Origin of the sequence: Photobacterium sanctipauli (genome assembly GCF_003026495.1) — a bacterium.
Lineage (GTDB): Bacteria > Pseudomonadota > Gammaproteobacteria > Enterobacterales > Vibrionaceae > Photobacterium > Photobacterium sanctipauli.
The window spans coordinates 634,384-692,054 of the sequence record NZ_PYMA01000002.1 but is presented as its reverse complement, the minus strand read 5'-3'; the positions used below and the strand labels follow the sequence as shown (position 1 = coordinate 692,054).

The window sequence follows — 57,671 nt, the reverse complement described above, 5'->3', positions numbered from 1 at the left end:
TTTACTACCCAACAAGTACTCCAATCTGTTACTGCTCACCCCAAGCAAGCATTCGATATCGTCGTCCTCTCTGTTGGGGTCAATGATGTCACCAAACCCACCAGCGCCAACCAATGGATTAAGCGCCAACAAACCCTAACCGACACGCTGCGCCACCACTTTGACTGTCAGCAGATTATCTTTACCAAAATCCCGCCAATGGAAAAATTTCCGGCATTGCCCTACCCTCTTCGCTGGTACCTTGGCAGCAAAGCGAAAGCTTTTAACCGTAAATTGTCGACTTGGGCATCGACACAGCATGATTGTGAACTATTAGACTTAAACCAAGCGCTGAGCATCGAACATATGGCAACCGATGGCTTCCATCCCGGCCCAGAAATTTATCGTTTTTGGGGTGCCAGTGTTGCACAAGTCATTAAATCACGCTGGATGCCATAAGCGATAAAAACCGCTACACTGCCGCCATACTATTCAGCATATTTATCAATTCATATGGCAACCATCAAAGATGTCGCCCAACTAGCCGGCGTCTCAACCGCGACAGTATCACGCGTCATCAACCAAAGTGCTTATGTAGAGCCTATCACCCTCGAACGAGTACAAAAGGCCATAAAGACCCTCAACTATCAGCGTGACGCCCGAGCCTCAGCGCTTGCGAGCCGTTCAAACAACAGCTTGGGCCTGCTAACAGGCAACTTGGCCGACCCGTACTTTGCCCTTATCGCCAAACATGTTGAAGAAGTGGCACGGTTACACAAAAGCCAGTTGGTTGTCGTCAGTGGCGGCCATAATGCCCAACATGAAAAAGAGGGGTTAGATTACCTTATCAGCCAAGGCTGCGAAGCGATGGTAGTCCACTCAAAGATGCTGGATAACGACCTTTTACTGCGTTATAGCGCCCAGCTACCAGCAATGGTTTTAATTAACCGCACTATTGCGCAAATCTCCAACCGCTCAGTATGGGTCGATAACCGCAGTGGAGCAGCTGAATCTGTTCGATACCTCATTGAGCAAGGACATCGCAAGATCGCGTGCGTGACCAGTGATCTTCCTATCGAAGATCGTACCGACAGGCTTGCAGGTTACAAAGATGCGATGCAAGCGGCAAACCTTCCTGTTGAACCCCATTGGATCATCAACCAACCATTCAGCGAGCAAGGCGGGGAAATTGCCGGGAAACAATTGCTCACCCAGTGCCCGGAGATCACAGCGGCGGTCACCTTTAACGATGTCATGGCTGCAGGGCTAATGGCCAGTTTGCATGAGCAAGGTATCAAGGTACCTGAAGATATTTCTATTGTGGGCTTTGATGATGTCTTACTGGCTAGATACCTCTACCCTCGCCTCACGACCATGCACAACCCGGTCGCTGAAATGTCGGCCCATGCCGCAAACCTTGCCCTTAAATTAAAAAAATCGGGCTATGTACCTCCGCGCCAGCACCGATTTGACGCTCGTTTGGTTATTCGCCAAACGGTTTCAAGCCCCAAACTGCCAATTTAATAACAAAAACCATGACATTCATCACATGAATACCACCCATGTAAGCGCTTACATGAAACGTATACCGCTATCGCATTTTTAGTTGTCGCTCCCTCTTAATATGGCGCTGTTGAAACAAACCTGTACTTCAAAATATAAGAGGGAAACACAATGACAAATACAAAGCCTCTGCCATCATTGACCTTAGCGATAGCCCCTATCGCGGTCATGTTCGGCTTACTGGCAATCGGCTACGGCGTATTAGGACTACGCATTGAGCCATTATTGCTAGTCTCGGCTGCTTTTACTGGCTTTATCGCCACACGAATGGGCTATGGCTGGGATGACATCATTAATGCCATCGTCGAAAAGCTTGCCAAGGCAATGCCTGTGATCCTGATTTTGGTTTCTGTCGGCGGCTTGATAGCCAGCTGGATGATCAGCGGTACGATTCCATACATGGTTTATTGGGGACTGAAAGTGATCAGCCCTGAGTACATTCTGATTGCGGCTTTCTTTGTTACCAGCGTGGTATCGGTTTGCACTGGTACCTCATGGGGTTCAGCAGGCACTGTGGGGGTAGCGCTGATGGGTGTTGCCGCCGGCCTCGATGTTTCTTTGGCAGCAGCTGCGGGCGCGGTTGTTTCTGGCGCTTACTTTGGCGACAAAATCTCTCCGCTATCTGATTCAACCAACTTTGCCCCTGTGGTTTCAGGCACGACCCTATACGAGCACATTCAGCATATGCTCTACACAACGCTACCAGGCTTTGTGATTTCCTCTGTTGTGTTCTTCTTTGCAGGCCAGCACGGTGATATTGCAGGCGTTGCCGAGCCGCAAAAGGTTGTCGACATTTTGGCTGGCCTTGAAAGCTTATACAGCCTAAATATCTTCCTCGTTATTCCACCAGTGCTGATCCTATGGGGCGCGGTGACCAAAAAGCCTGTGATCCCACTCATGCTAACCGCTTCTGCTGTGGCACTGGGCCTAGGTATGATTTTCCAAGGCTTCTCACTCCAACAGGGTTTCCAAGCCTATGTAGATGGCTTCAACATCAGCATGTTCAGCGACAATGGCCATGCCGTTGATGGGCTTGTACCCGACATCGCCTCGCTACTAAATCGTGGCGGCCTGTTCTCTATGATAAGCACTATCTTGCTGGTTTTCTGCGCTTTTGCTTTCGCAGGTATCCTAAGCCTAACCGGTGCGCTAAACGTAGTACTGGGTCACTTCCTCCACTTGATCCGCAATACTGGCCAACTGATCTTATCCACCGTGCTAGCGACCCTTACCGTGGTATTCACCACTTCAGACGGTAAATTGGCGCTGCTTATTCCTGGTGAGTTATTCCAGAATGCTTATCGCAAAATGGGCTTAGACACCAAGAACCTCTCACGCACCATTGAGGATGCAGGCACGATCATCGAACCATTGGTGCCATGGACCGCTGCAGGTGTATACATGGCGGGCACATTGGGTGTATCTACCCTCGATTACCTACCATGGGCGATTCAGTGCTACACCGGGGTGATCTTCGCACTTATCTATGGCTTCACCGGCTTCGGTATTGCGAAAGCACCAGCATCAAACCAACAAGAAACCACACACTCGGCAATGGCTGAAGTTAAATAAGGTACACCATGACGACATCATTTGATCACGTTTACGATCGCCGCCAAAGTGGCTCTGTGAAATGGGACTTCATGGAAGAAAAGTTAGGATTAGGATCAGACGATCTGCTGCCTATGTGGGTGTCTGATTATGATTTCAAAGCACCACCAGCAGTAATTGAAGCGCTAGAGAGCCGCATTCAGCATGGTATTTTTGGCTATGCTGAGCGTAGCGATGACTATTACCAAGCTGTCACTAATTGGTATCAGCATCAACACCAAATTGCGATCGACCGCCAGTGGATCACTACTGTTCACGGCGTGCTACCCGGTTTATCCATGCTGATCCAAATGCTCACCAAAGAAGGTGACAGTATTGTCATGCAAACGCCTGGCTACGGTTCATTCAAAAAAATCAGTGAATTTAACCAGCGAGTTATCGTTGAAAACCCACTGCTAGAAGTGAACGGGCACTACTCAATGGATCTTGATCACCTTGAGTCTTGCTTTCAAGCCGGTGCCAAAGTGCTCATTTTCTGCAACCCTCACAACCCGGTAGGACGAGCGTGGTCATTTGATGAAATGGTGGCCATTGCCGACCTTTGCGATAAGTACGGTGTTTGGCTACTCAGTGATGAAATATGGGGGGACTTGGCAATGCCCAATCACCAATATATCTCAGCACTAAGCTTGCCGGTGCATCTACAGCACCGACTGGTGGTTGCCACAGCGGCAAGTAAAGCCTTTGGCTTATCGTCGCTGCGAATTTCGAATTTCATCATTCCTAATGATGGGTTACGACAGCAGTTTGTTCGCCGCCTCGATGCCCATGGCATGGATGTGTATAACAGCTTGGCAATGTGTGCAGCCACCGCGGCATACCAAACGTCTCACTCTTGGCTGGAAGCGCTAAAAGGATACCTTCAAGCCAATATTGACTACTTGGCGGATTTTATTGCGAAGGAGTTACCGCAACTGCGCTTTAACAAGCCTGAAGCTGGCTATCTAGCTTGGGTGGATTGCAAAGCCCTTGGGTTAGATGATGTCGAGCTGGAGGCAAAGCTGGTTGAAGCAGGCATTGTTGCCAGTATGGGAGCCGGATTCGGTACCAATGGCAGCGGCTTTATAAGGCTCAATTTAGGATGCCCTCAAGCAACATTGATTGAAGCCTGTGGACGATTAAAGCGGGCACTTGGCTAAAGCTGGGAAGGCAACAAAAGAGTCGCCACCCCCGTTGAAGTACTAAGTTCAAAGCCAAAAGACGAAGCTAAAAGCCAGACAATTGTCTGGCTTTTCTATCTAACCGAAAAACTGTGATTGGCGATCTTTCATAAAGCCCAACGTTTTTTCATCAAACTTCTTCAGCGATTCGAATAAGCTATCTAGCTGGCCTTCATAACCAAACCAAGAGGCTAATGTTGCGTTCACCTGATCCGCTGCTATCTCTGGGATCAATCGCCCATTGTTATAGTCATATTCGCTACCCGGCGTTAAATCTGGCCATTTACCATAAGCCTTTGTTCCATCCACCGCACCACCAATGATTAGCTGATGTCCTGCCCAACCGTGGTCTGTACCCGAGTCGTTTGCCATCACGCGTCGTCCAAAATCTGACATAGTGAATGTTGTAACACTCTCAGACAGACCTTGCGCCTTTATCTCATTATAAAACGCGGCAACAGCATCACTCACTTCGCCCAGCAATGCAGCATGCTTATTCGCCTGATCTTTGTGAGTATCGAACCCGCCAAGCCCAAGGAAGAATATCTGACGATTGTGCTTCATTGAGCCGCTATCACGTGACTTAATCAGTTTTGCTGTTGTGTGCAACATATTACCAAGCGTGGTATCGGGGAATCCTTCCAAATCCCCCACCCCACCTAGCGCCTCATCCAAGTCGACATTTTCGTAATACCGGTTCGCCATGGTTAATGAGTAATTATCAGCATAAAGGTTGGCAAACTTGGTTTCGAAGTGCCGACTCATGGCTTCTACTCGCTCCGCTTGTGACAGGCCACTGTAATCCCCTGCGCCATCACTGGTCATGACTAACTGTTCTAGGTTGCTATTTCTTAGCCACTTTTGCTCGCCATTGAGAGACATTAAGGGTGACAATGTGCCAGACATTTGCATCTCTTTTGCCATTCTCCCTGCCCAGCCAAACTTATCCTCCATTTCTTCGGCACCCGATTGCCACATGGTTTGCTGAAGGTTATGAGCCATTAGAAAGTCAGGCACTCGAGGTGACTCGGATGAGCGACCAATGATAGGTTCAACCAGCTGGCCTGAGTTGACTATCACGGTGGCAGCCCTATCTCCCATAAAAATAGGTTGTAAGCTTTGCATCGCGGGGTGAAGCCCCAACGCAACATCATTCTCTGTTTTAAGGCTCAAAGGAACAAGGCTACCCCTTTCGATAGCAAGGCCTGGCCTTGCATCCAAGTAAGCTTGATAAGCCGCATCGTCATCGGGGATCACCATGTTATAGGCATCATTGCCCCCAAATAGAAAAATGCACACGAGGGCCTTGTAATCGCCTTCAGCGGCTTGTGCCGAACTTATCCCTGTAAAAGCAGGAGCAGTAGACATAGCCCCTAAAGCCGCTGTCGATTTTAAGAAGTTTCTTCTCGATAATTTCATGGTTTACTCCTGACAACGGAATTCTGGCGAGCATTGGACAGCAAATAGCGTGCTTTCGATTTTTCGATCATCGGTACGATTGTCAGCGGTTAATTCCAATAGCATTTCAGATAAGAATTGGGCTAACTCATCTGACATTAGCCCACCAAATAAACGGGTGTTAACAACGTCAATGTAGGCATCTGGGTTATTGATATTTCGCTCAAACTCTGAACGATTCCAGGACCATTTTTTTTGATCGGTAGAATCATGGGAATAGATCATCACCCACATGCGGTTTGAAATGCGCCTCACACTATCCATCGACAATATGGCGAATTCCGGAGCGACTAATGCCTTATCTGTAATTTCACCTTTCGGGGCATATTCCGGCTCATAAAAATTAAAGACACTCGGTGCTCTCAGCGGCGCCTGTCCAAAATTATTCTGTGTCGCGGGGAAATCCCACCAGCGATCAGGGTCGTTACTTTTTACATTTAGCGCACGGCACAGGTTAGCCATCGCAACCAATGGTTCCTTAACTTTGCCAAAGTTCCGGCTGTTAGAGCCGTTATTCTGATAATCTGCCATTGCTTTTCCGTTCAGCACGTCTTCATCAAGCAAAATGGCTGTAATTACCGCCCTTAAATCACCACGCTCACCTTGTCCGTTATCTTTAAATACATCCGCAACACGCTTGATATAACTGCGACGAGGGTTACTTATAGTGAGTCGTTTTATCAGCAGCGTCGAAATGAACACAGCGGTATTATTATGATTGGCTAATAGATCGATAGCTTGGGCTAGATCTTGTTCGGGAATCTGCCCTTCAGGAAAGGTTTGGCCTAGAACGCTTTTTTCACCAAAATCATGTCGATTATCATCCGCATACATCGGTTTTAAATAGGTATCTCGTCGCCATCCCGTTAAGACTCTGGCAAGCTCTTCGACATCTTGCTGTGTATAAGTGGGAATTTTTTCGCCTTCAGGTGTGAGTGCTGGTTGCCCATTACTATTTAGCTTCCATAGGCCGAGGCTAAATAATTGCATCACCTCTCGCGCATAGTTTTCATCAGGGAACGTATTCTTATCCGGATCCGCTTTCCGGCTCCCTTCAAGGGTCAGGTATTTCCCCATCGCCGGGCTTAACGTTACAGCTTCGAGTAAGTCTCTAAAGTTGCCAAAAGCGTTTTTAATCAGCACGTCATAGTATTCTACCAACCCTTCAGAGTTTGGCCCGCCACTGTTTGAAACCACAAATATCTGACTTAATGCAAACGCTACACGCTGCCTTAATTGATCACTCGCATTGATCGTACGATCCCACCATGCGCTTAACCTGGCATTTTCATTAAGGCTATCACCACTGGCATTCGCAAATGTTTCCGCCAAAGGACGGTGCAATCGCCGATTTCGCGTAAACTGATCTTCCAACCAAGCATCGACACCTATTTCAAGAAAGGCATCAATATCTCCCTTCTTCGGCCCGAAACTAGCACGGTATAGAAACTTGGCCGCTTGTTCCGGCTCATATATAGACATAGCCAACTCACTCCTTCTATTGTTATTACTTACAAGGCACACATGCCCAGAAAGTCTGTTAAATAATGAAGTAGCTGGATATATTCACCAGATGAATGTCATTTTTTTGATAGATTAATTCCAAAAAAATGGGCTAGAGATTTTCTCTAGCCCAAGCGTAAGAAATTAGAAGTATATTCTTGCTTTCTAATAATCTTTTTCAGATTTCAGTTTTTTTAACTGATCTTCAACTATCGGCCTTAGTCGATCGATTGGCATGTAACCGCCAATGATTTCATCACCAATGATCATGGCAGGCGTGCCTCGCATGCCTAGTTCGGTGAACATTTGGTAGTTCTTATCGATCATCAAGCGTGTATCTTGCTGGCGCTCCAGACTGGCTTTGGTGCCAGTAGCATCGGCTATGCGGGTAAGCGAGCTCTTATCATGCATCTGTGGTCGGCGTACAAGCAACTGGTGTACCTGATCATAAGACTCGCGTTGTTCCTGCCAAACATTCAATGCAAATTCCGCTGATGTGGTACCTAGGCCTTCAACATCCTGCTTTTTCAGTGGCACATAAATATTAACCACTCGAACATCATTTGGCATCTCTTCGGCAAGTTGCGCCAATACAGGATCAAGTTTCTTACAGAATGGGCAGTTATAGTCTGTCACATTGACAATTGTTAGCGTGGCATCATCATTGCCCATGGTGGTATGACTTGGGTTTTTGAAGATCCAATCTTGGTACTTAGCCAGCATCTCAGCCTGGCGGTCCTGCTGAACCAAGTACATGTTGAGGTTGGTCAGCAAACCATCGATTAGCTCAGGGTTGTCGGCCAAAAGGGATTCAATTTTACCCAGGTTCGTTTGCTGTTGTTGTGTAAGTTCTGACGCAATTGTTGGTGTAGCAACAAGAGAGGCCGTAGCGAGAGCAACGGCAATAAATGTTTTTTTCACTTTGTATTTCCTAATAATAATTAATAGACAGATAGATTGATATGCCTATTACTTACTCCAGAAATACACACAGTCGAAGATGGAGACGCCTTGAGGTTGGCTTAGGGTAAAACAGTGCCCGCGCGTAGAAAACCAAGATTGACGTAACAGCGGCAAGGATAAGCACCGACCCAACCGAGAACACAAACAGGTTTTCACACTCGCCTTGAGTGTGGATACGAACCAATTGCTCTGTTTTGCTACAGATACCGGAAAACGGCTGGTCATCACCGGCACCATCCGGCTGGTACTCGCTCAACCAGTTATTTTGCTCCGGTTGGGGGCCTGCATTCACCAACACCAGCTGACTACTGGCAAATATACAAGCAGAAACAAGCACGATCACCAACGCAAGGCTTAGTAATGCCCTTTGCGTAAGTGTCCGAGTTTCAGAGATGAACTTGTTCATGGAATAACAAAAGTTGGTTAACAGCATAAGTTAGTCAGGCGTCTGGCACATAAGTTCCACACAGAGCAAAATTTTTCTTTATGCTTTATTTTTGATAGCATAAATCTGCCTATACAATTCAATACCTTAATAACAGCTAACTGCGCTTGTCATTGTTTTTATTGATTAATCTATTAAGTGACAAAACTGAGCTCAAAAAAACACCAAAACATTGTCGCAAATTAATAATACTTTTGCTATTAATGAACTGACCTCATGGTGTTTCTGATGTATGACGTCTCTCGTGCCAAACCTACTGTGAAGTAGGGACGGAAAGCCACGGGACTCAGCAGTAAAGAGTTAGCCGGGTTGCATCTATTTGTTGAATAATGACATAGGTGCTCAAATGAAACTTCAAATTGCGTTAACCACGACACTTCTCGCCTTTTCCTTTTCTTCTTTTGCAGGTTCACTCGAATTAAAGCAAGAAGGCGTACTTGTTTCCCCTACTGATACCTACACCAATATATTTAGCTCACAGATCCAAATGGGCTTTGGCTATATCAAGGATGGCTCCAAACCAGATAACGATAAAGTTAACAGAGAAGGCGATGGAACCTTCATTATTGAACGTACAGGGCAGCTCAATGGTGTCTCAGATACAGGAAGCGAGAACCCAACCGTATGGGTTCGTAATGACGGGAACTTCCCTAGCACTGCCCTCAAAGCTTCGTCTCGAAAGCCAGGTTCAATCGATATGGTTGTCGGTGATACATCGACTGATGGATATAGGCCCCAGTTCCAAAAAGACTCACCAGCCCTTTTTGTTGGCGAATCCAAGCTCAACACTAACGGCAGCAAGAACTCGGCCACTGGCGATATTAAACATTTAGCGGTTGAAGTGCGTGGTGCAATAAAACTTTGCGGTAAATCAGGATCTCGAGGTGATGAATGCCAAGCAGCAGCCTTCTTATATGTGGCCGACGGTGGGAACCTTATTGTTCGATCACCATCGGGGGAAAGCTATAACCTACTTGATGGTTTGACCCCAATAAATTAGATAACCGTGCAAGGCTTAGCCGTTATAGCGGCTAAGCCTTTCCCTAAACTGTTTCATTACGACAAATACGGGCATGATCGATGAAAACTCTCAACGCACTCTTACTATTGCTGGTTCCGTTGTTATTTTCTACTTATAGCTATAGCGGGATCATACAGACATACACGGATCAGTCAGCTTTCGAAAGCCTAACCGGTATTAACTACACCGCAACTTTTACGAAAACGCCACCAGCGACAGACAACGGAACCGGTCTCACCTACGACTATGGCTTCTTTAGCATTACTAAGGAATATGACAACAACAACGGCCGGCCTGAAAATAATTACTGGCGAGGTAAACCGACCTACTTTAATAACGACATCATCGAATATAATCGCGGCTTATATGCTTGGGGTGGCCTATTTGATACCCTCGTAGGCGGTGGAGGTGCAGGCATTGAAATCTTTGTGGAATATATCGGTGGTTTAAGAGAACAAGTCGGCGCTATCGGTCTTAATGCCGATCCTAATAAAGGTTACATCGGCTTTACTACTGATATGGCATTTAACAAAATCATTATCCGCACATCGGACTTAAAAGGGACAAGTAAAAGTGATACCTATTCACTACGCAACGTAACAGCTGAAATCCCAGAGCCAAGCAGCGGCTTATTGTTCATCGCTTCTTTACTTGGCCTAAACTGGCTTCGCAGGTTAGTGTAACGAGCTCTCCGATGGTCAAACTAACAGTCGACAACACGTTAGACTGACCATCTGCTACAGGGTTTGCTGATGTTGCTTATTACTTAAGTTTGCTCACTAAAGCTTCAAACTCATCGATTTGGCGAGAAACCATCTCAATGCTCTGTTGCCAGAACTCGGGTTCACGTATATCCATTCCTAAATGCTTTTGCACCACTTCTTCGGCGGTCATAGAGCCCGTATCACACAGCAGCGCTTTATAATCCTCATAGAAATGGCTGCCCTTTGCTTCACGCTGGGCATAAACGCCTTTACTAAACAGGTAACCAAACAAATACGGATAGTTATAGAAACTCAGCTCTGCAATGCTGAAGTGAAGTTTGCTGGCCCAAAACATATCATTAGTCTCTGCCATGGCATCGCCGTACCATTCGCGCCACTTCTCAGCCATCAGGGCTTTGAGTTGATCAGGGGTCAATTCCCCCTGCTGTCGCTGCTCATAAAAGGCTTTCTCAAATTCGTAGCGAACCGGAATATTTACCATCAAAGCCAGAGCCGACTGCGCTTCTTCCCAAAGCATCATGAGTTTATCTTGATCGCTCTGAGCTTTTTCCATCAATGCATCACGAACCACATTCTCAGCAAAGATAGAGGCGGTTTCTGCCAAGGTCATCGGGTAGCTTGATTGCTGACGTGGCGTGCCCTTCAATACCCAATTGTGGAACGCGTGACCTAGCTCATGGGCCAGAGTCAATACATCTGACATGCTGCCACCCCATGTCATAAAGACCAAAGGCGTGCGGCTGTCTGCAAATTTGGTGCAGAAGGCACCCAATCGCTTGTTTGGCTGTGGTGCAGCGTCAATCAATTTGTTCTCCACCATCATATCGACAAACGCGGCCATTTCGGGATCAACGCCCTCAAAGGCTTCACGAATGATCGCAATACCTTCATCGAAGCTGTACTCGTGACTTTCAGCGTTTCCAAGCGGTGGCATCGACGCTAACTCATCCCAAGGTTTGAGCTTTTCGGTTCCAAACAGTTGCGCCATCACCTTTCCAGCCTTTTGGCCTACAGCACGCCTATCTTTGGTAGTGCTCATCATCGCATCTAGGGTGGCTCGCTCAATTCGTCCATCATGCAATGCAGGGTCTAAAAAATGCACAGGGGTTGTATGGCTTCGCTTCTGATATTCAGTCAAACGGCCACCAGAAAGCGCATTCAAGATAGCGGCAAAGCTTTCCTGATGGGTTTCCATTGCGCCGGAGATGGCTTTCCAGGCTGGCTCACGACGTAAGCTATCCCCACCATAGAGAATACTGGCGGCTTGAGATAACCCCACTGTTTCTTCTGTATCATCTTGTAGTGACAGCGTCACTTTAAGACTACCGGTTAGGTTATCGTACAAACGCCCCCAAGCATTGCGACCATCAATATTCATTGCCGATAACAATTGCTCTTCTTCCACTGAAAGCAACTGGGTCTTCAACAAAAGTTCGCGATCCAGCTTAAATCGGTATGGGGTTAACTGACTACCGGATAAAAGTTGCTCGTAACCTTGCTCATCAAGATGGATCACAGCCTGCAAAAACGGGTTGAGTGCTTGGGCTAATTCAGAGCCGAGCTTATCAACCTGCCCTGACAACTGTTTAGCTTTCGCATTTGAAGCATCAACAGACAGTAAACAGTTAGCATAGCTAGATAGTGTCGATACTGTGATAGAAAGCTCATCGTGCAGCAACAATGCATCCGCTAAACCAGAAATTTGTTCGCTACTTAATGTATTAAATTGCGATAGCTTCGTGGTTACCGTCGATAGATCGTGTTCTATTTTCGGATCATTTAGATCACGATAAGCAATGGTTAGATCCCAACTTGGAATATGCATCTTCTCTCCTTGTCATGAACTTGCTAAAAGCAATTAGTCTGTAAACAAAAGGCAAGCCTGGCCTTGATGATCGATACGCTGGATCTGCGTTGCGAAGACCTTCTCTAGCGTATCAACGGTCATTACCGCTTCTGGCTTCCCTTTGGCGACGCAAGAACCGTTATTCAATAATATGACTTTATCGGCCTCTTTGAGTGTTCGGTTTAGGTCGTGATTGGCCATCACCACGGCAATGCCTTTACTGGCGATCCGGCGGATCAACTTGTACATTGTCGCTTCTTGCCCGATGTCCAGTGCGGCAGCTGGCTCGTCTAACAGCAATAGCTTTGCATCAGGGTTTAAGTCTGGCCACACCTGCAAGCAGGCAGCGGCCAGCCTGACACGCTGCCATTCACCACCGGAAAGTTGCTGAATACTGCGATTGAGCTTATCGGCGATTTTCAGTGCATCACAAATCTCATCCAATGCCGCTTGCACTTTGTCTCCATCAAGGTGCCCGAGTGCCGACAGCGACAGTGACAGAAAATGGTAGACACCGACCGAGAAAGCCGGCTTATCCTGCTGGGCAAGATAGCAACGTTGCTGGGCCAGCATTTGAAGGTCGTATTCCTGGATTGGCTTATCTGCAAACATGACATCACCTTCAGGCTCAACTAACCCGGATAGCATCGAAATGGCCGTACTTTTACCACTTCCGTTTGGACCTATCAGGTGAACAATCTCACCTTGCCCGACTTCAAACGACACAGGAAGCAAACGAGGTGGCATGGCAAGGTTTTTTGCTGCGATCACGACAGGCTGATTATGCTCTATTTGATTCATCATGGTCCCTTAGTCTATGTGCGATCGAAGCAGCATCCAGATAAACACAGGCGCGCCAATACTCGTGATCACGACGCCAACGGGTAGCTCCGCCGAGGGCAGCAATACCCTAGAAAGCGTATCGGCAGCGGCCAGTAACAATGCGCCGGTAATGGCCGACAAGGGCAACAAGTAACGATTTTCGGTTCCCAACCCTAAACGCAACAAATGGGGGATCACCAAACCAATGAAGCCAATCACCCCACCCAGTGCGACCGATGCCCCGACTAGCAGCGACACAATCAGTATCAATCGCCAGCGGAAAGCGGAAACATCAAGCCCTAGCTGTTTAGCTTGGTTCTCTCCGAGCATCAATAAATCAAGCTTGCGCCCTTGCAGGCAGAGCCAAGCCAAAATAGGAAAAACAATCAGCAGCAAGCTCAGTTGAGACCAGTTCACGCCCGCGACACTGCCCATCAACCAATACATCAGCATACGCAGGCTCAAGTCATCACTGAAATAAAATGCCCAGGTCACCACCGCACCGGACAGGATCCCGAGTGCGACACCGATCAATAGTAGCCGGGCTGTAGATACTCTCTTTCTTCGTGACAGCCCCACCAACACCAAGGTAAAACACAATGCCCCCAGCATGGCAGCAAACATAGTCAGCATCGGGCTAGGCACGAACGGTAACACAAACATCAAGATAACCAGAGCGAGGCTGGCCCCGCCCGATATTCCCAACACACCAGGCTCAGCTAATGGGTTGCCTAAAAGCACTTGTAATACGGCACCTGAAACGGCCAATGAGGCGCCAATAGCTAAAGCAGCAAAGAGCCTTGGCATCCGAAGTTGAACCAGAAGTTGCTGCTCTAAATCGCCATCAGGCATCCATGGCAGGATAAAGATTTCACCGACAGATAATGAAAGGAAGCAGGCGACTAAGAGTGCAACACCGGCACTAATGAAGCCTACGCGCCAACGCGCTTGCCGGCGTAAGAGAAGATCGTTTAACTGCATGGATAAGGCACGGTAATAAATGACGCTTTACCATACCGTTTCACCCATAAAATGGAAACCAAGAAGTGATTAGAATGCGGCTAGTTGTTGATTTCTTTACTAGCCGCACTGGGATTTAGGGCTCAGATGTCAATTTTCATGTCTTTGTAGTAGTACTCTTTGTCATGGTCACTGATCTCACGCAGTACCCGACAAGGGTTACCCACCGCAACAACGTTCGCAGGAATATCTTTGGTTACCACGCTGCCAGCCCCAATCACGGTATTTTCACCAATGTTGACACCCGGCAGTACGACGGCACCCGCCCCAATCCAAACATTGTTACCAATTCGAACCGGTATATTGAATTGTGCCACCTTGCGACGAAGATCAGGGTCGATCGGATGCCCTGCCGTCGCAATCGTGACATTGGGTGCAATCATGACATTATCACCAATGTAAATATCGGTGTCGTCGACTAGCGTGAGATTAAAATTGACGTAAACATTGTCACCTAGGTGGGTATACTTCCCCCAATTAGCCCGCAATGGTGGCTCGATATAGCAATCCTTCCCCACTTCCGCGAATATCTGCTTGATGAGTTCAGTACGTTTGGCTTGCTCGGACGGTCTTGTATGATTGAAGTCGTAAAGTACTTCCATACACTCGGCTTGCTCGGCAACAAGCCCTTCATCATCACTGCAATAGATCTTCTGGCTTTGCATCCGCTCACGTAACGTTAGCGCCTGCATTTCTTCATGTCCTGCATCAGACATTGTTATCACTCCAAATATCAATACTGACGTCACTATGCCGAGATAACTGCATGAATTGAAGTGATATACCCAGATAAAATATGGACTTTGTGACATGGGTTCGTATTGCAAATACCATCAATGGGAACCCAGCAACTCACCCTAGTTACGACCGCTTAGTCCTTTACTTTCAATTGTTCGCCAAGACTGACTTCGGTCTCCTTTACCAACAAGCATGCGCGCTGCCCGATAGCAACATTGGCATTGGGAAAGACCACGGACTCCCCCCCGTCTAATGCAAAGTATTCCGTCTCCTGATCGGCTGCAAGGAACTGGCCCTGTGCAAAAAAAGTAAAGTTGGCTTGGTCATTAGGAAAATTAAATCGAAAGTCGTCAGAATGCTTGATAAGGGTGCGGGTGACCTTATAGATAACCATCTCGCCGTCTTGCCACTGCGATGCTATGTGTGGCTGGCTGACTAAACGCAGTAGCGCCTGGTAGAAAGGGGCCAGTTTATCGAGATCATTCTCGCCAAACTTAGCCACCCGGCCCAACTCCAGTGTCAGCGCTTGGGCACTGAAGTTTTCTGCGCTATACCAACTGAAAGTTGATGACGGCGTATTCGACAGCATTGCTGCTTCAATTTTCGCTTGCTGTAAAAAGGCGAACAACACCTCATCCCTTGTTGGGTTATCGGAGTGTGGGCTCACTGCAAAGGTATAATGGGCTGAACCGCGTATCGCACAATGAAGATCAAGATGCCAACGCTGATGACTGGATGCTGATCCCCCTGAGTAAAAATGGCTGACCGCATCTTGGAGTTGATTGGCGATGACACAGTCGATATTTCGGGCTTGGTTGCGCCCCTTGAACAAGCGATTCATGTTCTCTTCAATGAACCGAGTATGGTTATTGATGGCATCAGGGTGCGCGATGATTAAGAGTAATCGGTGGCTGGGTGCTAACTGCCCGCATATGATCTGCTCTGCAAGGCGCTGTATTAGCTCTATCGGGCTAGTTTCATCCCCATGCACTCCAGATGACAACACTAAGCTTTTCTCTTCACCAGTCGGCGCTGAGGGCGTTATTTGTAATACCCCTCGACTCAGTAGTTCACACGTTGCACCTGTGGCTGTTTTCCACTGGCCACGCTCAAACGCAATATCAAGGTTGAGTGTCGCGCCAAGAAAATTCCCTTCTTTTACCTGCTGCAACATTGTCATGTCACTTCTCCCTGTTAACACCTTCCCCCATTACCGTCAGGAGGAAATCACTGCTAACACTATATCGCACAGAGATTTATTTGTAACCACAATGTTAATAGCAGCATCAAATTAGTTACATTCAACAGAAGATAGAGATAGAGATAGAGATAGAGATAGAGATAGAGATAGAGGATATTCTAGGACAGAAATAACAAAGCCCAAGCAAGTTCTACACACCTTGCTTGGGCTCTAATTATGGTTAAGCAGCGATTACTGTTCGATTTCGATGTTTTCTACGCGTGCTTTTAGTTTTTGACCCGGACGGAAAGTAACAACACGGCGAGCAGAGATTGGAATATCTTCACCCGTCTTAGGATTTCTTCCTGGACGCTCGTTCTTGTCACGTAAGTCAAAATTACCGAAACCCGATAATTTCACTTGCTCGCCACTTTCAAGAGCTTTCCTAATTTCTTCAAAGAAGACTTCCACCGTATCCTTGGCGTCCCGTTTGCTTAATCCAACATTCTCAAACAGGTTCTCAGCCAGATCGGCTTTTGTGAGCGCCATAGATAATTCCCTCAAGACTATGTTGAATGGATTGTAGCCATACCCATGTATAACTACAGCGAATTAGTCTGCAAGATAATAAGCACAAATTTGACGTGATTTGACCGCTGGATTCGTGCTCAATCTCAACTAGAGACAAGTTTAAGCCAACTTGCTGATTTCCGCCAACTTTTTTAAGTTAACTTGTTGTCAAATTACTGATTATTAGTAGCACAAAAAGCCTGTATCCATGCACCTAGTTGTGCTTAATAAGCATAAAATGCGAAAAAATCGTCTAAATATCGTCACCACAGCGGCATATATAACTAATATTTAGCCACCAGATAGAAATTGTAGCTATATATCAAAAAGTTACATTTATTAGATTCAAATCAAAAAAAAGCAGCCATAATTGGCTGCTTTTATAAAACAATAACTTAAAAATCATCGTTTTTTTCTATTCGCTGTATCTATATACCAGCCGAATAGTGCTATTTAGTCACGTAGGCTAGCACCGAAACGCTCAGCTAGAACAGCAACAATGCTGTCTACTGCACCTGCGATATCCGCTTCTTCTAGAGTACGCTCTGCTGACTGAAGTGTTAGCGCGATTGCAAGGCTCTTCTGGCCTTCCTCAACACCCTTACCACGGTAAACGTCAAACAGGTTAACATCGGTGAGTAGCTCGCCGCCATTTGCGCGACAAACTTCCACGACATCACCCACAGCAACGTCTTCGTTCACAACGATCGCGATATCGCGACGGTTTGCTGGGAACTTAGAAACAGCAGCTGCTTCAGGAAGAACGCGAGAGTTGATTGCATCCCACTCGATTTCGAACACGATAGTACGACCGTTTAGGCCGAACTTGCGCTCAAGCTCAGGGTGAACAGTACCAATCACACCGATTTCTTTGCCGTCTACGATAATTGCCGCAGTTTGGCCTGGGTGAAGTGCTGGGTGCTTAGCTGGCTTGAAGCCGAATGCAACTTCGTTAGCCGTTAGCTCTAGCACTGCTTCTAGGTCGCCTTTCAGGTCGAAGAAGTCGACAGTGTTAGTTTCAATATCCCAGTGCTCTTCGCTACGCGCACCAGCAATAACACCCGCAAGCATTGGCTCTTGGCGCATACCGTTTTCAGCCGACTCGCAAGGGATGAAACGTAGGCCGTATTCAAATAGACGAACACGTGGCTGCTGACGCTTCTGGTTGTGAACAACCGTGTTTAGAAGACCTTGGATCAGGCCTAGGCGCATTGCTGACATTTCCGCAGAAATTGGGAATGGCAGGATTAGCGGCTCAACACCAGGAACAATCAGTTTCTGCTGCTCAGGCTCTACGAAGCTGTATGTGATTGCTTCGTGGTAACCGCGGTCAACAAGAAGGTCACGTACACGCTTAAGCGGTAGGTTTGCTTCTTTGTGGTCGTTCATCTTCAGTGCAGCTGCAGGCGACTGATTTGGGATGTTGTTGTAACCGTAGATACGGCCAACTTCTTCAATCAGATCTTGCTCGATGGCAATGTCAAAACGCCATGTTGGTGCAGTGGCAGTCCAACCTTCAGCCGCTGTTTCAACAGAAAGACCTAGACGCTCTAGGATCTCAACCACGTCTGCATCAGCAATGTGGTGGCCTAGTAGGTTGTCTAGCTTAGAACGGCGTAGCTCAACTGTGTTTGGCTTTGGTAGGTCTGCTTCAGACTCAACGCCAACAACTGGCGCAACTTCACCACCACAGATCTCAACAAGAAGCTGTGTAGCACGCTCCATTGCGCTGTGCTGAAGGGCGAAATCCACACCACGCTCAAAACGCATTGAAGAATCAGTGTGCAGGCCGTAGCTACGCGCGCGACCACGGATATGGTCTGGTGCGAAGAACGCACACTCAAGTAGCACGTCCGTTGTGTTAGCCATTACACCAGATAGCTCACCACCGAAGATACCAGCAATTGCTAGCGCTTTAGTGTGGTCAGCAACAACTAGCGTATCATCGTTTAGCTCAGCTTCTGTGCCGTCTAGCAGTGTTAGCTTCTCGCCCTGCTCTGCCATACGAACAACGATGCCGCCGTTGATCTTAGACAGATCAAATGCGTGCATTGGCTGGCCTTGCTCAAGAAGAACGTAGTTGGTGATATCAACAACAGGATCGATAGAGCGAATACCACAACGGCGCAATTTTTCTTGCATCCATAGCGGTGTTTCAGCTTTAACATTCACGTTCTTAACAACACGACCAAGGTAACGAGGACATGCTGCTGGCGCTTTAACTTCGATAGATACAGTGTCTTCGATAGTTGCTGCAACCGCTTCAACTGACGGCTCAGTCACGTCAGCACGGTTAAGTACGCCGACTTCACGCGCTAGACCACGGATGCTGAAACAGTCAGCACGGTTTGCTGTTAGGTCAACATCAACGGTTACGTCGTTCAAACCTAGGAACTCGCGGAAATCAGTACCTAGTACTGCATCTTCTGCTAGCTCAAGGATACCATCTGACTCAACGTCGATACCCAGCTCAGAGAAAGAACAAAGCATACCGTGAGAAGGCTGGCCGCGAAGCTTCGCTTTCTTAATTTTGAAGTCACCAGGCAGTACTGCACCTACAGTAGCCACAGCTACTTTTAGACCTTGGCGACAGTTTGGCGCACCACAAACGATGTCTAGAAGCTCTTCTTCACCAACATCAACTTTGGTTACGCGTAGTTTGTCGGCATCTGGGTGCTGACCGCACTCAACAACCTGACCCACTTTAACGCCAGTAAATGAACCCGCCACAGGTAGTACGTCGTCTACCTCTAGGCCAGCCATTGTAATTTGGTGAGTTAGTTCGTCAGTGGTAACCGCAGGGTTTACCCACTCACGAAGCCATGATTCGCTGAATTTCATTGTGATTAAACCTCTGGATTACTTGAACTGTTTTAGGAAACGAAGGTCGTTCTCGAAGAACGCACGTAGGTCGTTTACGCCATAACGCAGCATGGTTAGACGCTCAACGCCCATACCAAATGCAAAACCAGAGTATTTCTCAGGGTCGATACCAACACTACGTAGTACGTTCGGGTGAACCATACCGCAGCCTAGTACCTCTAGCCACTTGCCGTTCTTACCTTTAACGTCAACTTCTGCTGAAGGCTCGGTGAACGGGAAGTAAGATGGACGGAAACGTACTTCTACTTCTTCTTCGAAGAAGTTACATAGGAAGTCGTGAAGAATACCTTTCAGCTGTGCAAAGTTAACGTTCTCGTCAACTAGCATGCCTTCCACCTGGTGGAACATTGGCGTGTGAGTTTGGTCGTAGTCGTTACGGTATACACGGCCAGGTGCGATAAAGCGTAGTGGCGGCTGGTTTTCTTCCATAGTACGGATCTGAACACCAGATGTGTGCGTACGAAGCATCAGATCTGGGTTGAAGAAGAAAGTATCGTGATCCGTACGTGCTGGGTGATCTTCAGCAATGTTCAATGCATCGAAGTTGTGGAAAGCATCTTCGATCTCAGGACCAGCTTCGGTAGTAAAACCAAGCTCGCCAAAGAAGCTTTCAATACGTTCGATAGTACGAGTAACAGGGTGTAGGCCACCGTTCTCGATACGACGACCTGGAAGAGAAACGTCAATGGTTTCTGCCGCAAGCTTTGCTTCTAGCTCAGCACGCTGAAGCGCATCTTTGCGCTCAACCAATAGAGCCTGAACTGCTTGTTTCGCTTTGTTGATCTCTTGACCAGCAGTGCGACGTTCTTCAGGTGGTAGTTTACCTAGCTGTTGTAGTTGAAGGGTAAGGTGACCCTTTTTACCTAGGTACTGAACTCGGACTTCGTCCAGAGCGACTAGTGAATCAGCCTGCTCAATAGCTGCCGTTGCGTTGGCAATAATCTCGTCTAGATGTTGCATCGTTTCCTCATCCACCCACAGGTGGCGTCCATTAGGGAGATATAAATTCGCGTAACGATACATACTAAAGAAACATGCGTCTAAATCCAAACCCAATCGTAAGAAATTAACGGGTTTGGACGAAAAAAAAACGGCTTTATTCCCTCTAATACCAAAAAGATAAGCAAAGCGATAACCTAACTAGTCTTTAACCGATGTAATGAATGAAAAAGCCACGATTTTTTGACCTGTAGAAGCACATTTTTTCGACCAAAAACCCTAATTACGCTGCAACAAGATGTAATTGGTGAACCACTACAGACTGATAGTATACAAAGCGGTTAAATACTGCTGGCCGACACGAATTAGATAAAGAACCAATCGCGTTTTAACTTGTCCTATACCGTTAAAATTGCAGGAACAAAGTAATAGACAATGAAGCGAATACATACCCTTGATAGCCTCAAACTCTTTTCAATCATGGCTACCTTTTGCATCCATTATGCTGTTTTTTACCACTATGGCGGCATAGAACATAACCGCTACTACTTGGGTATCAACATTGCGGCTCGCTTTGCGGTTCCCGTCTTTTTTGTCATCTCGGGTTATCTTTTTTGCCATAAAGTTCAAGCAGGAGGGTGGAAATACACCAAAAAGTATCTCAGCCAGCTGTTACTGATGTATATCAGCTGGACGATGGTATACCTCTTAGCCTTTGGGATAGGACGCAATGATTGGCGCGTTATCAATGTTGCCGATATCTTTTATTTTGGTATCTGGGGAGCCGAAATTCTATGGTTTCTAGTGGCGCTCACTATTGCAATTGCGGTTCTGTTTCTCGCAATCCGAATACAACAAACAACGGCGCTGTTTATCCTTGCCAGTCTGCTGCACTTCATCGGGCTAACTGGACAAGGCTACCAAGAGATTCTTCCTCTCGGACTTTTCACCCCAGACGGTGACATCTTTTATCAATCACGGGATCCGCTGTTCTTTGCCCTATTCTACGTTTCGCTCGGCTATCAAATGGCACAACCTCGATGGCAAGCAAAGATAGACAACATAAAATGGCAGTACTTCGCTATTGCATCGGCAATCTTTTTGGGCGTATCCGTTTGGGAGGGCCTCACCCTCATCGAGTCATACAATGCAAAGATTGCTGACTACTATATATCGACGCTTCCTCTCACCCTTTCCCTCATCGGCTTGGCCCTTCGCGTTCCCAATCGCCATTATCCCAGCAAGATGAGCCAAATTGGAAACCATAGTGGTGAACTCTACCTAAACCATGGCATTTTCCAGCTCATGCAAGGAACTGTGTTCTGGACCATCGGCTATTACCGTATCCCTGAAATGATGGCACAACAGGCAAACAGCCTATGGCTACAAAGCCTGCTAGTACCAGTAATGCTTGTGATCAATATTGGCGTGTACTTTGCCCTTAGAAAAGTCTATTTGGTTTGTGTGGGTAGGCAGGTTATTGCTACTTATAAAGAATCTGCCGTGATATTGAATGCGTTTTGGCTACTGTTCTTTACTATGCAAACCAACGGCGGGGGGACGATGTTCGACACTGATTCAATTACCGTTGTTGTAACCGCGCTATTTATTGCCATGACCAGTTATTGCTTAGTACTTCACTGCTTCAAACCGTTACACGATAAGTTTACTCAGCAGGCATTGAAGCATGCTGGCCTTGTCGCCATTAACTCTGCCTTATGGTTCGTTCTTGCCTACTCTGGGCTCTTGCATAGCATGCAAGGTTCATACAACCCACAAACGCCAATCCTTGAAAGCCTACTAAGCTCACCGTTGCTCTGTGCCACCCTGCTCTTTCTATTTATAGTAGGGATTACTCTGGCTATCCAAAGAAAGGTTTACAACACCACACCCAACATCACTACGGTATCAATCAACTAATACATAGCCCGCATTTTGGCGGGCTATCTTTTTTCCCCCAAGAAAGACTCAACATATTGTGCCGGCAGTGATCTTCAAATCGCGTTGTTGATGAGCAGCACACGCCAGTGCTTCATAAAGCCCCTTCACCATATCTGCAAGCGGCATACACGGTTGGCTGTCACATTGCCTTTGTTGGGGCAGTAAAGGGACATGCACGAAATCGCACCGAGCGCTTCCTGGGTGCTCTGTGGCTAAATAATGGCTGATACCGTAGAACAAGTGGTTACAAACGAAGGTGCCCGCGGTATAGGATATCTCAGCAGGAATGTCGGCCTGGTTTAGCGCCTTAGTCATGGCCTTCAGCGGTAAAGCGCTAAAAAACGCTTCCTGGCCACCATCGATAATTGGCTCATCGATAGGTTGGTTACCATTATTATCTGGGATACGAAAGTCATCGTGATTGATGGCCACCTTCTCAAAACTGATCTTATCCCGCCCAGCAGCCTGACCAAGCATCAGCACAATATCAGGATTAACAGCCTCAATTTTCTGTTTGCATATCTTAAGCGACTCATACCTGACAACAGGTAATAGCTGGGTATACAAGCTAATGCCAACAGCTTCAAACTTAGTAAGCCACTCTTCTGAAAGTAATTGCTGCAAGATACGCTCTGTTGGGTTAATGCTTTCACCACCGAACGCTTCAAAACCTGTAACTAACACTTTTTTGGCCATTTTACTCCCTTACTCAACCCCACCACCCTTGCTAGGCAGTATGGGAAGATCAATCGCTTAAGTTAGAAATCAAACAACCAGTGTCAGCTATTTTGCTGTCGAATCCAAGTGGGTGACACGACATTAATTTAGCTTTTATGGGCTTGTAGAAGGGGCGCTAATTTCGTTGAACAGAAATGAGCCACAGCGAATATAAATTGGTCGGCGCACTGTATTGGGATGGTTAGAGAAATTAAAAAGGTTGGTTTGTATTAGATGAGAAGGGGGTAGAGGAAATTCAGATAGAAAAAAGGAGAGCCGAAGCTCTCCTTTCCTCATCAAAACTGACTGAAAATTACAGTGCAGCTTTTGCTTTTTCAACTAGTACTGTGAAAGTAGCTTTGTCGAATACAGCGATGTCAGCAAGGATCTTACGATCGATCTCGATAGATGCTTTCTTAAGACCGTTGATGAAGCGGCTGTAAGACATACCGTTCTGACGAGCAGCAGCGTTGATACGTGCAATCCATAGTTGACGGAAAGTACGTTTCTTGTTGCGACGGTCACGGTAAGCGTACTGACCAGCTTTAGTTACCGCTTGGAAAGCTACGCGGTAAACACGTGAACGTGCACCGTAGTAACCTTTAGCTTGTTTAAGAACTTTCTTGTGACGTGCACGTGCTTGTACACCACGTTTTACGCGAGGCATAGGAGACTCCTAACTAAAATTAAAATATAAAACTAAAAACGATTAAGCGAACGGAAGCATACGTGCAACAGCTGCTACTTCACACTTAGGAAGAATAGCGTTTGGACGTAGCTGACGTTTGTTCTTAGTAGTACGTTTAGTCAGGATGTGACGCTTAGTTGCGTGCTTAAACTTAAAGCCACCAGCAGTTTTCTTGAAACGCTTAGCAGCACCTTTGTTGGATTTCATCTTAGGCATGATGAGACTCCGCATTGTTGATAGTTAATAACATAGTAATAAGGCGAACAAAAAGCGCTGCGGTTAAGCAGCGCTTTCAGCTACTTGAATGCCTTAATTACTTCTTCTTTGGAGCAAGCATCATCGTCATTTGACGACCTTCTACTCGATTAGGGAAACTTTCGACAACCGCTAGGTCGACTAGGTCATCCTTAATACGATTCAGAAGCTCGATACCAAGACTCTGATGGGCCATTTCACGACCACGGAAACGTAGCGTTACTTTGCCCTTATTGCCCTCTTCTAAAAAGCGAGTCAGGTTGCGCAGTTTTACCTGATAATCGCCTTCGTCTGTACCAGGTCGGAATTTAACTTCCTTGATCTGGATTTGTTTCTGCTTTTTCTTTTGCTCTTTAGCAGCCTTGCTCTTTTCGAACAGGTACTTGCCATAGTCCATCACACGACAAACTGGTGGCTCGGCATTCGGGCTGATTTCAACTAAGTCTACACCAGCTTCATTAGCAAGATTCATTGCTTCTTCGATAGAAACAACACCAACTGACTCACCGTCTAGACCAGTTAAACGTACTTCACGTACACCACGAATTTCACCATTTAAACGATGTGCATTCTGCTTAACTGGTGCTTGGGTTCTTCTTCCGCCTTTAATACCTTATTCCTCCACAACATTGAGCTTGCGACTGCTAATATCTTGCTGCATGAATGCAACAAGATCGTCAATCTTAAATTTACCCAAATCTTTACCCTTGCGAGTACGAACTGCAATCTCGCCTGCTTCGACTTCTTTGTCTCCACAAACAAGCATGTAAGGCACTCGCTTCAAAGTATGTTCGCGGATTTTAAAGCCAATCTTCTCATTTCTCAAGTCCGCATTGACTCTAATTCCACTTTTTTGCAGTTTTTTCACTACTTCTTGTACATATTCTGACTGACTGTCAGTAATGTTCATCACTACAGCTTGCTGAGGCGCCAACCATGTTGGGAAGAAGCCTGCGTATTCTTCAATCAGAATACCGATGAAACGCTCTAGTGAACCAAGAATAGCACGGTGAATCATAACTGGAGTGTGACGTTCGTTGTCTTCACCCACGTATGTTGCACCTAGGCGCTCTGGAAGCGCGAAATCTAGCTGTACGGTACCACACTGCCATGCACGATCTAGACAATCGTAAAGTGTAAACTCGATCTTAGGACCGTAGAATGCACCCTCACCTTCTTGAATCTCGTATGGGATTTCCATCGACTCAAGTGCTAGTTTCAAGTCAGACTCAGCTTTGTCCCACATTTCGTCAGAACCAACACGCTTTTCTGGGCGCGTCGATAGCTTAACAACAATGTTAGCGAAGCCAAATGTCTGATACGTATCATAAACCATTTTGATGCAAGATGTAACTTCTTGTTGCACCTGAGCTTCCGTACAGAAGACGTGTGCATCATCCTGGGTAAAGCCACGTACACGCATAATGCCGTGCAATGCGCCAGATGGCTCATTACGGTGACAAGAGCCGAACTCCGCCATACGTAATGGTAGATCACGGTATGATTTTAGACCTTGGTTGAAGATCTGCACGTGACCTGGACAGTTCATTGGCTTGATAGCGTATTCACGGTTCTCAGAAGAAGTGGTGAACATCGCTTCAGCGTACTTGTCCCAGTGACCTGAACGTTCCCAAAGTACGCGGTCCATCATTAGTGGGCCTTTTACTTCTTGGTAATCGTATTCAGTCAGTTTTTCACGAACAAATACTTCAAGCTCACGGAAGATAGTCCAGCCGTTGTGATGCCAGAATACCATGCCCGGTGCTTCTTGCTGCATGTGGAACAGGTCAAGCTGCTTACCGATCTTACGGTGGTCACGCTTCGCGGCTTCTTCAAGGCGAGTTAGGTGCGCCTTCAGTGCTTTCTTGTCGTGGAATGCAGTACCGTAGATACGCTGAAGCATCTTGTTGTCGCTGTCACCACGCCAGTAGGCGCCCGCTACGTTTAGTAGCGTGAAGTGCTGACAGAAACCCATGTGTGGTACGTGAGGACCACGACACATGTCGATGTATTCTTCGTGATGGTATAAGCCCGGACGATCGTCGCGAGATACGTTCTCGTCTAGGATTTCCACTTTGTATGGTTCGCCACGTGATTCAAACGTATCACGTGCTTCCTGCCAGCTAACCTTTTTCTTGATAACTTGGTACTTGGTCTTTGCCAGCTCTTTCATACGCTTTTCAATCTTTTCAAGATCTTCTTGCGTTAGAGACTCGTCAAGATCGATATCGTAGTAGAAACCGTTGTCGATGGTAGGACCGATCGCCATTTTAGCTTGCGGGTATAGCTGCTTAAGCGCGTGACCAAGAAGGTGAGCACATGAGTGACGAACGATTTCAAGACCGTCAACTTCATCTTTAGCCGTGATGATTTCAAGGCTTGCATCTTCTTCAATTAGATCACATGCATCTACACGGTTACCGTTTACACGACCAGCGATGGTAGCCTTCGCAAGACCAGGACCGATCGATTGCGCGACTTCCATTGTAGAGACTGGGTTATCGAATTGACGCTGACTGCCGTCAGGAAGAGTAATTACAGGCATGTATATGTCCTTTCACAGTGGTCTTGCACACCAAGCAAGACATGTTGAATTTAAAAAGCTTAGAGAAACTTTTATGAGATAAATGAAGCTTTCATACTGCTACCGCAATACTAAGCGGCTCACAGATACAAAAACGAAGCTGTAAATATAACAAACGCCTATGACATATTGCAAAGCCACAACCAATTATTTTTTCACCAAGCGAAAACTCACCACAAAAAGTTGCTCTGTACCTGGGTATATCTCTTCAAGTACAATCCGTAATTGGGTTAGCGACATATTCTCTTCACGAGCGTGTACTTCATTGAGTTCGCTCAATAACACAGGTTCATTGCCCACCACCTCTAGCTGGCAAAACATTCGCCCTTCTTCATAGATGATGGCATCCACTACACTGCCCGGCTCATAGTGGCTATCCGCCTCATCGCGAATGGTGATTGTCTTCTTTTCTGCAAGTACATCTTTTTCAAATCGAGCCAGAAAAAGCATCTCTTTGTTCACTGTCGTCACCTCCCCGAAAATCAGTTAAAACACATCAATAATGTAGTCATTTCACGGTAAAAAGTTTATTAACTTGAAATGAAGAATAAAAGTTGCTTTGATTTGTATAGGCAAATAAGGAAAGCAGCAATGACCCAGTCTCCACGCTATATGCAAATCAAGCATTACCTCAATGAAAAAATCAGTAGCCGCGCTTGGCCGCCAGGGCACAAGATCCCAACTGAGCTTGAGCTTTCCGAACAATTCTCTGTTAGTCGTATGACGGCTAACAAAGCGATACGGGATCTGGTTAAGGAAGGGTTGCTAAAAAGAACACCAAGGCTAGGGACTTTTGTCTGCCACAAAAAAGCCGAGTCGCCACTGATGGAGATCCGCAATATCGCCGATGAGGTGAAAAACCGTGGCCACCAATATCGTTCTGATGTCATTAAACAAATGAGCATCGAAGCCAGCGATGACGTTGCCTTGAGGTTGGGCGTGAAACACGGTACCAAGGTGTACTTCACCCAAATCGTGCACTTCGAAAACAATACCCCGATCCAACTGGAAGAACGCTGGGTGAATCCTGACTTTGCGCCAAGTTATATCGATCAGGACTTTTCCAGTCAAACACCCAATGAATACCTAGTTCAGACTTGCCCGCTCAGTGATATCGAGCATACCGTCGAGGCACTCTTGCCCAACCAAAGAATCGCCGATTTACTGCATGTCTCTGCGCAATCCCCCTGCCTGTTATTGAATCGCCGCACCTGGAGTAGCAATAAGTTAGTCAGTACCGCCCTACTCTATCACCCTGGGGACAAGTACAAGCTCAGCTCCCGCACTGCGGTTTAGTTCTGATCGGCTTCTTTTTGCCACAGTAACTAAGCTAATTGCTTCAAACAAATTGCTGCAAGCCATTAATCACAACAAAATAAGGGTTATAGAATCCACTTCATAGCCCTTCTTTAACATTGCTTTTCCTCTCATTTCCCACCTACTGGCAGCGAAAAATTACAACAATGATCACAATCTATTTACATTGCACCTTGAGTTTCTATTAATAATTGCCTATTTATTTGTATATACATAATAAAGAAAGGCACTGACATGGACCGAGTGTTGACCAATTTGAGCATGGTAACCATGAATACAGATTCTGGGTATCGTCTTATCGAAAACGCCATGATAGGCATCGAGAATGGCAAAATCATGTTTGCCGGTGAAGCTGATCACTATGATTTTCACGGCCATCCTGACATTGTCGATTGCCAAGGTGCATTGGTGACGCCGGGATTCATTGATTGCCACACCCATTTAGTCTTTGCCGGTAATCGAGCAGAAGAATTCGAGCAGCGTTTACAAGAGGTGCCTTACGAGGACATCGCCAAAGCCGGGGGTGGCATTCTTTCAACGGTTCAAGCCACGCGCCATGCCAGTGAAGAGACGCTTTACGATCTCGCACTCAAACGACTTCAGGGCTTAAAAAGCGACGGTGTAACCACCGTTGAGATTAAATCTGGTTATGGGCTAACGGTCGACGATGAGCTGAAAATGCTGCGGGTTGCCCGGCGTTTGGGTAAGCTTGAAGATATTAATGTTGTCACCACACTGCTCGCCGCCCACGCCTTGCCGCCAGAGTACACTAACGACCCAGATGGCTATATCTCTCTAGTTTGCGAGCAAATCATTCCTGCTGCTGCGGCTGAAAACCTCGCTGATGCCGTTGATGTATTTTGCGAAGGCATCGGTTTTTCGACCGCCCAATGTAAGCGTGTCTTTGATGCTGCGATAAAGCATGGGCTGGCTATAAAGGGGCATACCGAGCAGCTATCTAACCTTGGCGGCAGCGCACTTGCAGCTCGCATGGGTGCCTTATCCGTCGACCATATCGAATACCTCGATAATGAGGGTGTCGCGGCCCTCGCAGCCAGTGGCACCGTCGCCACCTTACTACCTGGCGCATTTTACTTCTTGCGTGAAACACAAATGCCGCCCATCGACCAACTTAGGAACCTTGATGTACCCATGGCGATAGCCACAGATTTTAATCCTGGCACTTCCCCTATTGCATCGCTAAGGACCATGATGAACATGGCTTGTACCCTGTTCAGGCTAACGCCAGAAGAGGCCCTTGGCGGAGTAACACGTCATGCGGCTAAAGCACTTGGCCATGGCACAAGCAAGGGGCAAATTGAAATTGGTATGGATGCTGATCTTGCGGCTTGGGATGTCAACCACCCTGCCGAGTTGTCATATCGTATTGGCGTGCCTGACTTAAAATTCCGGGTCGTCAACGGACACCTATTTCACGCACACCAAGCAATAGCGCCTCACCATAGCTATACCCTCAAGACCGTAGCAGAACAGTCAGCGACAGGAGAACAACATGTCAATTGATATGGGTGTTTGGGCCGGTAGAACGGATCCCGAAGACGGTGAGCTGGGCATGCGATGGCACCAAAAGATCCGCCCTGCAGATCAAGCCAACGATGAAGGCATTATGTTACTTGGCTTTGCCTGTGACGAAGGGGTATCTCGCAACAAGGGCCGTACCGGTGCTTTTGATGCGCCCGTTGCTATCCGCAAGGTTCTGGCAAACCTAGCTTGGCATCATACCGAGCCCGTTTATGACGGTGGAGACATCTGTTGCAGCGATGGCAACCTCGAATTGGCACAACACCGCCTTGGCGAAGATGTTTGCCGTGCCCTTCGACAAAAACACAAGGTCATGGTGCTTGGCGGCGGCCATGAAGTGGCATGGGGTACGTTTCAAGGTATTGGCAACTACCTGATCCAGAAGCAGCATGTAAATGAACAACAAAACCAAGATGCTTTCTCCTCAGCAAAAGCGCCTTCAACACCCAAGGTAGGCATCATCAACTTTGATGCCCACTTCGACCTGCGCAACCCGCCGGGTGGCCAGCAATCGGAGCAAGGCAGCTCTGGGACACCATTTCATCAAATTGCCCGTTTTTGCCAATTACAAGGCTGGCCTTTTCACTATGCTTGCCTCGGGTTAAGCCGAACCAGCAATACCCAGGCACTATACCAGAAGGCCGACACGCTATCGGTACTCTATAAAGATGATGTCGAGCTAAAGCAGCAGAACCTAGAATCCGTTCAGGAGGAGCTTCAAGCCTTTATCGACCAATCTGATTACCTTTATCTCACCATCGACATGGATGTATTTCCAGCCGCTGTTGCCCCCGGTGTAAGTGCGCCAGCTGCACGCGGTGTACCGGTAGAGATAATCGAAAACCTACTTAGCCAAATCCTATCTAGCAAGACCCAAAACGGTGATAGCAAGGTACTCGTTGCCGATATTGCCGAATATAACCCGAGATTTGATATTGATAGTCAAACTGCACGTCTAGCAGCCCGCCTCGTGTGGACCATTGCCCGTGCCCTACGTTAATCATGCGCTACCCAATAGCCCTAAAGGCAACACAAAATATTTAAATAGGTAGCTCAGCAAGGAGAGCCAAATGACACAGCCAACATCGCACGTTAATCCACGATTGGATGAAACTCGCACCATCATTGCCCCAACCGGCACCGAGCTCAATGCAAAATCATGGATGACAGAAGCCCCGCTACGGATGTTGATGAATAACTTACACCCAGATGTAGCAGAACATCCCCACGCCTTAGTGGTATACGGTGGTATCGGGCGTGCTGCGCGTAACTGGGAATGTTATGACAAAATTGTCGAAGTTCTACAGCGTCTTGAAGATGACGAAACGCTGCTGGTTCAATCCGGCAAGCCTGTTGGTGTGTTCAAAACCCACAGCAATGCCCCTCGCGTGCTGATTGCCAACTCTAACCTTGTACCGCATTGGGCTAACTGGGAGCACTTTAACGAGCTAGATAAAGAAGGCTTGATGATGTACGGCCAAATGACAGCAGGCAGCTGGATTTACATTGGCTCGCAGGGCATTGTTCAAGGCACTTACGAAACCTTTGTCGCGATGGCTAAACAACACTTTAACGGTGACAGCAGCGGCCGTTGGATCTTAACGGGCGGCTTGGGCGGCATGGGCGGTGCACAACCATTGGCGGCGACTATGGCCGGTTTTTCCATGATTGCGGTTGAGTGCGATGAAACCCGCATCGACTACCGTTTGCGCACCGGCTATGTAGATTGCAAGGCACACACGCTCGACGAAGCAATGGCGATTGTTGAACAAGCAAAAGAAAACGGTAAACCTGTTTCCGTGGGCCTTCTGGGTAACGCGGCTGACGTATACGCTGACATCGTTGCTCGTGGCATCGTACCAGATGCCACCACTGACCAAACCTCTGCCCATGACCCACTCAATGGTTACCTGCCACAAGGCTGGTCTATGGAACATGCCGCTGAAATGCGCCTAAAAGATGAAGCGGCGGTTGTGAAAGCGGCAAAAGCATCAATGGCGGTACAGGTTAAGGCGATGCTGGCGTTACAAGAAGCGGGCTCAGCCACCGTGGATTACGGCAACAACATTCGTCAAATGGCCTTTGAGGAAGGCGTTGAAAACGCATTCGACTTCCCAGGCTTCGTTCCAGCCTATATCCGCCCGTTATTCTGCGAAGGTGTCGGCCCATTCCGCTGGGCAGCGCTATCGGGCGATCCTGAAGATATTTACAAAACCGATCAGAAGGTGAAAGAGCTGATCCCCGACAACCCTCACCTTCACAACTGGCTGGATATGGCCCGCGAGCGAATTCAGTTCCAAGGTCTACCTGCCCGTATCTGCTGGGTTGGCTTAAAAGACCGCGCCCGCCTAGGCAAGGCCTTCAATGAAATGGTTAAAAACGGCGAGCTGAAAGCACCGATTGTGATCGGCCGCGACCACCTTGACTCCGGCTCGGTTGCTAGCCCTAACCGCGAAACTGAAGGCATGATGGATGGTTCAGATGCCGTCTCAGATTGGCCACTACTCAACGCCCTCCTTAACACTGCATCGGGTGCTACTTGGGTTTCCTTGCACCATGGCGGTGGTGTCGGTATGGGCTTCTCCCAGCACTCAGGTATGGTCATTGTTTGTGACGGCAGCGATGAAGCCGCCGAGCGTGTTGGCCGTGTCCTTCGCAATGACCCAGGCACTGGGGTTATGCGCCATGCGGATGCAGGTTATGACATTGCCATTAATTGTGCCAAAGAGCAGAAACTTGATCTGCCGATGATCACCGACACTCAATCATAGTCACTCGACAAATATAAGGATGTTGTATGTACCAAATTGAAATTAATCCGGGCAAATTGTCGCTGACTCAACTTCGCCATATCAGCCGCCACAAAGTGACATTGTCACTGAGCAAATGTGCGTATGGAGACATGCTTGCCAGTACCCAGGCCGTTGAACAGGTCATCGCTGAAGATAAGGTCGTTTATGGTATCAATACTGGCTTTGGCCTATTGGCAAATACCCGTATCGCGGTAGAAGATTTGGAAACCCTTCAACGCAGTATCGTACTATCCCATGCAGCTGGTATCGGCGAGTTCATGGAAGACCACACTGTTCGCCTCATGATGGCGTTAAAAGTGAACAGCCTGGCACGCGGTTATTCTGGTATCCGTCCAATGGTTGTTGATGCGCTGATCACCCTGCTCAATGCAGAAGTTTACCCTTGCATCCCCAAAAAGGGCTCCGTCGGTGCGTCCGGTGATCTCGCTCCCCTCGCCCATATGAGCACGGTTCTGCTGGGTGAAGGTCAGGCTCGCCATAATGGCGAAGTCATTAGTGGGGCTGCGGCATTGAAGATTGCAGGGCTAGAACCGATCACCCTCGCACCAAAAGAAGGATTGGCATTGCTCAATGGCACCCAAGCATCCACTGCGTTTGCACTTGAAGGCTTATTTGCAGCAGAAGATCTTTACGCATCCGGCACGGTATGTGGTGCCATGTCCGTAGAGGCGGCCTTGGGTAGTCGCCGTCCATTTGACCCTCGTATCCATCGAGTGCGCGGCCACCGCAGTCAAATTGATGCAGCAGATGCTTACCGCCACCTACTTGGTAAAGAGAGTGAAATTGGCCTTTCCCACCAGCAGTGCGAAAAGGTACAAGACCCCTATTCACTGCGCTGCCAACCACAAGTCATGGGGGCTTGCCTTCAACAGATCCGCCACGCGGCCGATATTCTTGAAGTTGAAGCCAATGCCGTATCGGATAACCCACTGGTATTCGCCGATGATGGCGACATCATTTCTGGCGGTAACTTCCATGCAGAACCTGTTGCCATGGCCGCTGATAACCTCGCCTTGGCGATTGCCGAAATCGGCAGCCTTTCAGAGCGTCGCATGGCGCTACTTATCGACAGCGGCCTAAGCAAATTGCCACCGTTCTTGGTCGACAATGGCGGTGTTAACTCCGGCTTTATGATCGCTCAAGTCACATCCGCAGCGCTGGCTAGTGAAAACAAGACCCTGGCCCACCCAGCGTCGGTAGACAGCCTACCAACTTCGGCAAACCAGGAAGATCACGTTTCTATGGCCACGTTCGCAGGACGTAGGCTGAAAGACATGGCCGAGAACACCCGAGGTATTCTGGCTGTGGAAATCCTTGCCGCTGCACAAGGGCTTGATTTCAGAAAGCCAAACCGCAGTTCTGAGCGTATCGAACAAGCCAAGGAAATGCTTCGCGCCCGCGTTGATTTCTATGACAAAGACCGCTATTTCGCCCCTGACATAGAAAAAGCCAACCAGCTGCTGCTTGAAGCAAACTTCAATGGCCTGATGCCATCGCAGCTACTACCAAGCATCTAGGGTTTGTAAGCCTTTAAACGACTTTTTTATCCTAAAGCCGAACACTTTTGTTCGGCTTTTTATTTACTCTTCTCACTTTTAACTTCTTGCCATAACGTTGATTAAGCTATCATTTCAGCAATTTTGACGCCTTCGATAATATAAAACCTTGATAAGCACCCAGTTATTTGACCAATAAATAGACTACTATGATGATAACTGGTGCTCATCAACTGATTGATGTTTCGTGGAGGATGCTATGTGGCAAGCAATTTCTCACCAACTGTCTGAGGTCTTGGATAGGCCTTTCAAGATTAGTGAAAAAGAAGCAGTAGAAGGCGGTGATATCAACGAGTGCTACTGCATTGGTGATGGTAATGAACGCTTCTTTGTAAAGTTAAATGACAGGGAGCAGTCCGCCATATTCGAATCTGAAGTCGAAAGCTTAGACGCCCTCAATGAATCCGATTGTATCCAAGTGCCACAGTTTATCCATATGGGTACAACCAAGGATAAATCATTCCTAATACTCAACTACCTCCCCACGAAAGTTATCGATGATACAGCCGCCTACACCCTAGGACAGCAATTAGCACGGCTGCACTCATGGGGCGAGCAAGGTGAGTATGGCTTTGATTACGATAACTACATTGGTTTGACGCCACAGCCCAACAAGTGGCGCCGACGCTGGTGTCGATTCTTTGCTGAACAGCGTATTGCCTGGCAATTACAACTATGCCAAGAGAAAGGCATTGAGCTCGGCAATATCGACACGATTACCAGCCGCGTGATCCAGTTACTGATGAACCACAAGCCGAAGCCCTCGTTATTGCACGGCGACCTCTGGCATGGCAATACCGCCCTCACTGTTACTGGGCCTATTATTTTCGATCCTGCTTGCTACTGGGGCGACCGCGAATGTGATATTGCGCTAACAGAGCTCTTTGGTGGCTTTTCGCAATCCTTCTACGATGGCTACCAATCGATATGGCCGCTCGATGAAGGCTACGCCGAACGTAAAGATCTCTACAACCTTTACCATATTCTTAACCACTGCAACCTGTTTGGCGGTAGCTATATACACCAAGCAGAGCAACTCATCGATAAACTCCAATTACACGGTGATTAACCTCACCTTTAAAAGTGAATTATCGCTCGATTGAGTTTTACTGCTAGGCACCACTACCGGATATGATGGTAGTGGTGTTTTCATATTTATCGCCGCTAATCAACTTAGCTCGTTGCCCGAAGTAAATCAGAGGGTTATTTCAGCCTTGTCAGCTTTTCCCGACAACTCAATAGCAAGTGAATAACATAATTGAGTTACATGGCATTTTATTCACTAGCTATTTCACCAAAATGTTCCCTTTCTGACCTATTAATTATTCCATTAATAAAAATAAAATCAGAATTTCCAGTCTTTTTATTCTTTTCTTACAAATACCCGCCTTAGATTTCGAGAAGTATATCCTCAGTCATACTTTGTCCTTAATTTTAGGCACAAACAAATGACAGCCGCTAAAGTTGAAATGCAAGCTCAATATGATAGTGGCTCTTATACCACTTCATGTGTGTGCATTACCTAACTGCGTCACATGGCGATTTATGCCGTTGGGTAAAAAATACAAGAAAGTAAGGAAGCGAGTTATAGTAAAAGTATGTGCTACGCACGTACCAAGGAGTAGAAATGAAAAACTATACAGAGCAGTCTGTTGCGTGCCCCCACTGTGGACACAACATTCATATAACACTTGACGCGAGTGCTGGCAGCCAAGAGTTCTACGACGACTGTCCTGCTTGTTGTCATGCCATTCACCTAAACATGCAGGTGGATGAGTTGCACAAAACCATCAACCTCTTTGTTGATGCTGATGACGAGCAAATATTTTGACCTATTCAAAAGAAAACCCCTGGCGGGGTTTTCTTTTATCTTCGAGGGTCAGTTACAAGCCTGTACGCTGCGCTAAAACACGCTCAACCGTATCAACAATTGCCTGAGTTTGCGGGTCAATTTCTAAATTCACCTTAGCGCCAACAATTCGCTCACCGAACAAGGTGCGCTGAAGTGTTTCTGGAATTAAGTGGACATTAAAGCGGCCATCTTCTACATCACCGATAGTCAACGAACACCCATCCAAGCCAATATAACCTTTGCGTAAAATATACTTTTGGTAACCTTCAGGAATAGAAAACCAGATAGTTCGATTATTCTCGCTTGATTCGATACTACTGATCGTGGTCAGGCTATTAATATGTCCCGACATGGAGTGACCACCAATTTCATCTCCGAACTTGGCAGCTCGCTCAACATTAACACTATCACCTACCTCTAAGAGGCCAAGGTTCGTCACGGCCAAGGTTTCTTGCATCAGGTCAAACGAGACTAAGTCGTTCTCGATTTTCGTCACGGTTAAACAGCAACCATTGTGAGCAACAGACGCACCGATGGCTAACCCTTCATGCATTTCAGGGCTCAATTGAATGACATGCGTTTGAAAACGTTCTTTCTTATCGATAGCAACAACTTTTGCCGTTCCTTGTACAATACCGGTAAACATCTCAACCTCTTAAGTGTTCTAACGAATTTCCGAATAGACAAGATAATATCAAGATATCCCTTAAGTAAATAGCGAGTTGATTTGAATAAGCCCATATAAAACGATATTCTTTACACGTTAATTTTCGCTTTCAGTTATTCATTTTATACATTGGTTTCACATGCTAAAAAAGCTGTCTAACAATCTTGGTTTACATATCCAACTTACTTTGACAGTTTTTGTCCTATTAACCGCTTTTCCAATTGGTGTACTTTGGCATCAAAGCTCTGAAAAGGTGGTACTGCAAACCATAGAACGACTTTACCAGCACTCTAGCAAGGCGGTAAAAAATCAACTTGATGGCTTCTTCGAAGAAGCCAACCACGTTTATCTGCACCAAGAACGCTACGCCGAGCAACTACCGGAAATCATCAAGCACCGAGAGCAACTCTTTTCTCATATAGCCCACATACTGAATCACCATAGCAGTATCGATTACTTTTACTTTGCCAATCCTCAAGGCGGGATAATCTCTTTCGGATCAGACACCGAAGGCAACTTTATCCGGATTGAATCTAACAACGGCGTCGCCGGGCCACTTTCGAGCTTTGTAACTGACTACCAGGGCCTCAACAGCAATCAAATTGGCCACAACGACTACTTTAATGCCACAGAGCGTGGGTGGTACCAGAATGCTATAGCAGCAGACAAACCGGTATGGAGCAAAATATACAAGGGCGCGATTGACCAAAGCCTACTTGGTGCCAGTTTATCGAAAGCACTTCGCGATGAAGACGGCAATATTCTCGGCGTTTGGGGGCTAGATCTCACGTTAGACAGTGTCATTAGCCGACTTAAAAAAAATAAGCTCAGTGAGAATGGTTTCGTCGCTATTCTCAATGATAGCGAAACCATCTTAGCCAGCTCAGACAGCAAGCACCATGCGATCGACGGTCAATTGCAAACCGTTTCAGAACAACGCACACCTGTGCTGTATCAGTTGGTCAATAACACTCGTCAAACTCAAGAGTCAGTGCAAACCACTCGCTATGAAAACGAAGATTGGGTAGGTTTTGTCACCCACTACCCGATTGGTAGCGCAAATAGATATCAGCTCAGCCTCGTCTTTTATTCACCCCTGTCTGATTTTTCGCCTGCTTTAGAAAATGCCAACAACTCAGCCTTCGCCCTCACCCTGATAATGGTTCTTTTCGCCTTGTACTTTGGCAAACTGTCAACATTACATATTTTATCGCCGATACAACAGCTGACTAAAACAGCCAAACGAATCAGCCATGGCAAAAAGCAAAAAATCATTAAAATCGAGCGTGAGGATGAATTAGGTGAATTAGCCACCTCATTTAATCAAATGACCTCAAATCTGGCTTCTACCATTAACAAGCTGGAGCAAGAACAACAAGAAACTATTCGTCTGAACGCATTGCTCGAAGCTCAAAATAGCAAGCTAGAAGAACAAGTTAAACGTCGCACCATTGCACTAACCGAAGCCAATGAAAAGCTTAAGGCGTTAGCGTACATCGACTCCCTCACTGGCATTTCAAACCGTGGTTATTTCTGGGAGCAGCTAGAAGCAGAAAGTGCCAGAAGAAATGGCTGGTTGCTTATTCTTGATTTAGACAACTTCAAAACCATCAATGATAAATACGGCCACCTCATTGGTGACGAGGTATTGAAGCACTTTACCCAACTTTGCCAACAGGTGCTTAAGCCCAATACCTTAATTGGCCGCGTCGGGGGTGAAGAGTTCGCTATTTGGTGCACCAAAGCCAGTAAAAATGACATAACGCAGATCGCCAGCAATTTATTTGCTTTGTTAAAACGCTCCCCGCTAGAGCACGAAGGCCTAAGTATTACAATTTCAACCAGCATTGGCGCCAGTTACTGTTGCGGTAATCCAGAAAAGGCTTATGCCGCTGCAGATAAGTTGCTATATCAAGCCAAGCACTCAGGAAAATCCCAAATCGTTCTCGAATCATTGGCTCATGAGGGTCAATGATTCACGAGAATAATGCCAACAGGTTGAAACTTGCTTTAGCATACTAAGATCTCTATAGCGCTTATTATTATTAAGCTTTTCGGCCTGCGCCAATTGTTTCACACCGTTAAACCGTTATAATTCACGCGATTTTAATCTCTGATCCTTCAGGAGCGCTTTCGTGCATAATTATCGGCGTGAGACACGCCACCTACTCAAACTTGCTTTTCCCGTTCTTATCGCGTCTGTTGCCCAAACATCCATGGGGTTTGTCGATACGGTGATGGCAGGTGGCGTCAGCGCAACTGACATGGCGGCAGTTTCTGTCGCCGCCAGTATCTGGCTTCCTTCCATCCTGTTCGGTGTGGGATTGTTGATCGCACTTGTACCCATCGTTGCGACCCTCAATGGATCAGGCAAGAAAGAAAAAATTCCATTCGAAGTACAGCACGGCTTCATGCTGGCAGCCATCATTTCTGTGCCTATCATTCTTGTGCTCTACAATGCTGGTGCATTAGTTGACATGATGGACGTTGAGCAAGCGTTAGCTGAAAAAACCATTGGCTACCTTCACGCTGTCTTGTTTGCCGTGCCGGGTCTTCTCTTTTTCCAAACCCTGAAATCTTTCTCTGAAGGCTTATCCCTTACCATACCCGCTATGGTCATTGGCTTTATTGGCCTAGCCGTCAATATCCCGCTGAACTGGATTTTTGTCTACGGTAAGTTCGGTGCCCCCGCTTTGGGTGGTGTGGGCTGTGGCGTGGCAACCGCCATTGTTTACTGGCTCATGTTTGGCTCCATGCTGGTATATATCAAGCTAAATAAAAAACTAAACAGTGTCGGTTTATTCAGCCACTGGCATAAGCCTCAACTGGGTGCTATCAGCCGATTATTCAAACTAGGGCTACCGGTTGCGGCATCTATTTTCTTTGAAGTCTCACTGTTTGCTGCCATCGCCTTGCTAATATCACCACTGGGCTCCATTACCGTTGCTGCCCATCAGGTGGCGAGTAACTTCTCATCGTTGATTTTCATGATCCCGATGAGTATTGGTGCCGCTCTGAGTATTCGTGTCGGCCACCTTCTGGGCCGAAAAGACATTGAAGAAGCTAAAATTGCATCCCATTGTGGGCTGTTGGTAGGCCTGCTTACTGCAATGCTTACTGCCGTGCTTACGGTTGTGTTCCGTGAGCAAATCGCCCAAATGTACACCGATAACCCTGAAGTTATCTTTATCGCCGGCCAGCTGCTGTTCCTCGCTGCAGTTTACCAATGTACCGATGCGATACAGGTTGTTGCAGCGGGTGCCCTGCGCGGTTACAAAGACATGCGCGCTATCTTTATCCGCACCTTTATTGCTTACTGGATTTTAGGATTACCCATTGGCTACATCTTGGGTATCACCGACTGGTTGGGCGAGCCTATGGGGCCTCACGGGTTCTGGATCGGTAACATTATCGGCTTAACTGCAGCTGCGATTATGCTGGCAACGCGTCTTCGCTGGATTCACCGCCAAGATGATGAAAGCCAAATTGCCATGTCGCTACGTTAACTGCTAGCCATTCTCCTACTCAAACCAACTTCGAGATGATAAAGGCGACCCTGGGTCGCCTTTTGTTTTATTTGCTTCGTATAATTAAACAATCAAACTAAATGATGGCAAATGAATGCGTTATGTTTTCTTAATTTGTTGTTGCTGGCTGTTAATTGGGTGCGAGCGTGATACAGCAACGGCACAATTTAAAACCTATAGCCAACGACTGGCGAATGTACTCGACATCAGCGCTGCCTCAGCCAAACCTGGTGATATACCAGAATTTCCTGCCACCAGAGAGTTGACCTTACCGGTTGAAGATATTCGAATTGGTATTCTCGATGCTTACGAGCTTCGCAAATGCGGCCTATTCAACCTCATCGCAGAGCGCAATTCGATACTGGGCAAGGTTCAAGATAAATCCCGCCAATTACGTTACGAATTGATGCTACTTAGGGGGATCGAACACTGCTTAAAAACCCTACCCGATGACTTCGAGCTCAGCGATGAGTTACGTTCATTTGAGCAGCAAAAACAGGCACAACTGCCTATCTACTTGTGGAACATGCTCGTCACCGGTAAGGAGTGGCGACAACAACTCACCCTATTCCACCAACCCTTTAGCTTAAATGAATTTTACGGCTTTAATGAAAGCCTCAATGCGTTCAAATACTTACTTTATTTATCTTCTCAGATTAATGACCAGCAAAGCGTTCCCGACAAGCAAGCCGAGCGCGTGCTTTACCACCAGGAGCAAATTCACCCCCACCATTACTTTGGGCAGCTAATATATTCAATCTCGTTATCCAGCCAATGGCTGGATGCCATCACAACCATGCTCGAAAGCCAAGAACAACGTATCATTTGTGGCGAAGGGCGAAACCAGCAAACCGCACAATACCTAACTAACGTTTTCTATAAGTTTTTCGCCACTGATCTACAAAGCTATCTCGCCGAACTTGACTCACAGTACCTTGAAATTCAACCGATACTTAGCCAACTGCTGTTACAACATAGCCTGAAAACGCCGGAGATGACCCCCTACATCAACTACTACCTGATGGGCGAGATGCATGAGGATTTCCGTCGTGCCACGCTAGCCCACGTTCAATTTTGGCAGCGCGTTTTCAAGCGCTGCAACATTAAAGTGGGCAGAAGCCCATTGGGCTAATTTGGCAACAGCCATGTAAGACACATAAAAATAGCGTCGCAACAGCGGGATAGCGCAAAGATTTAGGCTCCCGAACTATCCAATGTCACTTTTAGCCTCTAGTATGATCACACACATGTTGTGGCTGGAGCCTAAAATGAAAAAACACAAGAATGAAGCAAAACTACTGAAAAAAGCCTTAGAGCTGGGTTTTGCCTTTGCACAAAAACAAGGCTATGGCGACCTAGATAAAAGTGTCTCAGCTAAAGATAAGGTAGAGTGTATTTACCGTTTACTGGTCGAGTTCAAACAGATCACGCCATTGCCCGAAGACAAAGAAGACGGCCCAAACATGAAACATAAGCTGGTACTATGGATCACCCGCTTATTACCAGCTGATCACGAGTTGCTGAATTAAGCATTGCGGCTCATATTCAGGTCAGGTAACGTATTCGTCATAAACATATTCCAAGGCAGGAACCAACTATGCGTCGGGTGGTATTTAACCAAAAAGGTGGCGTCGGAAAATCTAGCATCACCGCAAACCTTGCTGCATTGAGCGCAGCAAATGGCTACAAAACTTTATTAATTGATCTGGATGTACAGGGCAACAGCAGCCATTATCTTGGCTATAACATTGCCAGTGACAGTAACAAAACCATCGCCGACTTATTGAACCAGACCGTTGGCTGGTTTTCGGTCTCCACGCCGGTTAAAGACTTCCCCCAACCCACCGCCTTCAACAATCTGGATTTGATCCCTTCAAGCCCTAAGCTTGAAAAAATTGAATCTGAGCTTGAGCGCCGTTACAAGATTTACAAGCTCCGCGATGCGCTTGAAGAGTTGGAAAAAAGCTATGATCGAATATACATCGACACGCCGCCTAATCTGAATTTCTTTAGTAAAGCTGCGCTAATTGCCGCCAACAAGCTACTTATCCCGTTTGATTGCGATAGTTTTTCCCAGCAGGCACTGATCACCTTGCTTAACAATGTGGCCGAGTTGCGCGAAGATCATAACCCTAAACTTGACGTCGAAGGTGTGATCGTCAATATGTTCAATGCTCAGGCGAAGTTCCCAAGCCAGATCATCGAAGATCTTCAAGATTTAGGCTTGCCAATTCTAAAGCCTTACCTCCCGCTATCAATCAAGATGAAAGAGTCGCACTATCATCAGCGACCTCTTATTCACTTGTTGCCGAATCATAAACTCACCCAAACCTTCGAGCAGTTGTACCATAAGCTTGAAGAAGTCACAGAAAAAGCCGTATAAGCATTAACCTCAAGGTAACGCTTTCAGTGACACCTTGAGGTTATAATCTGTTCAATAACAGATAATTACCATTACGCCAGTTGCAAACAACTGGCGTAAAAACCATCATTACAACTGATTTATTTCTTCATTTGGATAAACTCTAAGCAAACAATCACTTTTTTCTAAATTAATCGATCGTTGCCCTTGCACGGCCAGAATGAAGTGTTTAATATCGCTTCTGTTCCACGGGAACATAGTACGACCGTAGCTCAGCTGGTTAGAGCACCACCTTGACATGGTGGGGGTCGGTGGTTCGAGTCCACTCGGTCGTACCAGATTCTTAGAATCAACAATGCGTCTGTAGCTCAGCTGGTTAGAGTACTACCTTGACATGGTAGGGGTCGGTGGTTCGAGTCCACTCAGACGCACCATTTTAGTAAGTCACTTGCTAAGAGATTTATTAAAGATAGTACGACCGTAGCTCAGCTGGTTAGAGCACCACCTTGACATGGTGGGGGTCGGTGGTTCGAGTCCACTCGGTCGTACCAAATTCTTAGAATCAACAATGCGTCTGTAGCTCAGCTGGTTAGAGTACTACCTTGACATGGTAGGGGTCGGTGGTTCGAGTCCACTCAGACGCACCATTTTTGATAAGATCATTTTCTAAGTGATGTTATTAAAGATTATACGACCGTAGCTCAGCTGGTTAGAGCACCACCTTGACATGGTGGGGGTCGGTGGTTCGAGTCCACTCGGTCGTACCAATTTGCTTTGAAGCGAATTATGTTGCATTATCCCAAGCAACAACCCGAAAGATTTCGGGCGATTAGCTCAGTTGGGAGAGCACCTCCCTTACAAGGAGGGGGTCACTGGTTCGAGCCCGGTATCGCCCACCATATTCTCTTACGAGAAAATAAAGCCTGCACTTTGTGCAGGCTTTTTTGCTATCAGGCGATAGCTATTCTCGAATGTCAAAGCGACTGAACATCAAAGCACGCCAGCAGCGTTGGCATCACTCCCATTCCGTTTTATACCTAAGGCACCTTGGCTACCGTTGTATCGCTCAACTAAGCTATTCTCAAATGAAACGATGTGGGGTTGGAGCCGTGCGACTTCTTATATGCTTTATGATTGGGCTATACCTGACGGCTTGTACAGCCAGCAATTCACCATCTAATAGCCCATTAAACGGCAGCCAAGTAGCAATAAACCAGCCATTAGCCCATTCCCCTACGCTACCACCCTACTCCGCCACAGAAGCGATGAAATATCATGATCAAGGTGACATCGCAATCATGCTGTCTTTTTCTGGCGGGGGCACTCGCGCAGCCGCCTTTTCTTATGGGGTATTAAAGGCGCTTCATCAAACTATCATCAATACCGAACACGGCCCTCAAAGGTTACTTGATGAAGTTGATTTTATCAGCTCGGTTTCCGGCGGTAGCTTCACCGCCGCCTACTATGGCTTATACGGTGATAAAATTTTTGACGACTTCGAATCAGCGTTTCTCTATAAGGACGTGGGTGGCGACCTCTTCCATACCTTGTTCGACCCAAGACTCTGGTTTTCATCCGAAAGTCGTTCAGCTTTTGCCATCGACTATTTTCAAGACAGCCTATTCCATCACGCCACATTTGCTGACTTACAACGCACCAATGGCCCAACCATCATTTTAAATGCGACCGATTTAGGCTCAGGTGTTCGCTTTTCTTTTCTGCAAGAGTACTTTGATTTGTTGTGCTCAGATCTTAGCCACTACCCCGTGGCCGATGCAGTAATGGCCTCAGCAGCTGTACCCGTCATGTTCAGCCCTGTGGTTCTCAACAACTACCCAGGTTGCAAACCTAGTAATGGATTCGACCTTGAACGCCAAAGTGTGGATCCCCAAATTCAACGCACCATCGACGGCCTACGTAGTTACCAAAATAAGCAACGTCGCAAGTATATTCACCTTGTTGATGGGGGTATTTCTGACAACCTAGGTTTATTAGCGATCTACGATTTAGTGGAAAGCAGTGGCGGGAGTGAAGCCTTCATAGATCAAGTCGAAGTCAAACCCCGCTCACACATGCTCATTATTTCGGTGGATGCATCAACCGAGCCCTATTATCAATTTGAACAGTCCGCCGACGAACCCAGTATCACCGATACCCTTTCTGCCATTACCGACACTCAACTCCATCGCTATAACGACGCCACCAAGAAAGTGATCTGGGGGAACTTACTGGAATGGGCTGAGCTAGCTGAAAAAGAAGCGGGGATAGCTACCGACCCGTATTTTCTTCATGTTACATTGAAAAAAATCCCCCACCCCACCACCCGTTTTGACGCCAACACCATTCCAACTGATTTTACCCTAGACAAAAACGACGTTACCTTACTGGTTGATGAAGGCGAGCGACAGTTATTAAACCACCCGTTATACAACCAATTACTCGAGCAATTAAATGACTGAACTACAACTACAAACTTGCCTGATTTACAGTTTGTATCATGAGACAAATTAAAATTTCTCACTAGCACGACGTTAGTAAAGATAGACACCCCGACCTTTGTCGCTGAACTAAACTGAGAGCCAAACAACCAGTGGCTTGGGGTCTTATGCGAAAGCTTAGATTTGTTAAATTCAGACTTTTAAACCTTAAACTCTTATTAATAGGCTTGGCAGCATGCAGCCAAGCCTATGCGCTTGATGCTATTCCTCAACAAGATGGCTTTAGCGGGTTTGTAAACCTGGGTGCAGGTATTACCAATGTCGAATCTAACACCCTCGCTGAAATTTCAGGTATTAATCTTGGTAATAAGTCTATTGATTCCGTGTTCGATTCGCCCAAGGATAAAAGTGCAGGTATCCCTGTTATTGGGTTAGAAATCGCATATACCTTTGCTGAATCTCGTACCCAAATATTTCTCGGTAACCAACTAGAAGATTACCTACGTTTCGATTTCTCAACCCGAGCAGGTATTCGCCAAGAAATCGGCAAAGCCGGTATTATCGGTGTTAGCTACCTTCAAACCCCGCTAGCCACTGAAGTATGGGAAGATCCATTTGTTGAGAATAGCGATAGAAACAGCACCGACCGCACAAGTAATGGTTTTCGTCTTATCTGGGATAAAATGTACGGCACTGGCCTTGAACTTTCTTATTCACAGCGTGAAATCGACATTGATGACGAACGTAGTGGTGAGTTTTTAGGCTTAATGGAAGAGGAGAAAAATGCGCTTGATCGTAATGGCGATAGCCGCCGCTTTGCAATTAAGTACACCTTCAATGTTGATAAAGGAAAACACATCATCAGCCCGCAATTTACGTTTATCGACCAAGACTTAGATGGTGAGTCTATGGCGTATGATGGTGTGGCACTTAACGTCAATTACATCTATTCAATGGGTCGATGGCACTTTGTCTCAAACGCTTCGATTGCAGGGCTGAATTACGACGAAGAAAATCCTATCTATGACCAAAAAGCAGATACTCAGCGTTACGGGGCCAGCTTCACTGCGTTCTACGGGGCACCATTCGGCTGGAAGAACTGGTTATTCAATACCGGCGTAGTGTGGTTTGAAGAAGACAGCGATATCAAATTTTACGATTCATCTGTTCAGTTGCTCAGCGCTGGTATGTTGTATCGATTTAAATGAACAAACCATTACAACGATCACTTAATTAAACTATTTGCATAGCAAAGCCACGCTATTTCATATTAAATTGGTATGAGTCATTTGAATTTATCCACCACAAGGATGTAGGTAGAGTAATGAATCATATTTTTAATATTTCGACTTCTTTGCTTGCCTCAACCTACCGTTTTTGGCGTGGCACTGTTGCCAGTAAAACAGTTAACCAACCAGAAGATACCTTAATTCTATTTGACCGTGAAGGTGATAGCGATTGCAGGCTGGTTCGAGAAGTCTTAACGGAGCTCAATCTTGATGTCATCATCACACCTTGCCCTGTAGGCGGAAAAAACCTCGAACAATTACAGAAGCAGTTTAACCTTCGTCAACTGCCCATCTTCGTTGATAACAATCATCAAGTCGTCTGCAGTGGCTCTAAAGCAATTTGCCACCATCTGTTTAAACATTACCAAGCGAGCCGGCAGCCAAATAAGCTGCTTTCAAGCAACCAATTTTCAGCCTTGAAAGATGGCGTGACATCGAAATTGGCATCCTGTATCCGTTTAGGCGCAGGAACAAAAGCAAGAAAATCTCGCCAAGCAGACTTACCACTTATCCTCTACAGCTTTGAATCAAGCCCATACGCACGACCAGTACGCGAAAAACTCTGTGAACTCGAACTGACCTATATCTTGATCAACATCGGTAAACAGCAAATAGCGGATATGGGCCCTGCAAAAATGCGTTGGACGTTAAAACCCTACCAACCGCTGCCAAATACCAAGCGAGATGAGTTTTACCAGCAATACGGTAATGTTCAAGTGCCCTACTTAATGGACCCAAATACCAAAGCAGCAATGTTTGAGTCAGAAGCCATTCTTTGTTATCTAGAAAGCACTTACGCCCTCTAGTCTTTTACCAACACCTCCTCCTATATCTGTCTGACGAGCTAATTCTTGTTTCAGGCTCCTCGCAACAAATGAAAATGTTCCCAAAGTAACACACAGAGTGTTTACAAGATCACATAATTTAACTCACCTCCCTCTTCAAATTGATAAACATCTCAAAAATAAAGCTATTCTTTGCTTAGCTTTAACCATGAATGTGAGAATAAACACAAAATAAAACAAACTTGTTATTAAACTCACGTATGGATTACGTTATGAATATAACCCCCCATAATAAAACAGTAGTGGCGACTGTTTTATCTTCTTTGCTCATTGCACCTTCTGTGCACGCTGTTTCGATATATAAACATGATAATGGCGATTATATCGACCTGTATGGCGAAGTCGGTATCGGTGGTTATTTTGGGGCCGAATACAAATCTGACGAATTTTATACCGACAAAACTTATATCGATGATTCCTACGGTACCTTGGGAATAAAGGGCCTCAACGGCGATTTACATTACCGCCTTGAATTTGACCTTGAGCGTGAAAATTGGAAAGGCGGCTCAGGTGATATGGTTACCACCATCGATAAAGTTTATGTCGGTTACGAGCTCAACAACTACCACTATATCGAAGCTGGCTTAACGGATACCGCCTTTGATGACTACGACAAATACGGTGATTTCACCTTCGATACCACAGTCGAAACCGGTGAAGCCGGCGACCAAGACGCTACCGTCAAATACGAGGGGCGTTACCCATACGACATTAAAGTTGGTATCTCCTATAGCTACGATGGTGAGTCAAGTTCAGGTGAACTGCAAGGCAACATAGTCAACGGCTATGCTGGGTACTTCGGTAAAACCTTCTCAATCGTACTGGGTCTTGAAGGCCGCGGGGGATCTGCTGGCGAATCTAAGTATGGCGAACAGCGTTTGGTTGGTTTAGCCATGCGCTACTCCGTTACACAAGACCTCACCCTGGGTTTCAATGGCTTCATAGAGAAAGAAGACATTGCGCAAAACAAAGTAGCCATTGATATCACTGATCCCGAAGACGAAAAGTACCGATTTAACGACTACCAGACCCTAACTAATGAAGGTGCCCTGATCTCGGCAAAATACGATATATCACAGCGCTGGCAGTTGGTTGGCTCAATGAACTACGAAGCCTACGAAAAATGGGACAGAAATAGCGAGTTTTGGGATGAAGTTGAAGACCGCTGGGGACGCAGCCGTACCTGGGCCACAATGGGCGTGAACTTTATGCCGACCCAATCATCCATTATTGCCGTTGAAGGCAATGTGGGTGAAGCCGCCCAAAACGTCTATGCCTACGCTCGCGTGTACTTCTAAAACGCCAAATAGAACAAGAATAAATAATAGGATTTAGCAATGAATAACAAAATCACCGTATTATCGGCCGCAGTCTCAGTGGCACTCGCCGCGCCTGCGCTCGCGGGTATTAACGACATTATTATCTCGGAAGATGTTGAGGGTACCTCTGATAACCGGGCTATTGAGGTCATGAACCTAGGTAATTCTGATTTCACCTTTAATGGCGACCATGCGCTTTATTATTCGAGTGGCTCGCACAATAACATCATCTTTACTGAAGCTGGAGAAAATGTATTAAACGGCTTAACTGTGCCTGCTGGGGATGTTGCTGTCATCTACCATCCAGATGCCAGTGACGAATTGATTAACACTGTTCATGCCAATACATCCCATTACGTTATTGCAAGTGACTTTTCAGACCAAAGATATAATTCAATGAACTTCAACGGCGATGATTCAGTATTTATTGCCGACAGTGATGACCATACCCAAGTTTATGATCTTATTGGTGAGGCTGGTGCAGATTGGGGAGAAGACAAAACTTTTCGACGACTGGCTGATTCAGCTACACCGTCAACTGATTTCAACGTAAACGATTGGTTAGAAGAGCCTAAAAACACCTTCGACGGCTTGGGGGATCCAACCCTTGCCGAACGCCTAGGCGCTCCAATGCCATGTACTGATGCCGAAGGAAATCTAGAAAGGAAGCTTATCTCTGAAGTACAGGGCACAGGCTACAGCTCACCACTTATCGAAGACGGCTTTATTAGCGACAAAGAGTACCTTGTAACGGGTATTGTCACTGGCGTGATGAGCAGCCTTGATAAAGGCTTCTACTTGCAGAGCGACCCAAGTGATGAAAGCCACGGTTTAGCATCGGTTGGGGTGTTTGTTGAAGCAGGTAAAGGCGTTAGTGAAGAGTTAATCGGCCAAAAGGTGTGTGTTCGTGGCTTCATCAAAGAAGATTACGGCATGACCAAGGTACTGGCGACCGACGATGAGTGGGAAACCGTCAATGCGGATGCAGAGGTACCCGACGCTATCGATCTAACCCGTATTACAGAAGATGGCGATAAATTCCAAAAAACGTTAGAGCGCCACGAAGGCATGCTGGTACGCCTTGTTGAAAACATGGATGACAACGTGGAAGGCGATCAAAACATGCGCGTCTCCCGCAGCTTCAGCTTCGACTTCGATAGTTACCGTAATAATATGGTACTGGCATACAAGCGCCCGAACATGCAGCCAAACCAAGAGCATATTGCTGGCAGTTACGAATCAAAGCAGCAATCATGGCAAAACAACGACTATCGCTTGTATGTTGATACCGACAAGAAAGCACCCAATGGTGAGATCCCGTATTACCCTGACTTCTTAACAGATGCACAGGAAAACTATATCCGCATCAACGACACCATCATCAACCTTGAAGGCCACCTATACTTCTCGTTTGGCGACTTCCGTTTAGTGCCAAGCAACGAAATCAACGATAGTAATGTCATCCACAACACCGATCGTACCGATGCGCCTGAGCTGAACGATACTCCGGATTACGATCAGTTCGGTATCCGTATCGCGACGCAAAACGTATTAAACTACTTCAACTCGCCATACGGCGGTTCACCAAACAAGTTCGGCGATAACCGTGGCGCAGAAAGTGAGATCGAATTCCAACAGCAGCAAGCAAAACTCGTAAAAGCCATTTATGGCTTGGATGCCGATATTATCGGCTTGATGGAAATCGAAAATAACGGCTTCGGCGATTTCAGTGCGATTAGCCAGTTAGTCAATGAAGTCAACGCTAACTATACCTATGAAAACTATGATGACCGAGATCACCCAAAATCCGTTCATAACAAATATGTTTTTGTTGGTTTCGACTCTAACGGCGACACGTTCCTTGACGAAGAAGATAGCGTGGGCACTGATGCTATTACATCAGGCCTTCTATACCGCCCGAGCAAGGTTAACATTGAATCAACCCAAATCATCCAGATGCCTCGCCAGCAAGCACCAGCCATCACCGATGAAAACGGCGCCCCTATCCTAGATGATAAAGACGAAGTGCGTGAAAACGGTAAGAATTACCAGCGTGATACTGTTGCTGCCACTTTCTTGGTACAAAATACCGGTAAGAAACTAACCGTTGCGGTAAACCACTTCAAGTCTAAGGGCTCGACATGTTGGGAAGACTGGCAAGGTTGGGAAACATGGGAAGACTTCGACCCGAGTCGTGATGACGTAAAAGATGAGGACTTCCAGGGCTCTTGCGAGCACTTCCGTGTCTCGGCTGCCCACCAGCTGGGTAAGAAAATGGCTCGCATTGGTGGTGATCAGGTCGTTATGGGTGATATGAACTCCTATGCGAATGAAGATCCTATGCTGGTACTGACCACTATCCCTGAACTACCGGAAGGCAAAACAATTCGTACTGCACGTGATACCTATATTGGCGATACACCGCAATTTGGTGAAGGCGGTAAACATGGTATCGAAGTCACCGAGTCTTTCGGCTTCATCAATAGTGTCAGCCTGAAAGATGCAGAGAAAGGGCAACCAAGCTGGAGCTACTCGTTCAATGACGAAATCGGCTCGCTTGATCATGTGCTAATTACCCCTTCATTAAAAGGTAAACTGCTAGATGCCACTGACTGGCATATCAATGCCGCCGAGTCATCATTGTTTGATTACAAAACAGGGTATAAAGGTGATAACCAAACCCTATACAATGAGGACCCATTCCGTTCTTCAGACCACGACTCGGCACTTATCGCGCTTGGCTACCGTTATGGTGAAACCGATGCTGGCGAGCGCGTGCTCCTAGCAACGAAGAGTGGCCGAATGGAAGTGGGTTACCCAATTGATATTGAAGCAAAAGCTGGTGATATTGCGTCGATTGCTTTCTCTCCGCAACCTGATAATTTTGAGTCAGTCATTCTGCCACGAGTAGAGTTGACGGAAGATGGCAAGCAAACGGTATTGTTTGATATCAGCGGTGTTGAACCAAGAAACTATACCGTCACAATGACCCTTGAACGTCCACAGCAATCAAAATCGGGTACTGAAAACCTTGATGACGCGACAGTCGTGATGGATGTTGAAGTTGTTAAGCGTGACTCACTGGATGCGGATATCATTATCCCGCCACACGATGGTAGCGGCGGTGCTTTCGGGCTTTATGGCTTGCTATCACTGCTAGGTCTTGGCTTCTTGCGCCGTAGAAAGAACTAATGGGCCACTAAATACACGTTAAGCGTGATCAAATTAGAAGGAGGCATTGGCCTCCTTCTCTTTTTCAGCATAATTAAGCAACACGGATTCAGAGCAAGTCAAACCTTGGGGTTACCCTCACCTCGATACGCCGATTGGCCTGACGCCCAAGCGATTCACTGTTATCCGCAATCGGCATGGTTTCACCAAAACCATATCCCCCAAGGCGCGTTTCGCTTACGCCATTTTTTGCAAGTAAGTCCGAGACTGACTGAGCACGCCTCGTTGACAATTCACGGTTATATTCCTCAGAGCCAATACTATCAGTATGTCCAGCAATGAAGATTCGTGACTCCGGATGGCTGATAATCATAGAGGCAAGCTGTTTGAGTAACTGGCGACTTTCAGGTCGGATATCGGCACTGTCATGAGAAAAGCTACGGTCACCTTTTAGCGTGATAATCACTTGATCACCTTTCTTGTCGACCGTTCCCTCTAGGGGGGAAATGATGGACTTTGCCGCTTTCATGTTATCAGCAAGAAAATTATCGACGTTTTTTTGTGAAGCCTTTCCAATCGACTGGTTTGAGGTTGTAGCACAACCAACCACCAGCAACGAAAAAAGTGAAACCAGTAACATTTTCATCTTAAACACCTGCGCCTACCTGCTTAGTACAACAAAAATTTGTGCCCACTCTAGCAAAAGTTCGACAGCGCTTTTTTAAGCAAAAATGTTTCTATGGAAATAGTTCACAAGCCAATATGAAAGAACGTTTTTTAATGAAAAGAATCTGCGGCAGATCTCAGTATTAGCTTAAATAGACCCATTAAAAAAGCCGACAAAAATGTCGGCTTTCATTCAATCAAAGCAACGCTTAATTAGTTATCATTCAAGCGAATGCCTTCGCGTTCAATAACAATGATGCCTTTTTTGTACAGGCCACCAATGGTTTTCTTAAAGGTTGCCTTGCTGGTGCGAAATTCTTTGAAAATCGCTTCCGGAGTCGACTTGTCGCTCAGCGGTAGAAAACCACCTTTACGCTCAAGCGTGGTTAGGATCTTATCTGCAAGATCATCAACCTTGGCACGACCCGCTTTTTGCAGTGACAGGTTAATTTTACCGTCTGGGCGAATTTCTTTAATGTACGCTTTCAGCTTCTTGCCTGGGAATAGCTTACCAAACGACTCGGTTTTGAAAATCAGGCCCCAATGCTCACCTTCAATCACCGCCTTGTAACCAAGGTCTGTCACTTCAGCAACCTGTACTTGAACTTCCTGACCAACTTTGTATTTCGCAGGGGTTTTGTCCAAGAAGCGGTTGAACTTGGTTGAGCCAACAATACGTCCCGATGCCTTATCCGTGTAGACACGTACCATGATATCCTGGCCTTCTTCAAGGCGACGGCGTTGCTCACTGAAAGGTACCAGCAAATCTTTATTCAAGCCCCAATCAACAAATGCACCCACACCACAAATGCCAACCACGCGTAGCAAGGCAAAATCACCAACTTGTGCGTATGGTTGCTCGGTTGTCGCAATGATCTCGTCGTTTGAGTCGAAGTAAATAAACACTTCAACTTCATCACCCAGCTCAGTGCCAGCCGGAACACAGGCTTTCGGCAGCAAGATATTGCCAAAGTCTTCACCACCATCAAGGAATACGCCAAAATCTACCAGCTTGACGACCTCTAATGTGTTGTATTGTCCAATTTTAATCATTTGTTTCGACACTCTCTGGGTAAATAAACGACTGAGTTCTATTGCTCACTCAGTTGCATTTGTGATGAATGCCAAGGCATTCATGCTTTATCTTAGGCCGCGCATTATACGTGATGTTGCTTCCGACCACCTAACCTATCTTCAATTATTTGTCTACTTTTCACCCTATCAAAGCAACAATCAACAATTACCACTGCTAATGGCAGTTTAATTCATCTAAAATTAACTCAACATCAAGACATTAGCACTAGTCTCCAAGGTGCATCTCCAAACTCAGAGGTAATTAAGTATAGTGATCACTGTTGAAAAGAAAGACGGGCATAAGCTCAAGATATCCCATGTCATTCAGGAAACCACCAACAGGCAACTCGATCTCTATATTTTTATTCCGGGCGAACTTGGCCTTAACAGCAATATCATCTCAGAAGACGAGTTCTTCCATAATGCCATTCAAGGCAAGCGTACGTATTACAGTGATGTCAATCACCTGCCATTGGTCCATAGCCGATTGGCCAGTCGCGGCAAACTCTCTACCGAGCAATACCGTTTAAGCTTGAGTTTGTATGCCTACCAGTACGCGCTGGCGTTGGAAAAAACCACCCAGCAGTTACTTGATGACAAACAAGAACGCTCTTTCGAAGAAGTAGAAGAAGTCGCCCAACTCGCTCGCCGTATACTCAAACGTCTACGCCGTAACGTCCCAAGCGATAAAAAGCTGCATAAGTACTATGAAAATGTCGACAATTATCTGTCTTGGTTCACTGAACAGCGTTTGTTAGAGTTGGTCGCTCACCTACCTCGCGGTAATGAATATAGTGAAATCAAGCCATTACTTCTTGAGATTTGCGAAAAAGAATCTAGCCACCGACTGGAAAAGAGTTACAACTCCACCCGTGCAACGAAAGACCCTACTCGAATGTCGAATAAGATGCGATTGTTGCGCCGCCTTATCGAATATCCCGTCACCATGAAAGAAAAAACGGTGGAACTGGGTAACAATACCAAGAAGATTGTCACAGGCTTCGCAGCCGGTTTTGTGATGATCTTCGTGACTCTCATGTTGATCGAGGCCCGTGGCGTATTGGGTGATATTACCGCTTCTTTTGTCTTGGTACTTTCATTTATCTATGCTGCCCGTGAAGTCTTTAAAGATGATTTAAAATCCATGCTTTGGCGCTGGGTTCGTAAGGGCAAGCCAAAGTGGCGCAAACAGTTTTTCGATACCAATTCCAACCATCTCATCGGCAGGCAATTAGAGTGGATGGAATATTGCAGCTTCAAAAAGCTTGATGAAGAGATAAAAAAGGTTCGCAAGCATAAGGTCTCTCAGCGTGAAGAAACCATCCTTCACTACAAGAGTACAACCAGAATGTCACCCACCAAGTTTCTGACTGGTTACGAGCAAACCCGCGAATCTATCATGCTAGATTTGCGCAGCATCACTAAATTGATGGAGAAAGGCTCACAAAAGGTATACCTGCTGAAGGAAGGACAAGTGTCCAAAGAGTCGGTTGAAAAGCGGCACCTGATTAACTTGATCACGCGAGAAACCGATGAAGATAATACGGTACGGATCCGCCGCTGGAAAGTGATCATGAACCGTTCGAAAATTGTTGATATTGAAGCCATTGAGTCGTAATTAGCAAGCGCCTGCATACCCAAGTTATTTCAAGGTATACCCTTACTTTCTCTCTGTTGTAACCTGCGATGAAGTTGATACGCTTAATGTATAAGCGTATCAGCGAGCAGCTCATGAAAACATTGACCCAACTAGCCTTTCATAACACCTATAGCACCTTACCGGCCACCTTCGGCACGCGTGTTAGCCCACAGCCCCTGGACGATCCTTTTTTGGTCAGTGTTAACCCCCTTGTTTGCAATATGCTTGAGCTGGATCCTAGCGATGCACAAACACCCTACTTTATCGACTTATTTTCCGGCAACGATGAACACCCCTCATTCGATCCGATTGCAATGAAATACACCGGTCACCAATTTGGCCAGTACAATCCAGACCTCGGCGACGGAAGGGGGTTACTACTGGGAGAGGTGCTCACATCCTCGGGAAACAAATGGGATATCCACCTAAAAGGCTCTGGTTTGACACCGTATTCCAGGCAAGGTGATGGTCGTGCGGTTTTACGTTCCAGTATTCGGGAATACCTAGCGAGCGCTGCAATGGCTGGCCTCGGGATCAAAACCACCCATGCACTGGCTGTCTTGTCCAGTTGCACGCCCGTCTATCGTGAGCGAGTCGAGTGCGGTGCGACGTTGATCCGCGTTGCCGAAAGTCATCTTCGTTTTGGGCATTTTGAATACCTGTTCTATACCCACCAGCATGCTGAGCTCAAGCAGCTTGCGGACTATCTCATCCAACACCATTTCCCAGAGCTGAACAATGAGCAAAATGATGAACTGCGCTACGCCGCGATGTTTTCAAAGATAGTTACCTTAACCGCGAAGATGGTTGCAGATTGGCAAGCGGTGGGATTTGCTCATGGCGTAATGAATACCGATAACATGTCGATGTTAGGGCTCACCTTCGACTATGGCCCCTACGGTTTCTTAGATGACTATAACCCCGGCTTTATTTGCAATCACTCAGATTACTCTGGACGTTATGCCTTTAACCAACAACCAAGTATTGCACTTTGGAACTTATCTGCACTTGGCTATGCGCTAACCCCAATTATTAGCAAGGAGCACATTGATGCTGGGTTATCTCGCTATCAAGTCGATTTGCAGCGGGAATATAGCCACAACATGCGCAGCAAGCTAGGGCTAGTGAAAAGGCTCAAGGAAGATACCGACCTTTTCAACCAGTTATTCGACCTCCTTTCAGGGCAAGGGGCTGACTACACCTTGTTCTTTAGGGCGATTTCCAACATTGGCAAAGAAGAGCTGTTAACGTCAACCAACCTTTTCGTCCCCTTATTTAGCCGGATTGAGCCCGTTGAACAGTGGCTACAAGCCTACAAGTCACGACTTGATGCTGAAGAGCAAAACGATGAAGCTCGGCTTACATTAATGAATCAACATAACCCGAAGTTTATCTTGCGTAATTACCTTGCCCAACAAGCTATTGATGCCGCAGAGCAAGGGGATTACACCATGATAGAAAAGTTGCTGACTGTGTTAGCGACCCCATTTGATGAACATGCAGAATTAGACGATTTGGCCCAGCGCCCTCCAGAGTGGGGAAAACACCTTGAAATAAGCTGCTCTTCATAACCACAGAAGTCAGCGTTCAAAAAAACACCAGCCAGACTTAGGTGGATAAGTTATTTTTATAAGAAAATTATGATTGATAACTACCGATTGAGAGGAAGATCACGGTTCAAACACTCTCTGCATAAAGCGGGCCGAAAATTGATTTTGTCACTCCATTTCTCGCCGTAGGGCTGCTACATTCGCCCTTCTTTTCTAGTCCGAGTTTTACGTTTCACTATGAATAAAGACCGTATCGCCAGTTTTGAATGGGGGCGCCTGATAGCCCTGCTTGCCGTGATTATTATTCACGCTAAACCCTTCATGAATGCGCCTATCATTGATGAACTGCCTTGGGTTGGCTTACTGCTCAACCAGCTCGGCCGCTTTGCCGTTCCACTCTTCTTCATCTTGGCTGGCTATTTTATTATGCCTAAGCTGAGCGAAATGGCCCTGCCAACCCTAAAGCGCTATAGCCTTCCCCTGCTTAAGGTCTGGCTGGCTTGGAGTATCATTTATTTAGCAATGCCATTTAACCTAATGAAGTTCTACACCGAAGGCTACCTTGCTGAACGCAGCGGTTACTGGAACTTCTTACTATCGAACCCTCTCAACACCTTGTTCGAAGGTGGAATGGTACACCTATGGTACATTCCTGGATTAATTTGTGGCCTAGCGGTCATCGCACTTTGCTGTGCCCTCAAGCAACAAAAGCTCATACTGCCTGTCGCTGTCGCCCTTTACGTCTATGGTTTAATGGCGGGAAGCTATCAACCCATCTTTGGGATTGAAGCCCCCGTCTTTACGCGTAATGGACCTTTCTTAAGTACGTTAATGATTGCTATCGGCTTTATGGCGCGTAAACACAATTACAAACTGCCATTTGTGATTGCCGCATTGCTTGCCATTGGCGGTATGGGGCTCCACTTGCTTGAAGGGCTATTTTTGCTGAAACAACATGGCACAGCGTACAACATCAATGATTTCCTAATGGGTACACCACTTTGGGCCGCGGGTATCTTCTTTATGCTTGCAGACAAACCTGATTTTGGTCGTTCACCGGCGCTGTTTAAGCTCAGCAAGGACATTCTTGGCATTTATCTTGTTCACCTACTGATTATCATCTACACCCTCAATACATTCCGTATCCTTGGTTTCTCGGGCTATGTCGCTGATATTTCGGTTATTGCTATTGTCTGTGTTGTCTCTTATGTCATCGTTAAATTAATTGATAAGACACCGTTGAAAAATGTGCTCTTACGCTAGCAGCGATACCAGCCCTATTTACTAGGTAAAAGCATAGATAAAGAACATAGACAAAGAACACTGGCTGATACCCTGCCAATAAACCAACAATCGGCAGGTAATGAGGCCGTAATAGAACAAAGCCCGCCAAGCAGCTGCTTGGCGGGCTTTCAATTTTTAGTGGTGTCGGC

General features: G+C 46.5%; 48 protein-coding genes, 6 tRNA genes and 1 riboswitch (1 of these 55 running past the window's edge). Of the genes, 33 read left to right on the top strand and 21 right to left on the bottom strand.

Going from position 1 to position 57,671, the window contains the following annotated elements:
- The 4 genes from C9I98_RS06215 to C9I98_RS06200 form a co-directional block, all read left to right on the top strand.
- Positions 1 to 438, top strand: the 3' portion of a protein-coding gene (locus tag C9I98_RS06215) for an SGNH/GDSL hydrolase family protein (RefSeq protein WP_036831561.1). It extends 285 nt beyond the left edge of the window; 438 of the gene's 723 nt are visible here — the last part of the coding sequence; its start codon lies beyond the left edge, outside the window; the stop codon is at positions 436 to 438.
- A gap of 54 nt (positions 439 to 492) precedes the next feature.
- Positions 493 to 1,503 carry a LacI family DNA-binding transcriptional regulator gene (locus C9I98_RS06210; protein WP_036831559.1) on the top strand — a complete coding sequence of 337 codons (1,011 nt, stop codon included), beginning with the start codon at positions 493 to 495 and terminating at the stop codon, positions 1,501 to 1,503.
- 150 nt (positions 1,504 to 1,653) lie between these two features.
- Positions 1,654 to 3,114 carry a Na+/H+ antiporter NhaC gene (gene nhaC, locus C9I98_RS06205; RefSeq protein ID WP_036831557.1) on the top strand — a complete coding sequence of 487 codons (1,461 nt, stop codon included), beginning with the start codon at positions 1,654 to 1,656 and terminating at the stop codon, positions 3,112 to 3,114.
- Between the two features lie 8 nt (positions 3,115 to 3,122).
- The gene (locus tag C9I98_RS06200) at positions 3,123 to 4,292 is read left to right on the top strand and encodes a MalY/PatB family protein (RefSeq protein WP_036831555.1); all 1,170 of its coding nucleotides are present in this window, start codon (positions 3,123 to 3,125) and stop codon (positions 4,290 to 4,292) included.
- A gap of 99 nt (positions 4,293 to 4,391) precedes the next feature.
- Here C9I98_RS06200 and C9I98_RS06195 read toward each other — a convergent pair whose 3' ends face one another.
- The 4 genes from C9I98_RS06195 to C9I98_RS06180 all read right to left on the bottom strand — a co-directional run bounded on the left by C9I98_RS06195 (position 4,392) and on the right by C9I98_RS06180 (position 8,643).
- Positions 4,392 to 5,732 (bottom strand): DUF1501 domain-containing protein, encoded by a 1,341-nt coding sequence (locus C9I98_RS06195; RefSeq protein WP_107271714.1) that lies wholly within the window; start codon positions 5,730 to 5,732, stop codon positions 4,392 to 4,394.
- 3 nt (positions 5,733 to 5,735) lie between these two features.
- A complete protein-coding gene (locus C9I98_RS06190) occupies positions 5,736 to 7,253 on the bottom strand; it encodes a DUF1800 domain-containing protein (protein WP_107271713.1) in 1,518 nt (505 codons plus the stop codon).
- A gap of 186 nt (positions 7,254 to 7,439) precedes the next feature.
- Positions 7,440 to 8,195, bottom strand: a complete 756-nt coding sequence (locus C9I98_RS06185; protein WP_036828488.1) for a DsbA family protein — start codon at positions 8,193 to 8,195, stop codon at positions 7,440 to 7,442.
- A 52-nt stretch (positions 8,196 to 8,247) separates the two neighbouring features.
- Positions 8,248 to 8,643 carry a hypothetical protein gene (locus tag C9I98_RS06180; RefSeq protein ID WP_146153857.1) on the bottom strand — a complete coding sequence of 132 codons (396 nt, stop codon included), beginning with the start codon at positions 8,641 to 8,643 and terminating at the stop codon, positions 8,248 to 8,250.
- Positions 8,644 to 8,918: 275 nt separating this feature from the next.
- Positions 8,919 to 8,999: riboswitch (cyclic di-GMP riboswitch) on the top strand.
- Positions 9,000 to 9,028: 29 nt separating this feature from the next.
- Between C9I98_RS06180 and C9I98_RS06175 the strand changes: the two genes are divergently transcribed.
- Both C9I98_RS06175 and C9I98_RS06170 read left to right on the top strand, forming a co-directional pair.
- Positions 9,029 to 9,682 (top strand): hypothetical protein, encoded by a 654-nt coding sequence (locus C9I98_RS06175; protein ID WP_036819901.1) that lies wholly within the window; start codon positions 9,029 to 9,031, stop codon positions 9,680 to 9,682.
- An 80-nt stretch (positions 9,683 to 9,762) separates the two neighbouring features.
- Positions 9,763 to 10,386: a PEP-CTERM sorting domain-containing protein gene (locus tag C9I98_RS06170; RefSeq protein WP_036819904.1), complete on the top strand. Its 624-nt coding sequence runs from the start codon at positions 9,763 to 9,765 to the stop codon at positions 10,384 to 10,386.
- Positions 10,387 to 10,465: 79 nt separating this feature from the next.
- On the opposite strand, the gene C9I98_RS06165 is transcribed toward C9I98_RS06170, so the two are convergent.
- The 8 genes from C9I98_RS06165 to pheS form a co-directional block, all read right to left on the bottom strand.
- On the bottom strand, positions 10,466 to 12,253 hold the full coding sequence (locus tag C9I98_RS06165) for a M3 family oligoendopeptidase (protein ID WP_036819907.1): 1,788 nt from the start codon (positions 12,251 to 12,253) through the stop codon (positions 10,466 to 10,468).
- A 33-nt stretch (positions 12,254 to 12,286) separates the two neighbouring features.
- Entirely contained in the window at positions 12,287 to 13,075 is a 789-nt protein-coding gene (btuD, locus tag C9I98_RS06160; RefSeq protein ID WP_420848084.1) for a vitamin B12 ABC transporter ATP-binding protein BtuD, read from the bottom strand.
- A gap of 9 nt (positions 13,076 to 13,084) precedes the next feature.
- Positions 13,085 to 14,077: a vitamin B12 ABC transporter permease BtuC gene (gene btuC / locus C9I98_RS06155; protein WP_036819910.1), complete on the bottom strand. Its 993-nt coding sequence runs from the start codon at positions 14,075 to 14,077 to the stop codon at positions 13,085 to 13,087.
- 122 nt (positions 14,078 to 14,199) lie between these two features.
- Positions 14,200 to 14,832, bottom strand: coding sequence for a sugar O-acetyltransferase (locus C9I98_RS06150; protein ID WP_245907095.1), 633 nt, complete (start codon positions 14,830 to 14,832; stop codon positions 14,200 to 14,202).
- 155 nt (positions 14,833 to 14,987) lie between these two features.
- Positions 14,988 to 16,034, bottom strand: coding sequence for a succinylglutamate desuccinylase (gene astE / locus C9I98_RS06145; protein WP_107271712.1), 1,047 nt, complete (start codon positions 16,032 to 16,034; stop codon positions 14,988 to 14,990).
- A gap of 252 nt (positions 16,035 to 16,286) precedes the next feature.
- Positions 16,287 to 16,583, bottom strand: coding sequence for an integration host factor subunit alpha (gene ihfA, locus C9I98_RS06140; protein ID WP_107271711.1), 297 nt, complete (start codon positions 16,581 to 16,583; stop codon positions 16,287 to 16,289).
- Positions 16,584 to 17,057: 474 nt separating this feature from the next.
- A complete protein-coding gene (pheT, locus tag C9I98_RS06135; protein WP_036832340.1) occupies positions 17,058 to 19,445 on the bottom strand; it encodes a phenylalanine--tRNA ligase subunit beta in 2,388 nt (795 codons plus the stop codon).
- Between the two features lie 18 nt (positions 19,446 to 19,463).
- On the bottom strand, positions 19,464 to 20,447 hold the full coding sequence (gene pheS / locus C9I98_RS06130) for a phenylalanine--tRNA ligase subunit alpha (RefSeq protein WP_036832341.1): 984 nt from the start codon (positions 20,445 to 20,447) through the stop codon (positions 19,464 to 19,466).
- 414 nt (positions 20,448 to 20,861) lie between these two features.
- On the opposite strand from pheS, the gene C9I98_RS06125 reads away from it, so the two are divergent.
- A complete protein-coding gene (locus C9I98_RS06125) occupies positions 20,862 to 22,346 on the top strand; it encodes an acyltransferase family protein (protein ID WP_036832344.1) in 1,485 nt (494 codons plus the stop codon).
- A 48-nt stretch (positions 22,347 to 22,394) separates the two neighbouring features.
- Here C9I98_RS06125 and pcp read toward each other — a convergent pair whose 3' ends face one another.
- The 6 genes from pcp to yqfB form a co-directional block, all read right to left on the bottom strand.
- Positions 22,395 to 23,063 carry a pyroglutamyl-peptidase I gene (pcp, locus tag C9I98_RS06120; protein ID WP_036832347.1) on the bottom strand — a complete coding sequence of 223 codons (669 nt, stop codon included), beginning with the start codon at positions 23,061 to 23,063 and terminating at the stop codon, positions 22,395 to 22,397.
- 334 nt (positions 23,064 to 23,397) lie between these two features.
- Positions 23,398 to 23,751 carry a 50S ribosomal protein L20 gene (rplT, locus tag C9I98_RS06115; RefSeq protein WP_007469869.1) on the bottom strand — a complete coding sequence of 118 codons (354 nt, stop codon included), beginning with the start codon at positions 23,749 to 23,751 and terminating at the stop codon, positions 23,398 to 23,400.
- Positions 23,752 to 23,793: 42 nt separating this feature from the next.
- The gene (rpmI, locus tag C9I98_RS06110) at positions 23,794 to 23,988 is read right to left on the bottom strand and encodes a 50S ribosomal protein L35 (protein WP_036832349.1); all 195 of its coding nucleotides are present in this window, start codon (positions 23,986 to 23,988) and stop codon (positions 23,794 to 23,796) included.
- A 97-nt stretch (positions 23,989 to 24,085) separates the two neighbouring features.
- Positions 24,086 to 24,637, bottom strand: coding sequence for a translation initiation factor IF-3 (infC, locus tag C9I98_RS06105; protein WP_081879153.1), 552 nt, complete (start codon positions 24,635 to 24,637; stop codon positions 24,086 to 24,088).
- A gap of 3 nt (positions 24,638 to 24,640) precedes the next feature.
- Positions 24,641 to 26,572: a threonine--tRNA ligase gene (gene thrS / locus C9I98_RS06100; protein WP_036832351.1), complete on the bottom strand. Its 1,932-nt coding sequence runs from the start codon at positions 26,570 to 26,572 to the stop codon at positions 24,641 to 24,643.
- 186 nt (positions 26,573 to 26,758) lie between these two features.
- Entirely contained in the window at positions 26,759 to 27,061 is a 303-nt protein-coding gene (gene yqfB, locus C9I98_RS06095) for a N(4)-acetylcytidine aminohydrolase (RefSeq protein WP_036832358.1), read from the bottom strand.
- 141 nt (positions 27,062 to 27,202) lie between these two features.
- Here yqfB and hutC point away from each other — a divergent pair, with 141 nt between their 5' ends.
- The 7 genes from hutC to C9I98_RS06060 all read left to right on the top strand — a co-directional run bounded on the left by hutC (position 27,203) and on the right by C9I98_RS06060 (position 35,670).
- On the top strand, positions 27,203 to 27,907 hold the full coding sequence (gene hutC / locus C9I98_RS06090; protein ID WP_036832353.1) for a histidine utilization transcriptional repressor HutC: 705 nt from the start codon (positions 27,203 to 27,205) through the stop codon (positions 27,905 to 27,907).
- A gap of 255 nt (positions 27,908 to 28,162) precedes the next feature.
- Positions 28,163 to 29,452: an imidazolonepropionase gene (gene hutI, locus C9I98_RS06085; RefSeq protein ID WP_081879154.1), complete on the top strand. Its 1,290-nt coding sequence runs from the start codon at positions 28,163 to 28,165 to the stop codon at positions 29,450 to 29,452.
- Positions 29,442 to 30,470: a formimidoylglutamase gene (gene hutG, locus C9I98_RS06080; RefSeq protein WP_036832355.1), complete on the top strand. Its 1,029-nt coding sequence runs from the start codon at positions 29,442 to 29,444 to the stop codon at positions 30,468 to 30,470. Before hutI ends, hutG begins: the two co-directional genes overlap by 11 nt.
- 70 nt (positions 30,471 to 30,540) lie before the next feature.
- Complete coding sequence (gene hutU / locus C9I98_RS06075) at positions 30,541 to 32,241, top strand: urocanate hydratase (RefSeq protein WP_107271710.1); 1,701 nt, start codon at positions 30,541 to 30,543, stop codon at positions 32,239 to 32,241.
- A 26-nt stretch (positions 32,242 to 32,267) separates the two neighbouring features.
- Positions 32,268 to 33,800, top strand: a complete 1,533-nt coding sequence (hutH, locus tag C9I98_RS06070; protein WP_036827595.1) for a histidine ammonia-lyase — start codon at positions 32,268 to 32,270, stop codon at positions 33,798 to 33,800.
- Between the two features lie 238 nt (positions 33,801 to 34,038).
- Positions 34,039 to 34,908, top strand: coding sequence for a fructosamine kinase family protein (locus C9I98_RS06065; protein WP_036827598.1), 870 nt, complete (start codon positions 34,039 to 34,041; stop codon positions 34,906 to 34,908).
- A gap of 558 nt (positions 34,909 to 35,466) precedes the next feature.
- Positions 35,467 to 35,670: a CPXCG motif-containing cysteine-rich protein gene (locus C9I98_RS06060; RefSeq protein ID WP_036828023.1), complete on the top strand. Its 204-nt coding sequence runs from the start codon at positions 35,467 to 35,469 to the stop codon at positions 35,668 to 35,670.
- 52 nt (positions 35,671 to 35,722) lie between these two features.
- Here the strand turns inward: C9I98_RS06060 and C9I98_RS06055 are convergent, their stop codons facing one another.
- Entirely contained in the window at positions 35,723 to 36,337 is a 615-nt protein-coding gene (locus C9I98_RS06055; RefSeq protein ID WP_036828026.1) for a riboflavin synthase, read from the bottom strand.
- Positions 36,338 to 36,497: 160 nt separating this feature from the next.
- On the opposite strand from C9I98_RS06055, the gene C9I98_RS06050 reads away from it, so the two are divergent.
- The 16 genes from C9I98_RS06050 (at position 36,498) to C9I98_RS05975 (ending at position 51,330) form a co-directional block, all read left to right on the top strand.
- The gene (locus C9I98_RS06050) at positions 36,498 to 38,333 is read left to right on the top strand and encodes a diguanylate cyclase (RefSeq protein WP_036828028.1); all 1,836 of its coding nucleotides are present in this window, start codon (positions 36,498 to 36,500) and stop codon (positions 38,331 to 38,333) included.
- A 160-nt stretch (positions 38,334 to 38,493) separates the two neighbouring features.
- Positions 38,494 to 39,864: an MATE family efflux transporter gene (locus tag C9I98_RS06045; protein WP_107271709.1), complete on the top strand. Its 1,371-nt coding sequence runs from the start codon at positions 38,494 to 38,496 to the stop codon at positions 39,862 to 39,864.
- 115 nt (positions 39,865 to 39,979) lie between these two features.
- A complete protein-coding gene (locus tag C9I98_RS06040; RefSeq protein ID WP_107271708.1) occupies positions 39,980 to 41,017 on the top strand; it encodes a DUF3080 domain-containing protein in 1,038 nt (345 codons plus the stop codon).
- A 136-nt stretch (positions 41,018 to 41,153) separates the two neighbouring features.
- Entirely contained in the window at positions 41,154 to 41,414 is a 261-nt protein-coding gene (locus C9I98_RS06035) for a DUF5062 family protein (RefSeq protein ID WP_036824506.1), read from the top strand.
- Positions 41,415 to 41,482: 68 nt separating this feature from the next.
- Positions 41,483 to 42,268: a ParA family protein gene (locus C9I98_RS06030; RefSeq protein WP_036824503.1), complete on the top strand. Its 786-nt coding sequence runs from the start codon at positions 41,483 to 41,485 to the stop codon at positions 42,266 to 42,268.
- Between the two features lie 240 nt (positions 42,269 to 42,508).
- Positions 42,509 to 42,585: transfer RNA gene (locus tag C9I98_RS06025), tRNA-Val, on the top strand.
- A 19-nt stretch (positions 42,586 to 42,604) separates the two neighbouring features.
- Positions 42,605 to 42,681, top strand: a tRNA-Val gene (locus C9I98_RS06020).
- A gap of 40 nt (positions 42,682 to 42,721) precedes the next feature.
- A tRNA-Val gene (locus tag C9I98_RS06015) sits at positions 42,722 to 42,798 on the top strand.
- Between the two features lie 19 nt (positions 42,799 to 42,817).
- Positions 42,818 to 42,894, top strand: a tRNA-Val gene (locus tag C9I98_RS06010).
- A gap of 43 nt (positions 42,895 to 42,937) precedes the next feature.
- A tRNA-Val gene (locus C9I98_RS06005) sits at positions 42,938 to 43,014 on the top strand.
- Positions 43,015 to 43,070: 56 nt separating this feature from the next.
- A tRNA-Val gene (locus tag C9I98_RS06000) sits at positions 43,071 to 43,146 on the top strand.
- A 210-nt stretch (positions 43,147 to 43,356) separates the two neighbouring features.
- A complete protein-coding gene (locus C9I98_RS05995; protein WP_158262663.1) occupies positions 43,357 to 44,706 on the top strand; it encodes a patatin-like phospholipase family protein in 1,350 nt (449 codons plus the stop codon).
- A 206-nt stretch (positions 44,707 to 44,912) separates the two neighbouring features.
- Complete coding sequence (locus C9I98_RS05990; RefSeq protein WP_245907094.1) at positions 44,913 to 45,893, top strand: DUF2860 domain-containing protein; 981 nt, start codon at positions 44,913 to 44,915, stop codon at positions 45,891 to 45,893.
- A 116-nt stretch (positions 45,894 to 46,009) separates the two neighbouring features.
- Entirely contained in the window at positions 46,010 to 46,780 is a 771-nt protein-coding gene (locus C9I98_RS05985; RefSeq protein WP_051902253.1) for a glutathione S-transferase N-terminal domain-containing protein, read from the top strand.
- Positions 46,781 to 47,031: 251 nt separating this feature from the next.
- Positions 47,032 to 48,117, top strand: coding sequence for a porin (locus C9I98_RS05980; protein WP_107271706.1), 1,086 nt, complete (start codon positions 47,032 to 47,034; stop codon positions 48,115 to 48,117).
- A 39-nt stretch (positions 48,118 to 48,156) separates the two neighbouring features.
- Positions 48,157 to 51,330, top strand: coding sequence for an ExeM/NucH family extracellular endonuclease (locus C9I98_RS05975; protein WP_036822763.1), 3,174 nt, complete (start codon positions 48,157 to 48,159; stop codon positions 51,328 to 51,330).
- An 88-nt stretch (positions 51,331 to 51,418) separates the two neighbouring features.
- Here C9I98_RS05975 and C9I98_RS05970 read toward each other — a convergent pair whose 3' ends face one another.
- Positions 51,419 to 51,955, bottom strand: a complete 537-nt coding sequence (locus C9I98_RS05970; protein WP_036822766.1) for an OmpA family protein — start codon at positions 51,953 to 51,955, stop codon at positions 51,419 to 51,421.
- Between the two features lie 233 nt (positions 51,956 to 52,188).
- Positions 52,189 to 53,028 (bottom strand): CvfB family protein, encoded by an 840-nt coding sequence (locus C9I98_RS05965; RefSeq protein ID WP_036822769.1) that lies wholly within the window; start codon positions 53,026 to 53,028, stop codon positions 52,189 to 52,191.
- A gap of 292 nt (positions 53,029 to 53,320) precedes the next feature.
- Here C9I98_RS05965 and C9I98_RS05960 point away from each other — a divergent pair, with 292 nt between their 5' ends.
- The 3 genes from C9I98_RS05960 to C9I98_RS05950 all read left to right on the top strand — a co-directional run bounded on the left by C9I98_RS05960 (position 53,321) and on the right by C9I98_RS05950 (position 57,501).
- Positions 53,321 to 54,667 (top strand): hypothetical protein, encoded by a 1,347-nt coding sequence (locus C9I98_RS05960; protein WP_036820991.1) that lies wholly within the window; start codon positions 53,321 to 53,323, stop codon positions 54,665 to 54,667.
- Positions 54,668 to 54,780: 113 nt separating this feature from the next.
- Positions 54,781 to 56,259 carry a protein adenylyltransferase SelO gene (locus tag C9I98_RS05955; protein WP_036820997.1) on the top strand — a complete coding sequence of 493 codons (1,479 nt, stop codon included), beginning with the start codon at positions 54,781 to 54,783 and terminating at the stop codon, positions 56,257 to 56,259.
- Positions 56,260 to 56,475: 216 nt separating this feature from the next.
- Complete coding sequence (locus C9I98_RS05950; protein ID WP_036820994.1) at positions 56,476 to 57,501, top strand: acyltransferase; 1,026 nt, start codon at positions 56,476 to 56,478, stop codon at positions 57,499 to 57,501.
- Positions 57,502 to 57,671 lie beyond the last annotated feature (170 nt).

Bases quoted from the DNA above. Each gene is read 5' to 3' on its own strand.
- C9I98_RS06055 (WP_036828026.1), bottom strand. From the start codon at position 36,337: ATGTTTACCGGTATTGTACAAGGAACGGCAAAAGTTGTTGCTATCGAT.
- btuC (WP_036819910.1), bottom strand. From the start codon at position 14,077: ATGCAGTTAAACGATCTTCTCTTACGCCGGCAAGCGCGTTGGCGCGTA.
- yqfB (WP_036832358.1), bottom strand. From the start codon at position 27,061: ATGCTTTTTCTGGCTCGATTTGAAAAAGATGTACTTGCAGAAAAGAAG.
- hutG (WP_036832355.1), top strand. From the start codon at position 29,442: ATGTCAATTGATATGGGTGTTTGGGCCGGTAGAACGGATCCCGAAGAC.
- pheS (WP_036832341.1), bottom strand. From the start codon at position 20,447: ATGCAACATCTAGACGAGATTATTGCCAACGCAACGGCAGCTATTGAG.
- C9I98_RS06190 (WP_107271713.1), bottom strand. From the start codon at position 7,253: ATGTCTATATATGAGCCGGAACAAGCGGCCAAGTTTCTATACCGTGCT.
- rplT (WP_007469869.1), bottom strand. From the start codon at position 23,751: ATGCCTCGCGTAAAACGTGGTGTACAAGCACGTGCACGTCACAAGAAA.
- C9I98_RS05955 (WP_036820997.1), top strand. From the start codon at position 54,781: ATGAAAACATTGACCCAACTAGCCTTTCATAACACCTATAGCACCTTA.
- C9I98_RS05970 (WP_036822766.1), bottom strand. From the start codon at position 51,955: ATGAAAATGTTACTGGTTTCACTTTTTTCGTTGCTGGTGGTTGGTTGT.
- C9I98_RS06200 (WP_036831555.1), top strand. From the start codon at position 3,123: ATGACGACATCATTTGATCACGTTTACGATCGCCGCCAAAGTGGCTCT.
- hutC (WP_036832353.1), top strand. From the start codon at position 27,203: ATGACCCAGTCTCCACGCTATATGCAAATCAAGCATTACCTCAATGAA.
- rpmI (WP_036832349.1), bottom strand. From the start codon at position 23,988: ATGCCTAAGATGAAATCCAACAAAGGTGCTGCTAAGCGTTTCAAGAAA.
- C9I98_RS06195 (WP_107271714.1), bottom strand. From the start codon at position 5,732: ATGAAATTATCGAGAAGAAACTTCTTAAAATCGACAGCGGCTTTAGGG.
- C9I98_RS06210 (WP_036831559.1), top strand. From the start codon at position 493: ATGGCAACCATCAAAGATGTCGCCCAACTAGCCGGCGTCTCAACCGCG.
- C9I98_RS06150 (WP_245907095.1), bottom strand. From the start codon at position 14,832: ATGTCTGATGCAGGACATGAAGAAATGCAGGCGCTAACGTTACGTGAG.
- C9I98_RS06165 (WP_036819907.1), bottom strand. From the start codon at position 12,253: ATGCATATTCCAAGTTGGGATCTAACCATTGCTTATCGTGATCTAAAT.
- C9I98_RS06125 (WP_036832344.1), top strand. From the start codon at position 20,862: ATGAAGCGAATACATACCCTTGATAGCCTCAAACTCTTTTCAATCATG.
- C9I98_RS06050 (WP_036828028.1), top strand. From the start codon at position 36,498: ATGCTAAAAAAGCTGTCTAACAATCTTGGTTTACATATCCAACTTACT.
- C9I98_RS06035 (WP_036824506.1), top strand. From the start codon at position 41,154: ATGAAAAAACACAAGAATGAAGCAAAACTACTGAAAAAAGCCTTAGAG.
- C9I98_RS05980 (WP_107271706.1), top strand. From the start codon at position 47,032: ATGAATATAACCCCCCATAATAAAACAGTAGTGGCGACTGTTTTATCT.
- pheT (WP_036832340.1), bottom strand. From the start codon at position 19,445: ATGAAATTCAGCGAATCATGGCTTCGTGAGTGGGTAAACCCTGCGGTT.
- C9I98_RS06065 (WP_036827598.1), top strand. From the start codon at position 34,039: ATGTGGCAAGCAATTTCTCACCAACTGTCTGAGGTCTTGGATAGGCCT.
- C9I98_RS05985 (WP_051902253.1), top strand. From the start codon at position 46,010: ATGAATCATATTTTTAATATTTCGACTTCTTTGCTTGCCTCAACCTAC.
- C9I98_RS05965 (WP_036822769.1), bottom strand. From the start codon at position 53,028: ATGATTAAAATTGGACAATACAACACATTAGAGGTCGTCAAGCTGGTA.
- C9I98_RS06030 (WP_036824503.1), top strand. From the start codon at position 41,483: ATGCGTCGGGTGGTATTTAACCAAAAAGGTGGCGTCGGAAAATCTAGC.
- C9I98_RS06180 (WP_146153857.1), bottom strand. From the start codon at position 8,643: ATGAACAAGTTCATCTCTGAAACTCGGACACTTACGCAAAGGGCATTA.
- hutI (WP_081879154.1), top strand. From the start codon at position 28,163: ATGGACCGAGTGTTGACCAATTTGAGCATGGTAACCATGAATACAGAT.
- C9I98_RS06040 (WP_107271708.1), top strand. From the start codon at position 39,980: ATGCGTTATGTTTTCTTAATTTGTTGTTGCTGGCTGTTAATTGGGTGC.
- nhaC (WP_036831557.1), top strand. From the start codon at position 1,654: ATGACAAATACAAAGCCTCTGCCATCATTGACCTTAGCGATAGCCCCT.
- pcp (WP_036832347.1), bottom strand. From the start codon at position 23,063: ATGGCCAAAAAAGTGTTAGTTACAGGTTTTGAAGCGTTCGGTGGTGAA.
- btuD (WP_420848084.1), bottom strand. From the start codon at position 13,075: ATGAATCAAATAGAGCATAATCAGCCTGTCGTGATCGCAGCAAAAAAC.
- C9I98_RS06060 (WP_036828023.1), top strand. From the start codon at position 35,467: ATGAAAAACTATACAGAGCAGTCTGTTGCGTGCCCCCACTGTGGACAC.
- ihfA (WP_107271711.1), bottom strand. From the start codon at position 16,583: ATGGCGCTCACAAAAGCCGATCTGGCTGAGAACCTGTTTGAGAATGTT.
- hutH (WP_036827595.1), top strand. From the start codon at position 32,268: ATGTACCAAATTGAAATTAATCCGGGCAAATTGTCGCTGACTCAACTT.
- C9I98_RS06170 (WP_036819904.1), top strand. From the start codon at position 9,763: ATGAAAACTCTCAACGCACTCTTACTATTGCTGGTTCCGTTGTTATTT.
- hutU (WP_107271710.1), top strand. From the start codon at position 30,541: ATGACACAGCCAACATCGCACGTTAATCCACGATTGGATGAAACTCGC.
- C9I98_RS06175 (WP_036819901.1), top strand. From the start codon at position 9,029: ATGAAACTTCAAATTGCGTTAACCACGACACTTCTCGCCTTTTCCTTT.
- C9I98_RS05975 (WP_036822763.1), top strand. From the start codon at position 48,157: ATGAATAACAAAATCACCGTATTATCGGCCGCAGTCTCAGTGGCACTC.
- C9I98_RS05950 (WP_036820994.1), top strand. From the start codon at position 56,476: ATGAATAAAGACCGTATCGCCAGTTTTGAATGGGGGCGCCTGATAGCC.
- thrS (WP_036832351.1), bottom strand. From the start codon at position 26,572: ATGCCTGTAATTACTCTTCCTGACGGCAGTCAGCGTCAATTCGATAAC.
- astE (WP_107271712.1), bottom strand. From the start codon at position 16,034: ATGACAATGTTGCAGCAGGTAAAAGAAGGGAATTTTCTTGGCGCGACA.